Source organism: Bacillus sp. YP1 (assembly GCF_000877815.1).
Classification (GTDB): Bacteria; Bacillota; Bacilli; order Bacillales; family Bacillaceae; genus Bacillus; species Bacillus subtilis.
On record NZ_CP010014.1, the window covers coordinates 2,346,300 to 2,403,970 of the forward strand.

Consider the following 57,671-nt stretch of genomic DNA (forward strand, 5'->3'; position numbering starts at 1 on the left):
AGGAACATTTTGAGGAATAATTATTTTGCCCTTCAAATCTGAAAGGTATATAATAAATATACTTGTATGACAATTGAAAGGAATGATTTTTATTAAATTCAATCCTGTTTCCAATAAAAAATTATACATACAAATTTATAATCAGATCCTTTCGGAAATTCAGTTAGGTTCTTTTAAAGTAGGTGATAAACTGCCTTCAGAAAGGGAATTATGTGAGCAGTTTGGTGTCAGCCGCGCGCCGGTTAGGCAGGCTTTGAGTGCCTTGGAAATGAATGGGGTCATTTATTCTCGCCAGGGAGAAGGTGTGTTTGTTAAGAATACCACAATAACCAATGGGATTTCTGCTTCCATGGAGTCAGCATCTCCGGAAGATATTGTGGAGGCAAGAATGCACATTGAGCCTTTAATTATAAAATTTGCGGCTTTGAGAGCGACTGACGATGATATTCAGGAGCTTAGGAAGACAATAAAAAAAATGGAAGAAGAAACGATGTCTGGTGTGTACGTTCCTGAAACTGACGAACAATTGCATATGGGGATTGCGAAAGCATCACATAATGATTTATTTATTACCTTCATGTCCGCTATCACAAATGCTATGAAGCAGCAGGAAATGTGGCGGTTTATTCGTGACCGAACCGTTACTCGTTCAGAATACCGCGAAGTGAATTTTCAGGAACATAAACTGATTATTAAAGCAATTGAGGACCGTAACGAAAAAGAAGCTGTTGAGCGAATGACTGCCCACATGCAGAACTTATATGAACGATATTGGAAAAGCTAAACTCTGTTAGAAGAAGCCCTTTATTTAAAAAAATCTGGCGTATAGTGGCTATAATATGACCTCCATTTCTATACGCCTTTACCTACCTATTCTCCTTTTTGGTCTTCTGATCCTAAACATCTTTGACAAATACCATATAACACTTTAACACCTTCAGAACTATAAACTGTATCGATCACTTTTTCACACACCTGGCATACAATCGTATCTTGTTGCACTTTTGATTTCTGTACCATGGTTTTATTGCCTCCAATCATTTTTATTTCACAAATGCCCTCATCAAATCAAGGCTTGATGGCCGCTTCCCCACAACGTCTGTGACCACAGCCCGAATGACAGTATTCATTCCTGGATCACCCTTTCGCTGATTAGCCCTAAATTTTTATGGACACTTTGCAAGATTTTGAGTTTTCTATATTCAAAAAATGACTGTCGTTCTGAACATCACCCATTGGCTCTTAATCACAAACCTTTTTCAACTAGACTTTTCAATGCTGGATTTATATGTGTCATTTTTTACTTTAAGCGCTTTTCCAGACTGTTTCACCAGAATTACAAGAATTAGAGAAGCTAGGATCATGCTTAAGCCTAAGAAAATCATACTTATATTAAAAGAACCTGTCATATCCTTAATATAACCGACAATGTATGGACCGAAAAATCCGCCAAGATTTCCGATACTATTGATTAATGCTATCGCACCACCCGCTGCAGCTCCTGTTAAGAAAGAAGGCGGAATTGCCCAAAAAGGAGAATAGGCACCAAAAGCGCCGCATAACGCAATTGTTAAAAATACAAATGCTAATATAACACTTGAATTTGCTACATAGCTGCTAATGACCATTGCAACAGCACTGACAGTTAAACAAGCAGCTACGTGCCAGAGTCTTTCGTTTTTCTTGTCAGAATGATTTCCAACTAAAATCATAACCACCATAGCGCAGAAATACATAACACCTAACAGCCAGCCCATCCCCTGTGTGCTTAGAGAAATCGTTTCAGATAATCCTTGTGAGATCGTCGGCAAGAACATATTAATGCCGTAATATCCAATCATCCAGCAAAAATAGCCGATCGATAGAATTAACACATCCCGATCTTTTAAGGCTTGAGCAAATGTATAGTGCTTTACCTGTTCTTTTTCCATCCTTTCTTTTGTTGTTACGTTAATAAGCCACCGCTTTTCATCTTTATTCAGCCAATTCACATCTTCGATTTTGTCATCTAGGTAAAAAAATGCAATTACACCAAGTATAAGCGCAGGAATCGCTTCTAAAATAAACAGCCACTGCCATCCAGATATATCAAGCCATTCAATTCCTAAGAGAAATGTAGAAAGCGGAGAACCCAATGCATTCGCCCCAGGGATGGCCAGCATAAATCCAGCAATTGCTTTAGCATGATGTTTCGTTTGATAAAATCCACTCAAATAAAAGACCATACATGGATAAAAACTAGCTTCTGCAGCACCTAATAAAAACCGCGCAGTATAAAACTGCCATGGTTCTTGTACAAAAGCCATTAATATCGCGATGATGGCCCACGTGATCATAATCCGGCTGATCCATTTTCTCGCCCCGATTTTTGTCATGATAGCACTACCCGGAACTTCTAAAATGAAATAACCAAGAAAGAAGATCCCTGCTCCCAGTCCAAATACAGCATTTGAAAACCCTAGATTCTCATTCATCTGGAGAGCTGCAAAACCGATATTAACTCGGTCTAAAATCGCGATAATAAAACATAAGAATAAAAATGGAATTAACCGGATTGTTACTTTACGAGTGGTTGAACGCTCTAATGCTAATTGATCCAAAAAGACTCCCCCTTAACCCTAGTTTTGTCCTCCTAGGTGCTGCCCTGTCCAAAGATAAAAGCATCACATTTTCTTCAAAAACAGAAAGTTCTCCTCTTTTTGTTAAACGCTTACATTTTTCTCTTGTTTTGTTTCGTCTTTGATAGAAGAGGGTCAGGCATGTTTAACATACCTGCTCTGCATAGATCCACTAGTCCATGTGTGAACCGCCATTAATATCAATTTCTTCCCCTGTGATGTAGGCTGCTTCTTTAGTAGCCAAAAACGTAATTGCGGCGGCAATTTCTTTTGTTTCACCCGGGCGACCCATGGGGATATTATCAATGACTTTTTTCGCATCTTCTTCAGAAAGTGATTTCCAAATGTCGGTATTGATAAGGCCAGGCGCTACACAATTCACAGTTATACCATCCTTCCCTACTTCACGGGCAAGGTTTTTAGAAAAGCCTAATACTGCTGCTTTGGAAGCGGAGTAATGGGCACCGCCAAAAACGCCGCCGCCCCTTTTTGCAGATACAGAAGAAAGATTGATAATACGGCCATATTGCTGCTTTTTCATTGTTTCTAAAACGGCTTGTGTGCACAAGAACAGCCCAAACATATTGACGTTGAATACTCTTGTCATATCTTCCAATGTCATATCCTGTACCGTTACTTTTTGAGAAATTCCTGCGTTATTCACTAAAATATCAATGCGCCCAAACTCTTCAAGTGTTTTGGCTATCATATGGTCAACTGATTCTTTATTCGTTACATTAACTTCTACACCAACCGCTCTCCCTCCGCTTTCTGTGATAGCTTCTACTGTTTTTAGAATACCTGTCTGATTCATATCTGCTACTACAATTGAAGCTCCCTGTTTGGCAAGAGTTAATGCAATGGTTCTGCCGATTCCTTTTTCAGACCCACTTCCTGTCACGATAGCTACCTGATCATTTAATGTAAACATGGCGTTCTCCCACTTTCATATTTTATCTTCTAAGCATATCCTTAGCCGTTTTTATAATGTTTTCGATGGTAATGCCGTTGATTTCCAGCAGCTTCTCATAAGGAGCTGATTCTCCAAACCGGTCCTGCACTCCGATTCGTTTGACTCGGCCCCTCCCTTCTTCCGCTGCTACTTCACATATAGCACTTCCCAGTCCATTCAGGATGTTGTGATCCTCTACAGTCACGATATTGCCGATATCCAGACACTCTACCACGGCTTCTATATCCAAAGGCTTGATTGTATGCATGTCTAAAAGTGTTGCATAAATCCCTTGCTCTTCCAGCTGTTTGACCGCTTCTAAGGCAAGATATACTGTATCGCCATTCGCAATGATTGCGATATCTTTTCCGTGCTTTAATTGTTTGGCTTTTCCAATGATAAATTCTTCATTTTCGTCGTAAATAACCGGCACTGCGTCTCGGGTAAAACGCAGATACATTGGGCCGTACGTATTCGCTGCCTGCCTGATCAGTTTTCTAGTTGAGTGGTAGTCAGCACCCATGATCACAGTCATATTTGGGAATGATCTTAAAACGCCCATATCCTCAATCGCCTGGTGGCTCCCGCCATCGTTTCCCGGCGTTAGTCCGCCGTGTGAGCAGGCGATTTTTACATTCAAATTTGGATAGCAAACTTCTTGGCGAATTTGTTCCGCCATGCGCAGCGAACCGAAGACGGCATAAGTGCTTACAAATGGGATTTTACCTGTTGTCGCCAAACCTGCTGCCAGGCCGGCGCCGTTCTGTTCCGCAATCCCGACGTTCACATGCTGATGGGGGAGCTGTTTTATGAATTCTCCTGTTTTGCATGACTTGCCGATATCGATATCGATTACGTAAATATTTTTATTTTCTTTTCCCAATTGAACGATTTCATCACCGAAAGCTTCCCGCGTCGCTTTTTTCGTGATTAATGCTTTTTCGGTTTGGCTCATGATCTTAAACCTCCTGCCAGTTCCTCTAATGCTTGTTCGTATTCTTTCTCCTTTGGCGCTACTCCGTGCCATGAGCAGATATTTTCCATGTAAGACACGCCTTTGCCTTTAATCGTGTCTGCTACAATGCATTTCGGCTTTCTATTTTTCGTTTTTGTTACGATGTCTAATGTCTCTACAATCTCTTCCATCGAGTGTCCATCAATTCGCTTTGTTTCAAAACCAAATACTTCGAACTTTTTCTCGATATCTTGAAGTGGCATTACTTCATCACAGAATCCATCAATTTGCAGACGGTTATTGTCGACAAAAACAATTAAGTTATCAAGGCTATATTTCACTGCTGTTTGAACCGCTTCCCAAATTTGTCCTTCTTGGCATTCTCCGTCACCTACCATAGCGAACACCCGGTAATCTTTGTCGTCCCGTTTTCCTGCAAGCGCCATACCGACACCGCAGGAAAGCCCTTGGCCTAGTGAGCCAGTTGAAATATCGATCCCTGGACATTTCTTCATATCAGGATGTCCTTGAAAAGGCGAGCCGTACTGCCTTAATTTGTATACGCTTTCATAAGGGACAAAGCCTCGCAGCGCTAAGGCAGCGTATTGAATAGGTGCCACATGGCCTTTCGATAAGACAAAACGGTCACGGTCTTCCCACTTGGGATTTTGGGGATCTATTTTCATTTCTTTAAAATAAAGGGCTGTGATGATATCAGCAGCAGATAATGAACCTCCTGGATGCCCGGACTGCGCTTCGTAAATCATTGTTACCGCTGTTTTCCTAAGCTCAATGGCTTTCTCTTGGAGTTCCGCAATACTTATTTCTTTCACTCCGATCACCTCAGTCATTATTAAGATAGAAACACGAATACTCAGTTACTTGTTCACTTGTATTACAAGTAACTTATGAGAACACTATACAACTCCTGAAAGCGTTTGTCTACCGTTTTTTGAAAATTTAAAATCAAATCGATTAAAGCTCAAATACTTAACATCTAGCTTGGCTCCATTTCAGATTGATATAAGGACACCACCACGCCAGTGTCAACTGGTTATTACCCTTAAAAATCTTTTTTGAGCAAATCCACTCAATTATTAGAAAAAACGACACCTTCATATCAAAATAAGCTAGATCAATGTACTAAATCGGAAAAGATGAGATGTTACATGTGAAGGGAGTAAAAGTATGAAGAGGTTTGGAATGTCTATAACCAGGCCTCTTTTTTCTTTGTATCTTGGGCTGGGTAACGGCGCTGCTTCTGCTAACCTCTTACCGCGAAAGATTATTCAGTCTCATAAATGCTTCCAGCACATTAAATATGATACAAACACACCAATCCAACAATTTCTATTTCTCTATTTAGCTTTTTTATGTGTGAGGAATAGACTTGGAATGAAGATGGTGGCAAGGATAACTGCAGAAACTAAGAACCCAGCATGGTAACCTTTTAAGCCATTCGCAATCGTTGGTTGTAACCTTTGCATGACAGTTGCGACTACAGTTGCGATAACAGCTGTACCAAAGCTCGAACCGAGATTTTCAATAATATGAATACCGACACCTGCTTCTGGAAGTTGTTTGCTGCCAAGTCCTGTATAAGCATCACTCGTCAATGGAAGCATAATCCCTCCAAAACTGGTCCCGCGGATGAATAATATGATAGAAATCCAAATCATACTTGTTTTATCGGTGATAAAGATAAGCGGAATAGATCCGATAAGCGAAAGAACAAGACTGACCATAACCACGTATTTTGCACCGATCTTATCAATCATTTTTCCAATCATTGGCCGAGTAACGAGCATCCCAACTCCTTGAGGGATTAATGCAAGCGCAGCTTCGATTGCCGTGAAATGACGGAAGTTTTGAAAGAACAATGGAAGTATTAACATGGGTCCCATGACGGCAATATTCGCTAATAATAACCCGACGCTGGATGTTAAGAAGTTTTTGTGTGCAAACAAATTTATAGGGAGTACGGTTTGATTTTTTCTGATTCGATTATATACGATGTAAATTACAGCTAAAGCGAGGCCGAAGCCTACCCATAGGATTGTTTCGCTATTGTTAAATGATGCATGGTCTGCTGCTTTTGTAATTCCGTATATCATTGCTGCACTCATTAAGGATAGATTAATAATTCCAAAAATATCAAGTTTACTATTTTTGTTGAATGGCTCAAAGTCTGGAAGAGTTTTCATCATCAGTGGTGCAGCAATCAAAACGATGAACACGTTGATGAAGAAAATCCAATGCCATGATGTAGTTTGAACGATGAAGCCCCCGATTACAGGTCCTAAGATTGGGCCCAAAATCATAGGTGTGCTGACGATAGCCATAACTTTTCCTATATTCTCTGGACCTGCTGTTTTAACCAAGAGTGTTGACATAAGTGGAGTAATAATCCCAGCGCTAAATCCTTGAAGCAAACGGAATAAGATAAAGCTAGAAACATCCCAACTAATTCCAGCAAAAACAGAAGTTACACCAAAGGCAATGACTGCGCCGATTAAGATTTTCTTTCCATTAAATTTGTTCATAAGCCATCCGGATACTGGAACTGCAATAGCAAGAGCTAAAACATAACCTGTAATGGACCATTGAATGGTATCCAACGTCGTACTGAAATCCTTATTTAATTTGTCGATGGCAATGGCAATGTTCACCATAGTTGAGTCAAGCATTGGGGCAATTGCTCCAAGTGCAATGGCCCAGGCAGCCATGAGGATTTCTTTTGGTAATCCTGGTTCCTTTACTTTGTCTTTTAACATATTATTCTCCTCTCAGAAACCATTTTGTTTCCCCGTCAACAAAAAGATAGCACCATATTGTTTCCGTGTCAACAAAATTAAGAATAAAAAAGACAGCCCATTCACAATAGAGTTGGGCTGACTATGGTTTCTTTATTCTATTTATCCGATTTAATTAACAGCTATTCCCTGTTTCTTTATTTCAGTATCCAAATGCCTGCTGTACTTTTCCACGAAGCTGAGCATACTGTCAAATTGTTCTTCGGTAACTTGTTCAAAAACGACTTTGTCCCGTTCTCGAAACTCTTTATGGAGTTCCTCATGGATGTTATAAATTACTTTTCCTTGCGCAGTAAGCCTAAAATAAATTTCTTTTTTATTATCCGGCTTCTGGTAGCTTTCAATAAGGTCTTTTTTTATCAGTTTCTTAGTTAATTTACTTATGGCACCTCTCGTCATATAAAGGGACTCCGCAAGTTTTCTCACATTGCTATCAGCATTTTTCCCAATGGATTCAATACAATGTACTTCAGAAGGCTTGTACCCCTTCAAACTGTCTTCCATCTTAGACTTATTAAGCAACACCATCTTGTTAAATAAGTCTCTGAAATTCAATATGAGCTGTTCTTCTTTATTCATGGCCTGCCCTCCCACCAGTTGGTGCACTAGCCATATTATATTCATTTTTTGTTTCTATTTCAACAAAATGAGAAAATGATAACTAGTAAGATTAGGGCAGCACACTATTTCCCTTAACTTTTAATTGGATGCTGTCGGGCTTATAGACCACCTTTATTTTGTTAGAACTCACCGTCGGCGGAGAGAAGAAACGCAAAAAACTAAAGAGGACAAAAAGCTGCTGGCGAAGGGTCAGCAGCTAATACAGGGGCGTATAAACATTTCATTCCATACTTTATGATAAAAAAGCACCATACTTCATAGAATAATCATCATTTAATGAGCCATCATCTCATGGGCAATATCGTGTCCATCCATTTTTGACGGGTAGTAAGTAGGCCAGTTTTTGACTTCATCAAGTAAAGCTTCACGGTCGTCCCCCCAATAGAGATGGTAATGACTAGCTTTAGTCGGGTAAATACTATGATCACTAAACTGAATATACTGAGGCAGCCCTTCTGCTTTTTTAGCTAGTTTGAATATGTATCTTACCCCTCTATTGCCCGCATCATAGGTTAGAATTTCGTATCCGTCATACGTATACTTACCAGAATATTCTTTTCCATTTTTGAAGAACGTTACAGTATCTTTCTGGATTACAATACGGTCAACATCTGTTTGATAGCCTTTTTTATAATACTCTTTATATTCTTCAGCTGTCTTGCCGCCTTCGTGTTCTGATTTATATGAAAACACTTCGTCAAGAGTACCATCTTGCAGGTATGGATATACAGATTGCCAATCTCCTTCCCAATCAGAAAGTAAGCGATCCTTTACTTGGCTGTTTTTAAAATAGCCTTCATATATTTTTTCTGTTTCTTCATCATGCGCATGACTATGATCGTGAGAATGTTCGTGTGTATGACTGTCAGATGTTTGCTCTTGCGTTTTGGAAGAGTCTTCTTCAACTGCTGAGGATGATGTTGTTTGATTAGACTCACCTGCAGAAGAACCGGAAGTCTGACATCCTGCCAAAACTAGTAATGAACCAATCGTTAATATGCCTAGCCGTTTTGAAAATAAAATGTTCATTCCAACACTCCTTTTTTATTAAATCGAAAACATTACGATTTATTATACATACATCTCTTGCAAACATCAAAGGAAAAATGCTCTTCATGCGGATGGCCTATTTTAAAGGAATAACTGACTATGTTCATCAGTTATTCCTTTAAAATACGAAAGTCTACGATATTTCCATATCGATCCGCTTCAATGTGACAGCACCCCTCAAGCAGCTGTTTTAATTTTCCACGTCCGCGTTGTACCCTTGATTTTGCTCCGGAGTAAGAAATGCCGAGCTTTTCACTCAACTCTTTTTGTGATAACCCCTGGAAATCAGTTAACTCGAGCGCCTCTCGATACTTTTCAGGCAACCGTTTGATGGTCGATCGAATACACACAGTTGCTTCCTTGGTGAAATTTTCTTCCTCTGCACTGTCATTAAAATGTAGAACATCAGGCAATATTTCGCTTGTTTTTTTTGTACGGTAAAAATCAATAATCGTATTTCTAGTGATCCGATAAATCCAGCTGTCGATCTTTTGTTCATCGATCAGATTTGGGAGATGCACTTGTATTTTCATAAATACGATTTGCAAGAGGTCATCAACGATAGATTGATCGTTAACCCTATGTGAAATATATGTTTTTAACGGCTGATGAAATTGATCCCATAGATCCTCTATATTCATTTGAAAAAACCTCCTATAATTTTGCGTCTGCTTTACATTTGCTTCGTCTTTTTAATCGTAACAAAGAGCAAACAATTGTTGAATCAATTGTATTGCAGCTGTTGCCAAAAATAATGATAAAGGAGAGGTTTGTTGTGGAGTATACCTATTTAGGGAGAACAGGATTGCGGGTGAGCCGTTTATGTTTAGGCACGATGAATTTTGGAGTTGATACAGACGAAAAGACTGCGTTCCGTATCATGGATGAAGCACTTGATAACGGCATTCAATTTTTTGATACTGCCAATATTTACGGCTGGGGCAAAAACGCAGGATTGACAGAGAGCATCATTGGAAAATGGTTTGCACAAGGAGGACAGCGCCGCGAGAAAGTTGTTCTGGCGACAAAAGTATATGAACCGATTTCTGATCCGAATGACGGACCAAATGATATGAGGGGCTTGTCTCTATACAAAATCAGACGTCATCTGGAAGGATCACTGAAGCGGCTTCAGACAGATCATATCGAATTGTACCAAATGCATCATATCGATAGGCGGACACCGTGGGATGAGATATGGGAAGCTTTTGAGACTCAGGTTCGCTCCGGCAAAGTAGACTATATTGGATCCAGTAATTTTGCAGGCTGGCATTTAGTTAAAGCGCAAGCTGAAGCTGAAAAACGGCGATTCATGGGACTCGTCACTGAACAGCATAAGTATAGTTTATTAGAACGAACAGCTGAAATGGAAGTGCTGCCGGCTGCACGGGATCTTGGTTTAGGAGTAGTGGCGTGGAGTCCCCTTGCAGGAGGGCTTCTTGGCGGGAAGGCATTGAAAAGCAATGCCGGAACTCGTACAGCAAAAAGAGCAGATTTAATTGAAAAACATCGTTTGCAACTCGAGAAATTTTCAGATTTATGCAAAGAACTAGGAGAAAAAGAAGCAAATGTGGCTTTGGCATGGGTGCTGGCAAATCCAGTTTTAACTGCGCCGATCATCGGACCACGAACGGTTGAGCAGCTGCGTGATACGATAAAAGCCGTTGAAATCAGTCTGGATAAGGAGATTCTCCGCATGTTAAATGATATCTTTCCCGGACCTGGAGGAGAGACACCTGAGGCATACGCCTGGTGATACATTCATTACTCAATACTGACATTTTTCTTAAATATTTATACTGAACTATCATATTAAGAAAGACAAGAGCATGTTTGTCTCTTGTCTTTTCCACATCGTGCTGAAAATGCTGGCTAAACATCGACAAAAATGCTGCCGCTTAAAAAAGAACCCTAAACAATAGAGTAACTGGAAAGACAACTGGCTTGATCAGCTTGGGACCCCTTTCAGCTGTATTTAAATCAATCAAACTAATGATTCATTGGCAGTCTAAATATTATTATTGTTTCTTTACAAAATAGTAATAGCCCCTGTAATGATTGCTAACAACGTAATAACTAATGATGTAATTACAGCCCACTTAACGGCAAACCTTTGAAATGACCCCAAGTCCATTTTAAGCATGCTTACTAGCAATACTGTTGACGCAACCAATGGACTCATCAGATGAACCGGCTGCCCCATTATAGAAGCCCTTGCAATTTCTACTGGTTCTATACCATATGCTGAGGCAGCTTCTGCAAAGATAGGTACCATACCAAAGTAATATGCATCATTTGATAAAACAAAAGTAAACGGAATACTAGTGAGTGCTACAATAACGGGGAAAAACCCTCCCATTGATGAGGGGATGATGGATATTAATGATCCTGCTATGGCATCCACCATCTTTGTCCCGGATAATATACCAGCAAATACTCCTGCTGAAAATACCAATAATACCACGGTTATGGCATTACCAGAATGCTCGGCGATTCGCTCCTTCTGCATTTTTACATTCGGATAATTTATAGTAAGGGCAAGAACAAAACCAATTAAAAATAAAACTGACGGATGCTTAGTTCCAAGCACAATAAACACCATGATACTTATAACGAGGAATAAATTAAGATATATTAAGCGTGGCCTTTTCAATTGTTCGCTCTCCAAAGTAGCAGCCATATAAGATTGAGAGCTGTCCTTTGTTATATGTCTAGGCTCTAATTGAACGATGCCTATTCGATTCCTCTCTTTCCTTCCCATTAGAAAAGCCAGAAATATCACACAAGCAATACCTCCAAGCATGGTCGGAAGTAATGGCACAAAGAAATCTGAAGGATCCAAACCCAGCACTGAAATCGCTCTTGTAGCTGGTCCGCCCCATGGAGTCATTCCGCTAACGATACTCAACGACAGCATTGCTAATGTCGCCATAACCATGGGATTCATACCAATTCTTTTATACAAAGGTAACATTGCTGAGACTGTTATCATATAGGTTGTTGTACCGTCCCCATCTAAAGCGATAAGCATTGCCAAGACGGCAGACCCTATCGCTATTTTCACAGGGTCTCCCTTTACTATAGATAAAATTTTTTCTATTAGCGGATCAAATAAACCTGCATCAATTAAAATTCCGAAAAAAAGAATAGCAAACAATAGCAATGCCGCTGAACTTGCAACTGTTTGAATTCCTTCTAAAATCATGTCGCCAATACCCTTACCAAAACCTCCAATAAGAGCAAAAACAATGGGAGTGATGGTCAAGGCAACAATAGGCGAGACTTTCTTTGTCATTATTAATATTGTAAAAACAGTTACCATCGAAAAACCTAAAATAGTAAGCATATTACACCTCCAAGAATGCGCTTTCAAATGACTTTTGATTAACATATCTTATACGGTGTAATAAGTTAAATAAATATTTTTTTACTGTGTTTCAAAAAAAATTCTATCATAACTTTAAATGGTTACCATTTGTTCACCCTTTAAAAAATCAATGAATGCTTTAACGAGTTTGATTCCTAATGATTTTTGATCGTACATTAGCCAAGTATCTCTCATTAGAGGCTTACCCTTAGCATTATACAGTTCCATTGTGTACAAATGATCAGATTCCTGCAGGCAAATTTCTGGTGCTATGGAGTAACCAAGACCATGCTTTACCATCTCTTTGCAAGTCTCTTGTCGATCCACTTCCATTGCAATAATGGGGGCTTGTTTTAGATTCGTATGCATCCAATCTTCTATAATCGTTTTTAAAGAAGCATCCGTTTTATATTTGATAAAAGGTAAAAAAGGAAGTTGCTCTATCGTTATTGGTTTTTTTGAGATGATATGTAATTTTTCCCGTGTCAGCCGTTCCTCCACCCCTTTCCAGCGATGGCTTCCTCTCAGTATACCGACTTGTACAATACCAGCATCTAATAATTTCATGACATCTGTGCTCCAGCCTGTTTGTACACTATATTGGACATTAGGATACATAGTGGAAAATTCCCTTAATAACTTAGGGAGCTTATATTGAGCGAAATTGCTTGATACCCCCAGCCTTAGATGTCCTTGCACCTCTTTGCTTAGATTAGAGATATGATCTTTGGTATCTTGAAGTTCCTGTAGCATTCTTCTTGCATAAGCAACCAAGTGTTCTCCTTCCGCAGTAAAGGTAATTCCTTTATGCCTTTTGGTGAATAATTCAATTCCGAAAATCTCCTCAATCTTTTTCAACCGATAAGTGATGGAAGGCTGTGATGTAAATAATCGTTCTGCTGTTTTTGTTACACTTTGTTCTTCGTGAAGAATTTTCAATAAAATCCAATCTTTCTCATCCATTTTCATCTTCCTTTCTAGTCCTTCTTTCACAATTATAAAAGTTTTTTTATCGAATATTAAGAAAACTTATATTTTATTTTTATTTTTTTACCTTCTACACTAAAAAACATAAAAAATACTACCTTTAAGATGAGGATGATGACGATGGTCAAGACGAATGTAACAATCATGAGAGGCGGAACAAGCAAAGGCGTTTTTTTCCACGAATCAGCCATGCCTAACAATAAAAACGAATGGGAGCCCTTTTTGCTTGATGTCATGGGAAGTCCTGATAAAAGACAAATAGATGGTTTGGGTGGCGGTAATTCCCTTACTAGTAAAGTGGCAATAATAAAGAAAGCATATACTTCGGATATTGATGTTCACTATACTTTCGGTCAAGTCAGCATTTCGGAAGAAAAGGTGGACTTTAAGGGGAACTGCGGAAATATCTCCGCTGCTGTTGGTCCATTTGCTATTGAAGAAGGACTTGTAAAAGCGAAAGAACCAATGACTGCGGTAAGGATCCTGAATACCAATACGAATAAAATGATCATTGCGGAAGTAGAAGTGGAAGACGGTCAGGTCAAATATGACGGAGATGTTACGATATCTGGAGTACCTGGATCTGGATCTCCAATCTATTTAAACTTTCATGATGCCGCTGGTTCAGTTACCGGTCATTTATTGCCTACTGGAAATAGTTCGGAGTTTTTAGATACAAGTCAAGGCCAAATAGAGGTGTCTATTATCGACTATGCAAATCCATTAGTTTTTGTGGAAGCGAGCAGTATCGGCCTGGATGGAACGGAACTTGCAGAAGAATTTACTGATCTACAGTTGGCTCAATTTGAAGAATTAAGATCCATTGCGGCAGAGAAATGCGGCTTTGCCAGTCGATTTTCAGCTACAAAGTTATCGCCGGCTGTCCCCAAACTGGCTATAGTAGCAAAACCAGAGAAATATAAAGATAGTACAGGTGCTTGGCATTCAAGCGTTGAGATGGACTTACACATCAGGATGATGTCCATGCAAAAGCCACATCAAGCACTGGCTGTCACTGGAGCGATATGTACAACAAGAGCCCTTTCAGTGGAAGGTGCAATCCCTGCAAGAATAGCAAAAAACCACTCTACAAAGGTTCGGCTAGCTCATTCTTCTGGTATTATTGAAACAATGGTGGAGCCCACTGGTATAAAGATCGTCCGTACCGCACGACGTATTATGGACGGAACAGTTTATACGCATGGAGACTATCAAATGATGTAGATGGACTGTGCAAAAAGCCTCCCCCCTTTCCATCGTTAATAGATGGATTGAATGCGCCTTCTTGCACAGATCCATTGTAATCTTGCATGGCTTTAAAAAAGCCTCTATATTGTTTTTTATGAAATCGCCAAGGTCCTTTCATGTATCTGCCTCAAGCATGACATAATCATTATAGAGAAAATTGAATACTTTTTACTGCAAATAAAAAGATACCAACATCATTGGTATCTTTTAGATTGAGTTCATCTGCAGCGGTTTCTTTTCCTCACTGCTTATTTGATTACAAAATTACCGTACTCGTTTGAACGAACATGAATCGGTCCGTTTAGATTATAGTTGTTCTCCTTGGCGATAGAGCGAAGCACGTCCACACGGGCAACTGATTCTCTCCATTCGTCACGGGTGTCATGATTGGCCGGATTCATCAGATCGTCATAGCGTACGTCCAAGAATTTATTCAACCACTTCTTCTCGTCTATTCCGTCTTTAGGTGATCCGCCCGCTTTTTTGTTCGTACGTTTAATCAAGGCATAAAAAGAGTCAGGGTCATCACCATCGCCATGCTGAATAACCGTATCGTACATCACAGCTCTTGCCAATGCTGTTTTTAGTCCGGCATTATCCGATCGTTTCATGGCAGGCTGATAATACAAATGGTCATTTACTTTGTCTTGAGCGGCGCGAAATTCCTTATCATTTGCAAGCGACTTCCAGGCAGAAGCGAATCCCTTGAGATTGCTTGTATCATCGCTTTCTTCCTTGGCCAGACGGCGCAATTCAGGCAGATACTTTTTCAGTTTGTTATTCGGAACTGCCTTTGTGTATACTTCCACTACTTCCAATGCATCCCCGGTAGCCGTTGTAAAGCCTGCCCGTCCGCATGTATAGCCTCGCCCGTCATCCAATCGCTCTACATATCCATATTGGATCTCCGTTGTGCCGTTTTCAAAGATACTTGTCAGCTGTTCCGCCCGGCGCTTTTGATCTTTATTCAGTCCCGCCGCAAAAACCGTTTCGCTCATCATCAGGGTAAAAAACATGGTGAAAACAAGTAATGAGATCGCTGCTTTTTTCCAAAAATCTGCTTTTTGCATACTGATTTTCATTTCACTTCCCCTTTCTAAATATTGTAAATACAGACTCAGTATACATGAAGAAACTGCCCTATTGTTGAAAATACATCAATTTGTCAATATTTTGAATCTAAAGTAATATAGCTTGAATCTTACTCTATTCATTGCCAATCAGCCTTAGCCCCTCTCACTGGGAAGGTCCCTTGATTTTCATACTGCTTCAACTTTCATTAACAAGATGCCATAAGGCTTTACTCTATTTTATAATGGAAGTGATCATCGAAAATCGTTAGGGAGGTGATGTAATGGCAAGCAAGATGAGAATGCCAGATTCCGCAACGTCCCATGCAAAGCCTACTATTGGGAAGGCGATACTTTGCATGGGGTAGACTTTCTAAAAGATCGCCCAAGTAAGCTTTTCTGATATAGTGGCTTTGCACCTTATTTGACATAAAAAAATAAGGAGCTGGCAGAAATGGCATATGTAAAAGCAACCGCTATTTTACCTGAAAAGCTGATATCGGAAATTCAAAAGTATGTTCAAGGAAAAACAATATATATCCCTAAACCTGAATCCTCTCATCAAAAATGGGGTGCGTGTTCAGGAACAAGAAAGCTGATCGATGACAGAAACGCTTCTATTAAAAAAGCATTTAAAAACGGCAAAACCATTCATCAATTATCTGATGAATATCACCTCTCTATTGAAACAATAAAAAAAATTGTCTACTCTAAATAAACAAAACGGAAGCACTGATAAAAAATAATCAGTGCTTTTTATATGGCGAGTTTGTTTCTTAGTTATTTCCTGCATATGATACCATTGGCCAATTGTGTAAAGTTAAGGGAGATGAGAAGAAAGGAAGGTCCTACAAATGACGATAAACAATGGAACGTTGCAAGTACCCGGCGCGAACATCCACTATCAGGTGCGTGGCTCTGGTCCAATCATTCTTTTGGTCCACGGAGGAGGCGGTGATGCCGACAAGTTCCATCATGTTGCCAATCATCTGGCTAACTGGTACACGGTTGTTACTTATGATCGCCGCGGCCATTCCCGCAGCAATCTCGCCAATCAGATTGAGGGTTACCGTGTGGAAACACACAGTGACGATGCTCACCGTCTTCTAGCCAAAATCACCAATAAGCCGGCCTATGTATTTGGAAGCAGCTCCGGGGCTGTTATCGGGCTTGATCTGTGCATACGCCATCCCGAACAAGTACATGTCATGATCCCACACGAACCAATCTTATTGCAGCTTCTGCATGGAAATGAGCTGAAACAAGCCGAGCAATTCATGGAAGACCTTAAGAAAAATCATCGAAGTGAAGTCATTAAATTAATGTCAAGATTAGAGACAGACGAACAATCAAAGGCTGTCCTGACAAAGCGGCTTCTCGGCAATTCAACGTATTTCACTGAGTATGAAATTCAAGGAATTCTCAGCTATACATTAGATTTCGAAGCATTAAAAACTGTGTTTACATCTTCACCGATGAAGATACTCCCAGCTGGCGGAAGTGCTTCTCGGGAGCTTTTTCCTTATCGTTGCGCGAACGCCCTAGCGGAACAATTGGAAACAGAATGGGTTGAATTCCCCGGAAATCATACGGGGTACACAATGTACCATAAAGAATTTTCTGAGAGGTTACACGACATGTTAGAAAAAGAAAAGAAACATACGTGTTAAGGATTGATTAAAATTTTCAAAATAGGACAGGTGAAACTAACTATGGAATTGGAGAAGATTTCACGAAGCGTAAAAAGAACTTTTCACTAACGAGAACGCAATGTGAGATGTTTAACCAAAGTGATATTAGGGATTTCATCGAAAAATAGGTTTGTACATTACGTTCTCCTATTGATTATTTCCTATCTTAATTCCGTATTTTATACCATTAGATACAACTCTAAAGCGGCTCGTTATTTTGTCCTCAACAACAACCAGTGTCTAACATCATGAATCTCTTTTGAAAATCACCACAAATGCAGGTATGGAAGACTTCATCGCAGCAAAAACCATACCAACTATTGTTGTTGGTATGGTTCGTCCTAGATAGGCCCTTAAGAAGAGATTCTATTGTACGGAGTATTTAGCTAATTGCATTTGTAACCGACAGGGCCGTCTGAACCTGTGTACACATATGTGTCAGACACATATCCAATATTCACGACACCCCGGGAATCTTTCCACTGGATTTGGTCCCAGATATTACTCGTTCCATACTTCCCTGTAACAGTCGTTCCATAAGCGTAACAATAATAAGGAACACGGGAGCCACTCGGAATGGAAAGCATAATAGGATAATTTGTACCAGGACCGCTGCGCATATTGACAGGCGCACCGCTGCTTGTTGAGACAGTAAAGTACTGAACGGCAAGTGCCTGACTGGAAAAAATGAATAATGATGAAATCATAACGGTTAACATACTCAGCATTTTCAGTTTAGTCAATGTCATCCCTCTTTCTTCAATTCCTTCATTTTAAGAAACGATAGAACATAGGCTACCAGCTGCATTTAGGAACAACCGGACCGTCTGAGCCTGTATACATATATGTATCAGAGACAAATCCAGGAACGATCTCCCCGCTGGCAAGCGTCCGCTCTGTGTAATTCCAAATATTACTCGTTCCATACTTTCCAGTTACAGTTGTACCGGTTTTGTAGCAATAGATCGGGATGCGGGTTCCGCTCGGAATGGTCGTTACAATTCCCCAACTTGTACCTGGGCCGCTGCGCATGTTGACAGGAGCACCGCTGCTTGTTGAAACCGTATAATACTGAGCCGCAAGTGCATGGCTAGAAAAAATGAACACAGATGCAATCATCACCGTTAGCATACTTAGCCTCTTTAACTTATTCACCTTATACCCTCCCCTTATAAATGCCGTACGTTTGACTTTCTTACATCCAGTTAAGGATTTACTTTCAGATACCATGCCCCCTCCCCTCCCATATATTTATCAATGTACCATAAACTAGATCTTTCAAAAGTGGAATTATTCCTATGTTTTCGACAATTAAGGATACAAAATAAATGGTAGTCAGGCTTGATATTGATGGTGTGTTACATTTGGCTCTTAATCATTTGTCCAGTCGGTAATCACGAGTGACAATCAGGAAAAAGGACATGGATCAAGCGGCTTCGTTTCCACCAATTAACTCAATCAGTGTACTGCTTCCTTGTATCCACGCTTCTTCTCGATTCATAGATACTCCACCTTTTTCACCAATCAAAAACGGACACCATACAAATCAGCGTAAATGCTGCAAGTTCAGTGTCCGCAACCTATTATGACTTTGCTTTCTTTTACCAGAGCGTATAAAAATGATTAGGTACGTTATCAAACGTTATTCTATGATTTTGCGAGTCGAAAAATCATAACATTTTATATATTTCAATCAGATTATGATCTGGATCTCTGAAGTGAGCAACTCGGGCACTCCATTCCTTGCGATCATGCGGTTTATTCTCACATTTAACTCCTTTTTCGTGTAAATCGTCATACGTTTTATCAACATCTTCTACCTTAAACTGAAGCAAAAATTTTGATTGAGCTTCTCCTTCCAAGGACTTTTTTTCCTCTCCAACGATTTCAGCCATCGTTTCTCGAGATAAAAGCTCTATTTTCGTTTCCCCATTATCAAAGAGTGCATATTCCATTTCATTCTCTAACCAACTTATTGGAAGTCCTAATGAATCTTTATAAAACTCGACGCTTTTCTTAAAATCATTCACCAACAGTCTAATTTGTAACAGCTTCATATCGAGTGCCTCCTATAAAACCATACTTTTACTGGTCATCCAATTTAATGATACCAAAGAAACCTGACAGCACTATGTCAAGTTTCCATACTTCACCCTTATTTCAGATTTAAGTGCAGTTTAGTCCATGTCATAAGAACGAGCAAAAACAGCGATTCTTAAAACAAAAAATGATACCGAGTGTATTTTCTGTATGCTTCAACTTCATTTCGGGAAATGTAACGTTGATAAAAGGAGGTTACATCAATATGGATCATCAAACATTGGCAGCTCATGAGGCTGTTGACTTACATGAAATCGTGAACTTTAAAACACTTTGTATAGCGAAATCAAAGTTAATGCAAGGGCTTGTGTTTGACCAAGAACTGAAGGACTTGATGGAAAAAGATGTACAGCAATCCATTCAAGACCTTACTGAATTACAAGCGGTTTATGAGCGTGCCTCATTTCAGGCCCCTGTCCCTCAAAGCCGCCCAACGCCAATCATCAATTGAAAGGAAGGTAAGCCTCTTTGAATAATGATCATTTAGACCCCATTAATTCGCTGAATGTGCCTGAACTAGCAGACACTACATTCGCGATGGATTTTCTTATACGAGCTAAGGAAGGCGTAAGGAATACTGCTGTAGCTTTGACAGAAACCGCTTCACCAGATGTAAGAGCACTGCTTCGGAAACAGCTGATGCAAGGAATTGCGATGCACCAAGAGATTACGGAACTGATGATCAGCAAAAAGTGGTTCCATCCATATGAGCTGAGCGAACAGTATAAGCTGGATCAGCTCTCTGCAAAAAACACGATCATGGTCGGCAATATGAACCTCTTTCCTGATGAAACAAATCGCAAAGGGATGTTTGACCGGACACCTGATGAACACTAACACTGGAGGTTTTACAGCATGAAGGCAGTAACGTATCAAGGCATTAAAAATGTTGTTGTCAAAGATGTCCCCGATCCAAAGATTGAAAAATCCGATGACATGATTATCAAAGTCACCAGTACAGCCATTTGCGGATCAGATTTACACTTAATCCATGGATTGATTCCTAATCTCCATGAAGACTATGTCATCGGCCATGAACCGATGGGAATTGTTGAAGAAGTTGGGCCAGGGGTTACAAAGGTCAAAAAAGGTGACCGCGTCATTATCCCTTTTACGATCGCCTGCGGTGAATGTTTTTTTTGTAAAAACCAACTGGAAAGCCAATGTGATCAGTCTAATGACAATGGGGAAATGGGTGCTTATTTCGGCTATTCAGGGCAAACTGGCGGTTATCCAGGCGGGCAAGCGGAATATTTAAGAGTGCCGTTTGCGAATTTTACCCATTTTAAAATCCCTGAATCTTGTGAGGAACCCGATGAGAAATTAAGCGTGATTGCCGATGCCATGACCACCGGCTTTTGGAGTGTGGATAATGCCGGCGTAAAAAAAGGCGATACAGTTATCGTTCTCGGCTGCGGACCAGTCGGCCTGTTTGCTCAAAAGTTTTGTTGGCTAAAAGGCGCAAAACGCGTCATAGCAGTTGACTATGTAAACTATCGCTTACAGCATGCGAAACGTACAAACAAAGTAGAAATCGTTAATTTTGAAGACCATGAGAATACAGGGAATTATTTAAAGGAAATCACGAAAGGCGGAGCGGATGTAGTCATTGACGCTGTTGGGATGGATGGTAAAATGAGCGATCTCGAGTTCCTTGCCAGCGGATTAAAACTTCATGGCGGAACTATGAGTGCATTGGTCATTGCCTCTCAAGCTGTACGCAAAGGAGGAACCATACAAATTACAGGTGTGTACGGAGGCAGATATAACGGTTTTCCGCTAGGAGATATCATGCAGCGAAACATCAATATACGCTCTGGACAGGCTCCTGTGATCCACTATATGCCGTACATGTTTGAACTAGTATCAACGGGCAAAATTGACCCGGGAGATGTTGTCAGCCATGTCCTGCCGCTTAGTGAAGCCAAGCATGGCTATGACATTTTTGATTCAAAAATGGATGATTGTATCAAAGTTGTGTTAAAGCCTTAAAAAACGGAGGTTACAGAAATGGAATACGCCTTACACGAAGTGCTTGAGGTTCAGGAAATGACTTCATTTAAGACACTTTGTTTGACGAAATCTAAAACAATGAAAGCACTGGTATCTGATCCGAAGCTGAAAGAAATCATGCAGCAAGATGTTGACATCACCACACGCCAGCTGCAGGAATTTGCCTCTATTTTATCTAATGCAAAGCACGAATGAGGAGATGAATAAATCATGAATCCTATCATAGAATATCTGACCGGCATGAATGTTCTAACAGACCAAATCATTGCTATGGACTTATTAATTTCAGCAAAAAACGGAGTCAGAAATTATGCGATGGCAGCCACTGAAGCCGGAACGCCTGAAGTAAAAGAAGTCCTTATCCGCCATTTGGAAGAAGCACTCGATATGCACGAACAACTCTCGAGCTATATGATGGAAAAAGGCTGGTACCATCCTTGGAACCCTGACGAACAAGTCAAGCTGAATTTAAAAAATATTGATACAGCCATTCAATTGCCAACCCTTTAATATACAATGACTGATTTGCTGAGGAACAGTATTGATTGGCCACAACTGTTCCTCAGCTTCAAAATGAGCACTGTTTGTTCAGGTCCTATGACCGTAAATAGATTAACCGCTTTTCTACATCTGATCTCCGATAATGTTTGCAAATTCTCCAATCCAAATAAGGAATCGTAACCACCTCTTTTTATGCGATCTCTTGATGGAGAAAACAGGCCAGAATCAAAATCCTTCGTTTTAACCTGCTCTCTTCAAACGCAAGGAATGCTACCTTCTTTGCTCCACTGATCCGTGAAGACTTTCCGTTTTAGGCCTGCTTTTGAGCTTTGCCTCGTTTTCGCGCAATTTCCCATCATAATCTTTAATTTTTGTGTCTAATCTTTTAATTGTTTCATCAATTTCTTTCCGCTTCTCTATCAGCCGCTGTCGTTCGTCAGCCAGGATATTTTTTCGAGCTTCTACTGTACGGTCACCTTCGGTAAATAATGTTGTATATTCAATTAGCGCTTCTATCGATAGTCCCGCATTTCGCATGCATTTAATGAATTCAATCCATTTGATATCTTCTTCATCATAGTCGCGAATGCCGCTGTCTTTTCGTTTTACAGGCGGGATTAATCCTACACGTTCGTAATATCGGAGTGTTGCGGCTGTCAGGCCAAACTGCTTTGCCACCTGAGCAATATTCATGATCTTCACCTCTCTATCCTGTATGTTGTGAAGGTAACACTTAAAGTTAACTTTAAGTCAAGCTCAAAACAAGTGGTTAGCTGCTGAATCTGGGTTTATATATTCGGGACTTGCCTTAAAGCACACTTTAAACTCTATACTTCTCCATGCAATAAAAACAGGTTAGATGGAGGGATTGCTGAATGGCAAATAAACAAACTGCCGGAAGAGAACAATTAGGAGAATTTACGCCAAAGTTTGCTGAACTTCATGATGATGTTCTATTCGGTGGCATTTGGGCAAGAGAGGAACAACTTTCACCCCGGGATCGCAGCATGATTACAGCTTCTGCATTAATTACTGACTGTTTCTCAGCTTATAAATCAGGTTCATTTTAAATGGTTTTTTTAAAAAACCCTTGCCTTAAAGCAGACTTTAAGGTTTATCGTTATGTTGAAGACACCATAAAACATAAATAAGTGCATGTTTTTATTTACAACACTTATGATGAAGAAAGGATAGGTTCGTATGTGTAATCAACATCAAACCCGTGTATTAAGCGTGTCACATGCAAAAGCCAAATTTGAACAAACGACGATTGAGCGAAGAGGATTACGGCCGCACGATGTCTTAATCGATATTAAATTCAGCGGCATTTGCCATTCAGACATTCATAGCGCTTTTGATGAATGGGGCGGTGGCATCTTCCCAATGGTGCCTGGACATGAAATAGCCGGTGTTGTAACAGCCGTTGGAACAAAAGTCACCAAGTTGGCTGTCGGGGACCGCGTTGGTGTCGGCTGTTTTGTTGACTCTTGCGGAGAATGCGAATACTGTCTCAACGCAGAGGAACAATTCTGCACGAAGGGTGTTGTTCAAACGTATAACTCAGTAGACTACGACGGAAACCCCACTTATGGCGGGTACAGCCAAAAAATCGTTGTCACTGACAGATTTGTTGTTCGCATACCAGATCGTTTGGAAATGGATGTTGCCAGTCCGCTGTTGTGTGCAGGTATCACAACGTATTCCCCGCTGAAACACTGGAATGTTGGCCCTGGTAAAAAGGTTGCGATTGTAGGCGTAGGTGGCCTTGGACATTTGGCAATTCAATTTGCACATGCGATGGGTGCAGAAGTAACCGTCCTGAGCCGTTCCATGAATAAGAAAGAGGAAGCTCTGGAACTCGGTGCAAATCATTACTTTGCAACAAGTGACCCAGCCACATTCACTGCATTGGCCGGGCGTTTTGACGTGATCTTAAATACGGTATCGGCAAATCTCGATGTAGATGCCTATTTATCAATGCTTCGTATAGACGGGACACTTGTAAGCGTTGGAGCTCCTGCCAAGCCGGACACATACAGTGTGTTTTCCCTAATCATGGGGCGCCGCAGCATTGCAGGTTCTCTAGTCGGCGGAATTCAAGAAACTCAAGAGATGCTGGATTTCGCAGCTGAGCATGGCATCGAACCTAAAATCGAAGTCATCGGAGCTGACCAAGTGGACGAGGCATACGAACGTATCCTCCGAAGCGATGTCCGTTATCGATTTGTGATTGATATTTCCACATTGTAATAGGTTAGTCCTTATATGGGCTGCCGCTTTTATTGAAACTCACGAAAAATGATCTCTTTAAGCAAATATTTTGAAGGCCGGTCAATCTTCCTGTTATTCTATGAATAGAGAGTTATTAGGAGGGTTTTTTATGAGCAAAAAAATTGCAGTTCTTGTTACAGACCAATTCGAAGACATCGAATATACAAGTCCGGTAAAAGCATACGAAGAAGCTGGCTACAGTGTTGTGGCTATCGATTTGGAAGCCGGCAAAGAAGTTACCGGTAAGCATGGCGAGAAAGTAAAGATTGACAAAGCCATCTCTGATGTGGATGCAAGTGACTTTGATGCACTTTTAATTCCTGGGGGATTCTCTCCGGATTTGCTTCGTGCAGATGACCGTCCGGGTGAATTCGCAAAAGCATTTGTCGAAAACAAAAAACCTGTTTTCGCAATTTGCCACGGCCCGCAAGTACTGATTGATACGGATCTTCTAAAAGGCAAAGATATCACAGGCTACCGCAGCATCCGCAAAGATTTAATCAATGCCGGTGCAAACTACAAAGATGCAGAAGTAGTCGTCAGCCACAACATTGTCACAAGCAGAACACCTGATGATTTGGAAGCATTTAACCGCGAATCTTTAAACTTGTTAAAATAACAAGAAGGCACAGACTGTTCGGGTCTGTGCCTTTTTTAAAATTAAGACTCCTTCGTTACATTCTGAAAGACAGCAGTCGCGTCCCACACATTCAAGCCAAATTGGCCTTCTGAAAATACGGAATCATGTGCATCAATCACAAGACGATCATCTAAATAGATTTTAAAGCGATCGCCCTCGGCCTCTGTTTTCAGATGATACTTTTTATTAACGTCTATCGGTGTTTTGTATTCAGCAATGACAGAAGCAGCACCGTTCTCAAATTTAAAGAATTTCACTAGGTCATGCTTCGCATCCACATTGGCAAGGTAACCGTTTTTGGCATCTTTGTCAGAGCGAAACATTAGTGCTCCTGCCCCTCTTCCGTTTCCATCCTTAATGGTGATATCAGATTCATAAGTGAAGTCTGACCCGGATGCTGAAGACAAGATAAAGGAATCGCCGTCCGACCTCCCTTGTTTCCCCTCAATTGTGTCTGCCCACGTGCCATTTACAGTCGTCCAGCCAGTCATATTGGACATAAAAGGTGTCGTTCCCCATACCTTTTTTAAAGGGTGTATCGTTAAAGATTTTACCTTTACACCGCCATTTGCAGCATATAATTCAAGCCCTTTGCTTGATCGGTCTGGGAGAATAATATCCGTTATGACCTGCTTTCCGTCATTCCCAAATACTTCAACCGAGGAGCGGTCAACAAAAATGCGCAACTTAACCTTCCCATTTACCGGCTTCAACGGGGCTGTTTCTTTTCCGGTGTTAAAGGCCGGATTAAAGGTGTCGTTGCCTGACTCGCTCCGGTCAACGAACAATTTGGCGTTCCTTCGGTCATAGCCGACCTTCGTAAATTGATTTTCACCTGTTCGGACCTTAAAACCAAATTCAGCAGCTGAACCAGGGCTTACTTTAAATTCTGCATTTATTTCATAGGCATCTCCAGATTGCCCCGCTAACACATTATGACTTGCAGGCGATATGGTCAGATTCTTCCACTTCTTAGAGGTTCCGCGAATGGTTTCCAGCTCTTTCACCGGTGTTTGGACCACTCTAACCCCTTCGGTAAACGCTTTCAATTTTAACTCTCTTGGAATGGACGTTGCACTTCTCCATGGGGATGTCGGAACATCATTCGCATATTGCCAATTGCTCATCCACCCTAACCATAGCCGGCGGCTGTCTGTGGATGGAATATCAGACCAGGATACAGCCGCATAAAAGTCTCTGCCGTAATCCGTCCAGAGAACTTTGTTTGGCGGGTTTTCATTTTTAAAATGAGTTCCATCAAAGTCCCCTACAAAATATTGCATGCCTGATCCTCCCGAGACCGCTCCGTTTCCGACACTGACCTGCATGACCCATTTCTTTTGATTCGGATTGCCGTCTACCGGAAGCTCAAATAAATCCGGGCATTCCCATACTCCCCCGTGGCTTCCTTGATCCTGTCCAAATTCACTTGCATACGTCCACTGCTTCAGATTTTTTGATGTATAAATGAGGATTCGGTCACCGGCCGCAAGCACCATCACCCACTTTTTTTCTTTCTCATACCAAAAGACTTTTGGATCGCGAAAATCTTTTTTACCCGGGTTTGGAATGACAGGGTTGCCAGCGTACTTCGTCCATGTTCTTCCTTTGTCGTTGCTATAGGCAATACTTTGCACTTGATGGCCTTCCCGATCCTGTGTATAAATGGCCACAAGCGGCTTCTCTTTGCCTGTTTGAAAACCGCTTGTGTTATTTTTATCTACAACTGCGCTTCCAGAAAAGATCGTGCCTTTTTCATCCGGATACAGCGCAACAGGAAGGTGTTCCCATGTAACCAAATCTTTGCTGACGGCATGCCCCCAATGCATGGGCCCCCACTGAAGCCCGTATGGATGGTATTGATAGAACAAGTGATATTCCCCAGCATAATATACCATTCCGTTTGGGTCATTCATCCAGTTTGCCTCCGGTGTGAAGTGATATTGAGGACGGTAATCCTCATCATAGTAGCTTGAATCGGCTGCATCTGCCGAAAATGCCATAGTCAACAGCAGGGTGAACATGATCATGACTTGAATCAGTCTCTTTTTCATTTGTTCCTTCGCTCCTCTCTTCATGTTTGAACACTTTCAAAAGAGACTGCTGCGCAAGCTGGTCCGTTTCTGGCAATTCTCCTCTGTTTCACTGTTATCCGAATGATTTATATATGAAAAGACTGCTGCAGTTTCTCTCTCTTTCCTTCACACACCTTATGCTAAGAATCCAGCCCAATACCCGAGAATCCCGATGACAAAGATGCCGCAAATAATGAGAAGTGGATTCACCCCTTTGCGAAGCATCCATGCCACCAATAACGTTAATCCGAGAGGCAGCGCCCCCGGCATAATGCTATCTAGCACGTTTTGTACCGTTTGAACATCTACTTTTCCGCTTTCATCCTTAATCCTGGATACAACGATTGGAATGTTGATGGTGGTCCATTTGGACACGAGAGCCCCCATAACAAATAACCCGAGAATCGAAGCGCCCTCTGTAAGCTTTTGAATGCGATTCCCCGCTAAATCCTGAAGAATCTCCATTCCTTTCACATAGCCATACTTTAATCCGTAATATTTTGTGCTTAATCTTATGGCATTCAGCAAGAAAAAGAATAGCAAAGGACCGGCAATGTTTCCTCCTAAAGCAAGGGAGGCTCCTAGCGCAGCTAAGACAGGACGAATCGTTCCCCAAAAAATTGGATCGCCTACGCCCGCTATTGGTCCCATCAAACCGATTTTCATTCCGCTTATCGCTTTTCCGTCAATTCCTTTATTGTTCGCCATTTCTTCTTCCATGGCTGCCGTCACGCCAAATATAGGCGCTGTCAGCCACGGATGTGTATTAAACCATTCCAAATGCCGCTGTAAGGCTTCGTTTCTTTTCGCTCCGGGACCGTACAATTTTTTGATCGCCGGTATCATGACATAACAATATCCCATTGCCTGCACACGTTCGAAGTTAAAGGAACCGAGTAAAAAATTTGAACGAATAAACATGCTGAAAATTTCTTTCTTCGTTAATCGTTTTTCTTTCTCCATTTTTTCTTCCCCCTCATCGTTTAGGCATCAAGATCATCATCATCGTCATCATAAACAGCAACACTGCCACTGTCTGATGCGGCCGCGACTGCTCCGTGAGCGCTTTGTTTTTGCATCACCTGCTGGTATAAAAGCGCCAGACAGAGACCAAGGGCTCCAAATCCCACTAAGTTAAAATCGGTAAACGCCGCTAATAAGAAACCAATATAGAAAAATGGCTTTAAATAAGGAATATTCATCATATTGATCACCATGGCATACCCGACAACCACAATAATGCCTCCGCCTATTTGCAGTCCTTTTGTAATGACATCAGGAATATTTCCCAGGAACGCCTGAACAGCGCTGACACTAATTAAAGCAACAATCAATGTAGGAATCATGACGCGCAAAGCTTGAAACACCATCGCGGTAATATGCATAATTTCAATTCCTTTTATATTTCCCGCTTTTGCATATTGATCAGCGCGGTGGATGAAAAAGACAGTGATCGTCCGAACAAAAATCGTCAGCGCCTGACCCGCAGCTGCTAAAGCAACAGCGACAGCAATCCCTTCGCCAATTCCTTGATCAGCGGTAATAACTAAAATGGTTGAGATGACAGAGGCGATCGCTGTATCAGGTGCCATGGCAAGCCCGACGTTCATCCAGCCGAGCGCCATCAGCTCCAGTGTGCCTCCAAGAATAATTCCCGTTTTTAAGTCCCCGAGCACCAAGCCAACCAACGTACAGGCCACTAGCGGCCGGTGTGTCTGCCCTTCATCCAATACACTTGCGATTCCGGTGATTGCTGCAATGATTAACAACAAAATAATTTGTAATGAAGACATATTCTCATCCCCTTGATTATTTTGTTACGTTCCGTAAAATCTGTACAAAATCCTCACTGGCATCTGAAGGCAGCTGCCTCAATTCCAGTTTCACGCCCTTGTCACTTAATGTTTCAAATGCCTTTATATCTTGTTCTGTGACACTGACTGATTTTGTGATTTGCCTGCGATGATTTTCAAAACGCATTCCCCCGACGTTTACGGTTTTGATCGGTACACCTGCTTCTATAAGAGATACAATATCGGACGGATTTTCAAACAAGAGCATTGCCGTTACCCCTTCGTAGCGCGGACTATGAAATGCTTTTGCCATTTTAGAAACCGAGACGGCACTCGCCTTTACATTTGAAGGCGCAACAGAAAGGATCAGCGTTTTTCTCATTTCGTCCTGAGCAATATCGTCGGAGACAACGATGATTCGGTCGGCTGCATGGACTTTTATCCACCTTGTCAGGATTTGGCCGTGAATAAAGCGGTCATCAATTCTTGCTAACACAATGTTCATCATAATTCATCCTCTCTTGTATCTTGATTGGCTGTTTTTACTTTTTCTAAATGTTCACTGCACACTTGAAAGCTTTGCTGACTCATTGCTTTTAAGTTGTTCAGCAAATCTTTGAGAGCCAGATGTTCTCTCAGGCTTAATACCTCCAGCAGAATCGGCAGGTTTACGCCGGCAGCCATATCCATTCTTTGATCCTCAGCAATAAAGGAAGCTGCCGCGTTATATGGCGTCCCTCCAAAAATATCGACTAAAAAAAGCACTTCATGTTCTTCCGGGATATCCTTGAGCGCCTGATGATATTTTTCTTGCAGCGTTTGTATTCCTTCCCCTTTGAAAAACGGCACTGCAATCAGGTTATTTTCTTCACCGAATATCATCCCTGAAGACTCTTTTAATGCTATGGGAAAATCTCCATGACCGCTGATAATAACTGAAATCATATCTATTGCTCCTTTCCTGTTTTGTACATCCATATATAATGCAAGGATCGTGCCAACACAGTTGTGTTAAGCGTTTTCATTGTTATTTCAGCCAATAGCAATTTGTTGTTGAAACACTTAAAACGAAAAAAATAAACCTGTATTAAAATGGTGTTCCATTTAATACAGGTTCATATGAAAAAACTGTTTTTAAAACAGCTGGCCATGCACTTCTTCAGCAAATATGGCGGCTATAAATAATTTTTCATCATCACTTATGCGAAGTCCGAGCTTTTCTTCATAAGGGGCTAATGTTCGCTCTGTCACGTACACCATTTCCTTCAGCTGATCATTGATCTCTTCTTCCTCTGAGAAAGCGATCGGATTCTGCTTAATTACCCTTTCAAAGGCGAAAGCCGTGTGCATAATGACTTTGATCAAAACCGCATTATTGAAAATGACCCCCAGCTCATCCTGAACGGTTTGCAGCCACTCCAATAACATGTCGATCACATGGTGGGGATTCAAGAAGACAAGGTATTTTTTCAGGCTATCCTCGCAAAGCTCCCTGACAATAATATTTGCTTCGTTCAATCCATTGCTCAAGGAGATGCTTCCTTTTGTAATCGCCTGTTGAATCAGCTTCTCTCCCTCCCCTTCAATTAACACTTCTAAAGATACATGCGGAGCATTGATTTTAGGGTCTTTCGTTCCGACTGTCGCAAGGATTTCATACTCTTTTTCGATTTCTTTTATGCTGTTGGCCAGCTTAATCGATGATACGGTCAATATGTGAATGGGGGTATCGGAGGCCTTGTTTACGATCGTGGTTAGAATGTCTTCCAGCTTTTTGGCCGTTCCGCTACCCGTCGTGCAGATGGATACCAATGCCTTCTTTTTGCCGGATGCCGCTGGCTGACGCTCCCACAACTCGATAAAATCCTTCGTGACCGATTGATAGATCGCATGCAAATTTAAATTCAAATAGTTGACCTTTCTGACAGCATCCAGCACCATTGAAGTCGTAACATTGCTGATCGTTTTAATAGAAATGCCTGTCTTTTCCTCCAGCCTGCTTTCCAGCATTGCAAGCGACCCCATATCTACCAGCATTAAAACACCTTCACCTTCATCAACCTGTTTCATTTTTTCTGCTACGCATTCAAGAATGTCCGAAGGTGAAACAGTAAGCGGCATGTCAACTGCTGCAATCGGCGTACTCCCTAGCAGTTCTGTCGCGACTTCAACCATTGAACTCGCCGTGCTGTTTCCATGAGCTGCCACGATAATACCGACTCTTTTGTTCTCCTTTAACGATTTGATGGAATGAATTAACATCGTTAAGTAGATGACTTCTATTTCAGGAATAGCCACTTTAAAATATTCCTGAATTTTATCTTTAAAAATCATCGCCACCCGATATTCTTTCACATGGGTATCACGAATTTCATCTGTCTCCTGTGTATTCAAAACATCAATTTGCTTTCCTCGCTTTAAAAATGCGTCAATATGCATACTCAAGAAATAAATAAACTTACGGTCAAATGTGCAATCCAGCTCATGTTCAGCTATTTCTTTTAACTGTTTTGTCATTTGAATCACATCGTCTTCAACGAATGTCAGCAGGTTGTCTTTTTGAAAAGCTTGATGATGAAAAAAACTTCTGACATGCAAATGGACATCAGTCAAGATGTACTGGTTAATATCCTTTTTGGATAAACCTTCTTTCATAAGCGTTTTCACTTTTTCCTCAATCAAATGATATAAGTTAAATGAGAGGTCTTCGTCAATTTTTGTTGTTTCATCTTCTACAATCGGAGAGATAATCGTTGTAATATTGACATATTCAGAAATGGCTTTGCTTCTTTGCATGTTTTTGCTGCTGGACATCCATTCTTGCTTGATTTCATCAGGCAGATCGCGAACAGTCAGTTCAATAACTTCATTTCTGTCAAGGTTATGCAAAAATCCGTGTGCGCAAACTAACTGGACATTTGATTTCAGCTGTCCGACATTCCCAAATTTCGCAGAGTGAATAAGCGCATTATAGACATCGATATGCACACTCAGATTCTTCTTAATTCGCTCTGCTTCTTTCCCTAATAAAAACGTCGTCAGATCCACTCTTTCTTTAAGCGATCGTTCTTCAAGCGAAGGAATATGAATGGTCATTGGGATTCTTCGCAAAAACGTTTTCAATAGTGCAGAACTCGGATTTTCTGTAGTCGCACAAATAAACAATACGTTCGATGTTCGTTTATGTTCAGATTCTCCAAGCCTGTTATAAGAACCTCTGTCAATAAAATAAAACAGCATTTCTTGTCCCTCGGGAGGGAGACGGTGGATTTCATCCATAAAAAGAATGCCCCCATTGGCCTGTTCGACTAAACCCGCCTTATCCTCGGCAGCACCTGTAAATGAACCTTTTTTGTGTCCGTATAATTGAGAAAGCAATAATTGAGGATTGTTGTAGTAGTCTGCACAGTTAAATGTAATAAATGGTGCGCCGGCCTTCAATATGTCAGAGTAAATGGCAAACTGGTAAATTCGGTTCGCAAAAAGGGATTTACCGGAACCAGTCGGCCCTAGGAGGAGCATATGCAGACCGGTCGGCGGATAAAAGACAGCTGCTTTTGCCTGGGAGATCGCTTTCTTCAAACTCCCTTTTGCCCCTATCATAAGCTCTAGGGGATTCGTGGAAATGTGTTGATGATTTTGCTTTGAATTTCCGGAAAACGCCTGAAGGTCTTTCACTTCCATCATCTCTGTATCCCATTTCTTGTTGAATAATTTTTCTGCTATCTCGACTGGGATGTATCTTACAGGAAACGTTTTAATTTTGATGACCTTTTTGGACCGGACGAGATTGTTCAATTCAAAGCTGACATTGGACCGCTCCATTTTCAGCTGCTCGGCAATCTCCTTTGCTGAATTCCCTTGTATTTTTAAAAGATGATCTAAGGTTGAATCATGAAAATTATGCTTGAGCTGATGGTATATTTTATCTATTCTTCTCACGTCTATCATCCTTTGTCCTTATTAGATAAGCCATTAACAAGAATATTTCGAAACTTTATAGTCCGCGTTGAGATTATCTGCTGATACACGTTTAAAAAGGTCTCTATAGCAGATTGACAAAACTGGCTTTTATGCGTATATGTTTACATTTTGAATCATTTGCATCTCATATTAGTATGATAGATGCTCAGTTCTGGAGGGCCAGTCCCCTTCAAAAGTAATAATCAGTAAACAGTTTATCATTCTCGGGGAATGTAATGATGTCAAAATCATCAATGACAAAAAATGAATCTTATAGATCATGACAAATTACCCAAATATAACCCCCTTAAGTTCGCTCACAACTAAAAAGACGGACACAATATGTGACCGCCACAGTATTACAATTTGCAAAACTTCGTCATTTTTGCAATCCACTTTGAAGGTTAAGAAATCTGTAAGCTTAAAAACTTTATCTCCGATTCTCTCGATTTGATCCCCCCTGCAGGTCTCAAACATAGTGGGTATGCAATTATACAAATCGTTACCGATTAAAACTAGCCTGTCAGATTGTCCAAATGACTTTCCTGTTTTACTCTGCTATTCAGGTAGAATCACGAGTGAAAAATAGAGCCAGAAGACATGTAACAGCACTTAAAATAGTTTTAAAATTTAAAAATAAAAGTATCTATTCTTTTAAATGTTATAATATCCGATAAAACTTTACTCATCTTTTTATTACTGGAGGAAAATAAAATTGATAGGCAATTCTAGCAAAGACAATTTTGGCCAGCAACAGAAATTGTCTAGAGGCCTTAAAAACAGGCATATACAATTAATGGCGATTGGAGGTGCAATCGGTACAGGTTTATTTTTAGGTTCAGGTAAATCCATCCATTTTGCAGGACCATCCATTTTATTTGCTTACTTGATCACCGGCGTATTTTGCTTTTTCATTATGCGTTCGCTCGGAGAACTGCTCTTATCAAATGCGGGATACCACTCTTTTGTTGATTTTGTAAGGGACTATTTAGGAAACATGGCAGCATTTATCACTGGGTGGACCTACTGGTTCTGTTGGATCTCCCTCGCGATGGCTGATTTAACGGCGGTCGGCATTTATACGCAATATTGGCTTCCCGATGCGCCTCAATGGCTGCCGGGTCTTCTTGCGCTTATTATCCTGCTGATCATGAACCTTGCCACCGTTAAACTTTTCGGAGAATTAGAATTTTGGTTTGCATTGATCAAAGTCATTGCCATACTGGCTCTGATCGTAACTGGTATTTTCCTGATTGCGAAAGGTTTTTCCGCAGCTTCCGGCCCTGCCAGCCTCACCAACCTTTGGAGCCACGGCGGCATGTTCCCAAATGGATGGCATGGGTTTATCCTATCGTTCCAAATGGTCGTCTTCGCTTTCGTGGGTATTGAACTTGTCGGACTGACAGCAGGTGAAACAGAAAATCCCCAAAAAGTGATCCCTAAAGCCATCAATCAAATCCCTGTCCGGATTTTACTTTTTTATGTTGGCGCACTTTTCGTGATTATGTGTATCTATCCTTGGAATGTGTTGAATCCAAACGAAAGCCCATTTGTTCAGGTCTTCTCTGCAGTAGGCATCGTTGTGGCTGCCAGTTTGATCAATTTTGTTGTATTAACATCAGCCGCATCAGCTGCAAATAGCGCTTTATTCAGCACAAGCCGAATGGTCTATTCGCTTGCAAAGGATCATCACGCACCTGGACTATTAAAGAAATTAACTTCTTCTAACGTGCCAAGCAATGCGCTGTTCTTTTCATCCATCGCCATTCTGATTGGCGTTAGTCTGAATTATTTAATGCCCGAGCAAGTCTTCACACTGATTACAAGTGTTTCTACAATATGCTTCATTTTTATTTGGGGCATCACGGTGATTTGCCATTTGAAATATCGAAAAACAAGGCAGCATGAAGCGAAAGCAAACAAATTTAAAATGCCTTTTTACCCATTATCCAACTATTTAACACTTGCATTTCTCGCGTTCATTCTTGTCATATTGGCACTCGCGGATGATACACGTATTGCTTTGTTTGTCACCCCGGTCTGGTTTGTTTTATTGATTATTTTGTATAAGGTGCAAACCCGCAGAGGACATAAGATGAAATAAAAAAAAGACAAGGGATACTCACTCCCTTGTCTTTTTTATGGGTCAAACACAAATTAAACTTTGGTTTCAAATTTCATTCACTTCATTTAAGTGTTAACTCAAACCAGTTTTGATGCCGAAACCTACTAATATTATTCCGGTAATTTTTTGAAACACTTTCTGGAACTTCGAGTTTTTCATCCATTTTTTTGCGTAATCAATAATATAAACAAGAAACAGGAACCACAACACCGCTAATAAGGTTAGGATTGAAGCTAAAATAATGAGCTGCTGGTTTATATTTCCGTTCAAATTGATAAATTGGGGCATGATTGTAACATACACCAAAACAGTTTTAGGATTGAGAATGTTACTGAGTGATCCCTGCATAAAGGAAGTTTTATAATAACGTTTCGGAGAACTTGCCATATTTTTTGCTTGGGATTGCATGTCATCTAACGAAAACATACTTTTAGCAAAAAAACTTTTTACACCTAAATAAATTAAGTATGCCGCTCCCAAATATTTGATCGTTGTGAAAAGAATCACTGACTTTGCGATCACCACTGATAATCCTAAAATGGCAATCACCGTCCAAAAGGAAAGTCCTGTTGCCAATCCGAGAATGTTATAACGGCCGGCTTTCGGGCCATACCTAAGCGTATTTTTCATCACAAGCATCGTATCTGCCCCCGGTATGATAACCATCATGGCAGCAATCGGTATGTATGCGAGTAAGCTGTGCATTGTTCTCTCCCCCTTTAAAAATCCCCTTAATCATATAGTGGCTACAAAAGTAACTACTTATAAAAAGTGTATCAATGTGTTTGGAATAAATCAATATGGTTTGTTAAAATAGCGATTACTAAGGCAGCGATTGCTCTTTATATTGGAGGATATATGAAAGAAAATATGTTAGACATTTTAAAAAACCTCAATTTTACAGAATATGAATCGAAAGCGTATTTGGCATTATTGCAAGAATCACCTTTAACAGGCTATGCCGTTGCTAAAAAATCCGGAGTTCCCCGTTCTAAAATTTATGAAGTCTTGGAAAGCCTTGTCATAAGGGGAGATGTTTTTGTCAGTCATGGAAATACGCCTCAGTATGTTCCTGTCCCCGCAAAAGAACTGATTAAAAACCGCCGGCTCAAAGCGGAAGAGCATTTTGATCAGGCTGAGAAATATTTTGAAAAGTTCGAGCAGACTGCTAATGACCGGGAAAACATCTGGAATATCACCGGCCGCAGTGAAATTCTTGAAAAGGTGAAGGCTTGTATCTTATCTGCCAAAAAAAGAATCCTCTTAGAAATATGGAAAGAGGATTTTAAGGAGATAGAAGCAGAGCTCAAACAGGCGGCAGAACAAGGCGTTATTGTCACCATTATTGCGTACGGAGACATCGTATCTAATTTTGCCAATGTTTATCTTCATGATATGAGCAGTGAAATTACAGAAGAGTATGACGGACGGTGGCTTGTCTATAGCGGAGATGATTCAGAAGTCGTAGCAGGCATTGTCTCACTTGGCAACGACAGCCGTGCTGCATGGACGATGCATGTAGGTTTAGTCATGCCTATTACTGAAGTGATCATTCATGATCTGTACCTCATGGAAATTCTGAAAAAGCATAGAGAGCTTTTAGAAGAGAGCTTCGGGAAAAATCTCATCCAGTTGCGCCGTAAATTTTCTATTCACTCAGATTTCAAAAAACATTATTTGGAATAATGTTTGTCATCTCTTACCCCAAAAACAAGGCTTGTACAAAACAAGCCTTGTTTTTTTATGCATAAACCCCCCATGCTGATTTACTTCTCTCTTTTAAAAAATGTGATTCTGCGCAAACTATTTTTCAGCCTGCCGCGTCTATCCTAGGTAACAGCCTACGATATACGTATATTCAAAAAGGAGCCCTTTATTGCAATGAAGAAAAAACAAACAACAAAAGCGTTGCTTGTCACATGCATAACTGACCATAAGCAAGATTTCTACAGGTTGGCTTTCAGTTATGTGAAAAATCAAGATGACGCATTAGATATTGTTCAGGAATCTATAAAAAAAGCGCTGAGCTCAGTTGAAACGGTCAGGAACCCTGAGACGATAAAAAGCTGGTTTTATAAAATTTTAGTACGGACAGCCATTGACTTTTTGCGCAAACAAAAAAAGATAAGAGTGATGGACGACGAAACGATAGAATTTTTAAGCAAAGGAAAGGAAGACCATTACAAGGATACTGATCTCCATGAAGCGCTTGACGAATTGCCGTACCGCTATAAAACCATTATTATTTTACGTTTTTTTGAAGACCTCAAATTAGAAGAAATTGCGGAAATTACAGGAGAAAACACGAATACCGTCAAAACGCGCCTATACAGAGCATTGAAGCTGATGCGCATTCAGTTGACGAAGGAGGATCTTTCTTAATGGATAAGAGATTACAGCAATTAAGAGAAGAATATAAAAATGTTCAGATTCCTAAAGAATTGGATATCATTGTTGAAAAAGCCCTTCAGCAAGAACCAAAAAAGAAAAGAATCGTTATGTGGCCGACATCAGCAGCAATCGCTGCAGCTATTTTATTCACTGCGCTTGTTAATATCAACCCGGACGCCGCTCAGGCTATGTCAAAGATCCCTGTCATCGGCAAAATCGTCAAAGCGATCACCTTTATTGAAATCAAAGAGGAAAAAGACCAATCAAGCATTGATGTCAAAACACCTGCTTTGTCCGGGCTTTCTAATAAAGAGCTTGAAAACAGCATTAACGAGAAATACTTGAAAGAAAGCCAGCAGCTGTATAAAGAGTTTATACAGTCCACATCCAAAAACAAAAAAGGGCATCTCAGCATCTACAGTGATTACGAGACGGTCACAGACACGCCAGATTTACTCTCTATCCGGCGCAATATTGAAACAACACAAGCATCTTCCTACACACAAAGCCGTTATATTACAATTGACAAAAAGAATGATATTTTACTTACATTAAAAAGCTTATTCAAAGATGAGCGCTATATCAAAGTCATCAGTCAAAACATCAAAGAACAAATGAAACAGCAAATGAAGGAAGATCCAAATAAAATATATTGGCTCACTGACGAAGATGCAGAACCGTTCAAAACGATTCTTCCTGATCAGACGTTTTACATTACTGAAGACCATAAACTTGTGATCTCATTTGACGAATATGAAGTCGCCCCCGGCTATATGGGCGTTACAGAGTTTACAATTCCAACCGGCGTCATTTCAAACTTGCTCGTGGGAGAACGTTATATTCGATAAAATAAAAACATCCATCTAAGATTATGGATGTTTTCTCTCTTCTCTATTCGAGGTCGTAACCCCGCTATCAAAAACAACGAGAATATTTGCATACTATTGGAGGAATACCCATGTATCACAAGACACAGCATCATCGATACATTCCTGGACTTGATGGCCTTCGGGCTTTCGCCGTCCTGTCAGTTATCACTTATCACCTAAATTTCAATTGGGCTAACGGTGGTTTTATCGGGGTTGATATCTTTTTTGTTTTATCCGGATATTTGATTACATCTATTCTATTACCGGCATATGGAAATGATATCAATCTTGATTTTCGGGATTTTTGGGTGCGCCGCATTCGGCGGCTTCTCCCGGCAGCGTACCTTATGATCTTTTCCACTGTTGTGTGGGTCGTATTGTTTGATCGAGAACTATTGCACACTGTACGTGGAGATGCGATCTCTTCTCTCTTTTATATGAGCAATTGGTGGTTTATTTTTCACAAGCTATCATATTTTGATAGTTTCGGTTCCCCATCACCTCTAAAAAACCTTTGGTCGCTGGCGATTGAAGAACAATTTTATATCATATGGCCGATGTTTTTAGTTGTTGGAATGTACATAATGAAAAGCCGCGCCAGATTGGCTGCGGTGATATCATTGCTTGCGCTTTGTTCAGCCGTGATGATGAGCGTACTGTATGAACCTGGCGGAGATCCGAGCCGCGTTTACTATGGCACAGACACTCGTTCGTTTGAACTTCTCATCGGATGTGCCTTGGCTTTGGTATGGCCAATGAAAAGGCTGTCTTCCAACAGGCTGCCAAGCAAACTGAAGCACACTTTGCACGCCACTGAATTTTTGGCATTTTGTATTTTAGTGTTGTGTGTCTATTTCACAGATGAATACGAGCCTTTTCTTTACAGAGGCGGAATGCTATTCATTAGCGTGACTGCCGCAATCCTTATTGCATGTGTTTGCCATCCGAGCAGCTTTTTAGGCAATCTGCTTTCATGGAGGCCGCTTCGGTGGCTTGGAACGAGGTCTTACGGAATTTATCTTTGGCACTACCCTGTTATTGTGTTAAGCACGCCAGTTCAAGAAATCGGAAACCCTGTTCTTTGGCATATCGTGCTAAAGGTCATTGTGACATGTATACTTGCCGAGCTTTCCTATCATTTTATTGAGAAGCCGATACGGACACAGGGATTTAGGTCATTTTTCCGCCGTGTTTTTATACATAGAATCAAGGAATGGAAAACGACATCTGTCATCAGCAAACTGTCAATTGGTTTCGTCATTTTCGCTATACTTATTTTTGCAGGAGGGCTGTCTGGGTTAGCCGGAGAGCAAAAGCACCCTACCAAATGGACCTATAGCTCACAAGAAACAAATGCTGACACCAGCCAGGCTTCTGGGGATAAAAAGAACGCTGCAGCAGATAAAAAACACTATCCTGAACAAAAGACAACAGAATCCGATCAACGTCAAAAGGAAAACAAAGATAGTGGGCAAGAGACTCATAAAAAGAAAGACACGCAATCTAAACAGACGAAAGAACCCGCAGATACTGCGAAAGAGGTGTTAGCTATAGGAGATTCCGTCATGCTTGATATTTCTTCACACCTGCGTCAGTCACTTTCACATGTGACGATTGATGGAAAGGTAGGAAGACAAATGTCTCAAGCTTTGGAACTCGCAAGGGAGTACAAGTCTTTTAATCAGCCGAACAAGGCTGTCATCATTGAGCTTGGAACCAATGGCTACTTTACAAACAGCCAAATCGAACAACTGCTTCAATCTTTCTCAAAAGCCCATATCTATCTTGTCAATACACGGGTTCCCCGCCAATGGGAAAGCAAGGTTAATGAATCTTTACAGCACCAGGCAAGCGCACATCAAAATGTTACGTTAGTTGACTGGCATACAGAAGCTCTTCAGCATCCAGAATATTTTACCCCTGATGGTGTTCACTTGGTTCCTAAAGGGGCAAAAGCTTTGACCGCTCTTATTGTTCAGGCGATGAAATCATAAAAAAAGAGATCCTATGCGGATCACTTTTTCACTTTAGTTTCTGATCGTTGATTATGTCTCCTTTCAGCAAGGCTGCCCTTATGTTTACATTCCGTTTACGTAAGGGTAAGCCAAAATAGAATGGAGGGATGATGGTGACAGTAAATGAAGAACATGACTTCCAAAAAGAGCTGAAACGATATGAACTTTTTTTCAAAAAACGATATAAGATTCTTTATACAGTAAACGATTTTATCATTGGTGCTTTGTTTCTCGTCGGGAGCTTTTTCTTTTTTTATGACCGATTAATGTCGGCAGGGATATGGCTGTTTGCGATCGGAAGTTTGCTGCTGTTAATCAGGCCGACCATTCGGCTGATTCATGACTTTCATTACCGTAAGCATGTGGAACAGCAATTCAAGCATCAATCTTCAACAGATGACTGATCTTAAGGAATAAGCAAGAACAAAATGCCAAAAGCCTGAGTTGAAAATCAAAAACAAGACTTTTAGACTATTTATTTTAAAAAATAAGGTAAAAAGAACTAAACTTTTGCCTCTGCATGCCGATATGAATAATAAGGCCGGCGCGATACTCCCTATAACATCCTTTTCAGTAGATTTCATTATCGTGCCGGTTTTCTCATATGCAAAGCAATCCCGCCAATCAGATTGGCGGGATTTTATATTTTACATTCCTGTCCAAACGTCTTTTACATAACGTTTTTGATCTTGCAGCTTTTGCAGCCATTCAGCTGATTCTTCCTGACTTGCTCCTTTTTCAGCTTCATACGCCAATCGCAAAGTTTTCTCTACATCAGGAGCCATTTGTGATCCATCACCGCATACGTAAATATGAGCCCCTTTTTCAATGAGTGTCATCAATTTCTGCGTATCTTGCTTGAGCAAGTGCTGGACATATTCTTTTGGTTCGTTTTCGACGCGCGAGTAGCATCGGCGGATTGTGACCAAACCGTCCTGTTCCGCTTGATCCAGCTCTTCTCTGTAAAGGTCGTCATGGTCCGGGCGGCGGCAGCCGAAGTATAAAAGTGCTTCACCAAGGGTGCTTCCTTCCTTCTTCAAAACCGATCTTGCCTGAATAAAGCCCCTGAATGGCGCAATTCCTGTGCCCGGCCCGACCATAATCATAGGCGTTTCAGGCTCATCCGGCATCTGGAATCCGGACTGCGGCGTACGAATGAAGCAGGCTGCTGCATCACCTGTATTCAACTCTGCTAAATAATTAGAGGCGACACCCCGGTATTCACCTCGGCCGCTCCATGCTGAGGCTTTCACAACTCCTACCGTCATGCTCACGATATTTGCATGAACTTTCGGTGAGCTTGAAATGGAATAGTATCTCGGTTTTAGTGATGGCAAAAGTGCTAAAAACCGTTCAAACGGCATTTCGCAAGCAGGATAATCCTCTAAAAAATCAAGCATGGTAAGACGTTTTGCAAGTACCTGCTCTTTGTAAATGCCATCATCTGAAACGAGCTGTTCCAGCTCTTTTTGATGCGGCGGACAAACTGTATAAGAGGCCAGCTCCCGAAGCTGAAGCCTTGATGCCGGTTCCTGCAGCTCTACATAGGACGACAATAAATCCACTACTTTGATCGGCCGATCCATCGGCAGATGAGCCATATGAGCGCTTCCGCTTACTTTTATCACATGATTGGACTGCAAACCGAATCGGCTGAGAACCCGCTGAACAAGCTCCCTGCTGTTCTTCGGCAGGATTCCGATATGATCGCCTTCTTTATATGTTTTACCAGCCGGAATTTCCAATTCAATATGGCGGGTTGAACGCGTGCTGTCAGCTGTCTGGAGTTCTCGATTCTCTAACACAACCCCTTCAAACGCGCCATATGCTTTAGCAACCGGCGTTTCCGTCGCTTCACTGAGAAAAGCAATCGATAATGAAGGCCTGTCTTCTTTCTGGGCTATTTCGTTAATATCAAATGCGTCCATCGTTTCCTTCCAGAAGCGGTTTTCCCAAGACTCGCGATGGCTTTCAAAATCATCGGCGGCGTCACCTTCCCCAATCTCTGTTAAACGCGATGCCCCCTTTGCTTTCATCATGTCATCAATCAGGCGGGGAATCCGCTGATACGTGCTGGCCCAGCTCCGGTTCCCGCAGCCGAATACCGCATAGGAAACACCTTTCAATTGGCCTTCCTCAAGCTCTTTCAGCCACTCTACAAAGCCGGCTGCATTATCAGGCGGCGACCCATTATAAGAAGCCGTTACAATGACGACTGCCCCTTCTTCAGGGAGCTTGCCGATATAATCATCAAGCGGAGCCGTTTCAGCTGTAAAGCCCATCTGGCGGCCTTGAGCAGCCAATTCACCGGCTATTCCCTCAGCTGTCCCAAGGTTTGAACCGTAAAGAACGAGTAAAGGTGTGCCGTGTTTAGGTTTGGTTTCTTTTGGCTTTGTTTCTGCTTTGATGTCTGCCTGTTCTTTTCTCTGTACATTAATTGCCGCTGTTTTCCGCGGTTTCACAGTAATTTTAAAATCATCCGGCTTGATCGTTAATGCTTCTTTGATTTTTAGTTCGTAGCCAGTATGGTTAATCAATTCAAAATGCTTTAATACAAGACCGAGAACCATTGTCGCTTCTTGAAGAGCAAACTGCATGCCAATACAAGCGCGCTGTCCGTTTCCAAACGGCTTATACGCATGGTGAGGGATACTTGAAGGATCCTCAAACCGTTCCGGACGGAAATCTTCCGCATCCGGCCCCCAAGCGTTTTGGTCCCGGTGCAGTTTTGGAATTAAAACAGTGACTGGCTGCCCTTTGCTGATCGGATATTCCCCGCCTAGAACAGTATCCTCCTTCGCATATAGAGAAAAAGCCGGAGCTGTTGGATACAGTCTGAGGGTTTCATTTAAAACCATCCGAGTGTATTTGAGCTGCTGGATTTGTTTATATTCAGGCGTGTCATCCGTTAACACGCGATCCGCTTCCTCCTGAGCTTTTTTCAGTTTTTCTGGATGTGTAAGCAGACAATAAATCGCAAAGGAAAGCAAACCGCTTGTTGTCTCATGTCCAGCAATTAAAAATGTGATGATTTGATACCTTATGTTTTCATCATCCAGCGTTTCACCGGTTACTGGATCTTTGGCATAAAGCATGAGAGACAAGAGATCCTTGATGTTATCATCCGGATTCGCCTTTCGCTCCGCTATCATTCTATCAACCAGGGAGTTCATGACTTCTATATCCTTTTGAAACTGCAGCTTCGTTTTCACCATCATCTTATCTTGCAGGCCCAGTCTTTTTGATTGATTCATCGCCTCTTTTAAGGCACGGAGCATACTGGTGATAAACGGATGCTGTGAATCACGGTAAAAGCTGTTGAATCGATAGTTAAACCCGCACAACCCAATCGTATCAAGCGTCAGACGTGTCATATCGTCTGCTACATCAATTTCTTCATTAGGGTTTAACCGGCTCCATTTTTGAATCAGCTGGGTTGCGATATCCAGCATCATAGAATGGTAGCCTTTCATGGCTTTTTGACTAAAACTCGGCAGCAAAATGCGGTGGGCTTTTTGCCAGTTCGGTTCGTGCGTCCAGCTTGTAAATAAGCCATCTCCCCCGAATTCGCGCACCTTTTGCAAGCCTTTGCCAAGGTTCTTGTCAAAGCGGCTTTCATCACACACTTCAGCCACAAGATTGTGGCCCGATACAAAAACACTGGATACTCCCGGAAAATCAAAACGGAAAATCGGCCCCAATTCATCAGCTATCCGCCATAAGGATTGAGAAAGCTGTTCTTTTTCAAGATGCGGAAGATTTTTTAAAGGTCCGTATGTTTTGGGCTGAGGTATTGCGCTTGCCTGTTTCATTAACATCTCCCTTTCCTATTTTTGTGATGAATGAAGCTAATGGCGTCCCAGCAGCATTGTTCCAATTCAGTAATTAAATCAGTGTCCATCTCTATATCACCTGTTTGAACGAGCTGATATATCTTGAGAAACGCCCCTAATACAATCGCAATTAACACATTAGAGGGCAGGCTGCGAATCACGCCTTCCGCTTTTCCCTTATTAAAATAGTCATCAAGCATTTGAGTCAGATTTTCTATCATTTTTTTGCTTGTATGATTTAAGTAATGAGCATCTTTTTTGGTTTCAAGAAAAAAAAGCGCATAGTCGCTCTCTTTCGTAAACTGAACGAGACAGCAAAATACGTGGTGAAAGCCTTCTCTGACAGGCAATTCTGAAACGTCTTGCTTCAGTTTTTCCGTAAATCGCTGGATGCTTTCTTGAAACAGCACGTTAACGAGTGTTTCTTTGCTGTCAAAATAACGATAGATCGTTCCTGTCCCTACATGAGCACGTTCAGCTATCATAGGAATAGTGGTAGCGTCAAAACCCCTTTCCGTAAAAAGTGAGACCGACGCTTTCATAATCATGTCGTATTTACTGCTGGATGCGGATAGCATATAATCTGACAACCTCCGATTCGTTTGCGGAATGAATATTCATTCCTTTTGTTCACAAAGAATGTCTGCCCTGTCTGAAATCACCTCTTTGTTCTTTCTTCTGTTATAAGTTTAAATGAAAAAAACTTTTTTTAATATAAAGTATATGCAAAAAATAAAAAATTAAGAAAATATACCCAAATCCAAATGTAAGGATCTTGGATATATTTCCCGAGAAATTTTTTATTTAACAGCCACAATACATAGACAGGAATCACGCCTGATAACAGAAAGATCCCTGAAATGCTGATCTTTCAGCAGTTGAATATACGTTTTCTCTTTTTCACCGGTATTTGTGTCAATACTGATATAAAACCGGCCGTCAATTTGAAGCACCCTGTAAATTTCTCTTAATGCAAGCCTAATATCGGTGCAGCTCTGAACTGTATGTAAAGAAAAGACTTTATTAAAGGTACGGTCATCAAAGGGAATGTCCTCTGGATAGCCATGAAAAACCTCCCCGTTCCCCATATTCTTTCGATTCGCACGTGATATCTGTCTTACCTTTCGCTTTGAAGGATCAATGCTTTTTAGGCTTCCCTTTTCTAGTTTCTTGGTTATGCTTTTAAAGACAGTGCCATTTCCGATTCCCATTTCTAAAATTCTGTCATTTTCTTGTATATCTATAGAGTCAATCATCATATGCTCAATTGTTTTGGTTAGCTTATATTTCCGAGAAAATAATTTCCAAAAATTCGATCGTTTATAGAGTCTATTTTCTAGCAATTTAAACACCTGCTTTTGGTTTCCTATGTTTATTTATTATATTCAAAAAATAAACATCATCTTCATTCTAAAAGTGAAGGAAGGTACCAACTAGACGGCAATGTATTGAAAAATGTTTCAATAGAACTAAACTTTTTCATTTTTTTCCGAAAAAAAAGCAGAAAACAAAATGTTTTCTGCCCTCTTTCTAATGCCAATGATAAGGGAATACATACAGCCTTTGCTGCTGCATTGCCATCAGCCTCTGCTGTCGGAATGGATTTCCATAACCATGTTTGAAGGAATGCGGCATGGACGCATAACCATGGCCAATCGACGGCAGTCTTTTTTGATAATCGTTCATCATGCCATCACCTGCCTCACAATAACGTTGATTTACTATATGCAGGCGCGCATTTTCTTGACAGCTATTTCGCTAAACTTGGTCCTTCTCCATTGTATAATGCATCAATAATTCCCTTCTAAGCATATGCCATTCCCCCTTCAGTTTTTTTCGTTGCTTTTAGCGCCAGTTTGTTAAATAAAGATGCTTTAACTGAGACTCTTTCATTTCATCATAAATCTGCTCAATCTGCTGTTCTCGTTCGAATTCTTCCAGGCTTTTAAACCGTTTTTTAATCGTTAACGTTAAAAAGAATAGGTTAATCGTCATATCGCTCACCCCCTTTCAAAGTCCGCATCAAGCGAAATAACCCGCGGCACAACCCTTCTGCCGCGGGCAAATAAAAACCGCAGACAAAAGAAGACACCAATGCCTCTACTGCCTGCGGGGAGTTGCGTATGTCCGACTATTCCGAATTTAATGCGTGCGATAAGCATCGGTTAAGGAAGGACACGAACTCTTCCACAGGCTGAATAAATCATGAACTTTTACATGTGTATCACGTACAGGTTGACGTCGTTGTCTCATTGTCATTTTGGTTCAGCCTCCTTTGCTTTTTTTCTTACTTTGTAAGTATATCCACCAAATTCCATTTTGTAAACAACTTTTTCTAAAAATGGACGGAAATTGTGCAAATCATCGAATGGATTTGCCCGTTGGTCATGACACCTGCTTCATTTCTTTTCTGGAGCGGTCTTTCTTATGATATGCAATAAAATAAATGAGACCGACAAATACAGCTCCGCCGATGACATTACCGATAAAAGCCGGAATGATGTTTCCGATGAACTGCCCCCACGTGAATGAGCCTGCAAAAATGGCAGCAGGAATCACAAACATGTTGGCGACAACGTGCTGAAATCCGATAGCCACAAAAGCCATGATTGGGAACCAGATGCCAAGGATTTTTCCTGCTGCGTCTTGGGCGCCGAAAGAAAGCCACACTGCAAGACATACAAGCCAGTTACAGCCGATGGCGGAAATGAGAACCTTGCCAAAGCTCATATCAAGCTTTCCTTGGGCAACGGCAATCGTTTTTTCTAAATAAGGACCTGTTTCAGTCAATCCAACCAAATGCCCGAAAAAGTAAGCAACAAACAATGCGCCGATTAAGTTCATAATTGTGACGATTCCCCAGTTAATCGCTAACTCTTTTACTGATATTTTTCTCGAAAATAACGCCATCGCAACTGACATCATATTGCCTGTGATCAGTTCAGCGCCAGCGAGAACGACAAGGATCAGGCCGACTGGAAATACTGCTGCACCAATCAAACTGGACAGGCTCCCCCATTCTTTCGGAAGATCGCCAATTACCCTGATATCAAGCAAATACCCAAGCGCGATAAATGCACCGCCTAAAAACCCCAGCACAAGCAGTGACGGCAGCGGGAGCTTTATTTTTTTCATCCCTGCTTCAATTGCTGCTTCCGCTATTTCATCCGGTTTTCGAAAAGCCATAATAAAACGCCTCCATTACTTCTTCTTTTCTCACAGTTATGCAAGAAAGGCAATAAAAAAGGCAGCACTCAAATAACCTGTGTCAAACCAGGCGTTTGAATGCTGCCTAACTTGTATGCATACCCATACAACAATATCAAGCAGTATATAAGATATTGAAAGAGAATATATACAGTTCGTGCATACATTCCATTGCTTTAGCCTTCTATAACTGTAGCAACATCATATCAAATGTGACAAATTTGTGTCAATGACAAATATACTAGCTTTGCAGAGCTTCTTTTTGCTCATCTATTTTTCGGTCAAAAACAAATACAGATACAGCGATGTTTTCCTCAATTTTAATATCAGAAAACAAATGGACTAGCTTAGCTCCCATAAGTTCCTCCATTCCTTCCGGTGTTTGTTTGGAATAAAGGTCTTGAATTAGGCTTGTCCGGGCCGCATGTACCATCTCTCTTCCTTCAGGCGTGCGGGCAATAAACTGCTCGCTTGCACTCAGATTTCCGTATAGTGTTGAAACTGCCATGTTTTCTACAAATACAGTATGAATTCTCTCAGGCCCTTTTCCGAACAATTCTTTGCGAAGTTTTCGAATAATATCATTGAATTCATGAATTTTTTTAGACATGCTGATTACCCCTTCCGATATTGCCTTATAAAGGCTTTTCCCGGTTCCCCTCAGGACATTTCACTTGGTTAAAATTTTCCTGCCATATTGTATTATAATAAATATCACATTATAATAAAAGCAGTGTTGATGGATTTGTAATAGGATCTTGTTATGAGTCTATCGTTTTATAAAAATCAAGGATTGGTCTGTTAGTAAGACTTGCTAGTGAACTATTCCGCCATGTGTGTTTACACCTTCTTAGAATTAAGGGCAGGTGTATCTATACATGGCTTTTTTTGACTTCTTGAAAGAAAGATGGAGGGGAATATGAATATGATGGACGTTAAGTCGATCAGTGTCCGTGTAGACGGAACAGAAATTCAAGCACGAGCAGGGGCCACAATTTTAGATATTTTAAATGAAAACGGAATTGAGTACCCGCAGATTTGCCACGTACCAGAGGTTGACCCGATTCAAACTTGTGATACTTGCATAGTAGAGGCAAACGGCAAGCTGGTTCGTTCATGCGCGACGGTTGCAGAAAACGGGATGTCTATTGATCTTTCAGGAAATCGAGTGAAAGAAGCGCAAACCGAAGCGATGGACCGCCTTCTTGAAAATCATTTGCTGTATTGTACAGTTTGCGATAACAACAATGGAAACTGTACGCTGCATAATACAGCGGAAATGATGGGGATCGAGCATCAAAAATACCCATACACGCCAAAAGAAGATCCTTCTTGCGCGGTTGATATGTCTCATCCTTTTTACCGCTATGATCCAAACCAATGTATTGCCTGCGGCCAGTGTGTTGAGGTCTGTCAAAACCTTCAGGTAAATGAAACACTCTCAATCGACTGGGAACGCGAACGCCCTCGCGTCATTTGGGATGAGGGAGTTCCGATCAATGAATCTTCCTGTGTCAGCTGCGGTCAGTGTGTAACAGTATGTCCATGTAATGCACTGATGGAAAAATCAATGCTCGGGCAGGCTGGTTTTATGACAGGCATTAAAGAGGACGTCATGGAACCGATGATTGATCTCGTGAAAAATGTTGAACCGGGGTATGGCAGCATTTTTGCCATTTCTGAAGTCGAAGCGGCAATGCGTGAAACGAGAACGAAAAAAACGAAAACTGTATGTACGTTCTGCGGTGTCGGATGTTCATTTGAAGTATGGACAAAAGGACGGGATATTTTAAAGATCCAGCCTGTTTCTGATGCTCCGGTTAACGCAATTTCCACATGTGTCAAAGGGAAATTCGGCTGGGATTTTGTCAATTCAAAAGAGCGGATCACAAAGCCTTTAATCCGTAAAAACGGAGCCTTTGTGGAATCTTCTTGGGAAGAAGCCCTCGATCTTGTCGCAAGCAGATTAGGATCAATTAAAGAGCAGTACGGTAAAGGCTCTGTAGGGTTTATTTCTTCTTCTAAAATTACGAATGAAGAAAACTACGTCATTCAAAAACTAGCGCGTCAGGTATTTGAAACAAACAACGTCGATAACTGCTCACGCTACTGCCAGTCTCCTGCTACAGACGGATTGTTCCGCACTGTCGGCATGGGCGGTGACGCCGGCACGATTAAAGATATTGCCAAAGCAGGCCTGGTCATCATTGTCGGTGCCAATCCGGCGGAAGGACACCCAGTGCTCGCAACACGCGTCAAACGGGCACACAAGCTCCACGGTCAAAAACTGATTGTTGCTGACCTGCGTAAAAATGAGATGGCTGAGCGATCTGATCTGTTCATCAGCCCTAAACAAGGCACAGACCAAGTTTGGCTGATGGCTGTTACGAAATATATGATCGACCAAGGCTGGCACGATCAGGCGTTTATTGATGAGAACGTCAATTACTTTGAAGATTATAAAGAAACCCTTAAAACGTATACGCTTGATTATGCAGAACGCATCACAGGCCTTTCAAAAGAAAACATCATTCAAATTGCTGAAATGATTCGTGATGCTGACGGCACTTGTGTCCTTTGGGGAATGGGTGTCACACAAAATACAGGCGGTTCTGATACATCAGCAGCCATTTCAAACCTGCTTCTCGCTACGGGCAACTATCGCCGTCCAGGTGCCGGCGCTTATCCTCTGCGCGGACACAATAACGTGCAAGGCGCATGTGATATGGGAACATTGCCTGGCTGGCTGCCGGGATATCAGCATATTACAGATGACAAAGCACGCGCTAAATTTGAAGAGGCATATGGTGTCGAGATTGATGGAAAGCCTGGTTTAGATAATATTCAAATGCTTCATGCCATTGAAGAAGGAAAAATGAAAGCTATGTATCTTGTCGGTGAGGATATGGCACTGGTCGATTCAAACGCGAACCATGTGCATGATATTTTATCAAGCCTTGATTTCTTCGTGGTACAGGACATCTTCCTGTCAAGAACAGCTCAATATGCTGATGTCGTCTTGCCGGCCACTCCTTCACTTGAAAAAGACGGAACATTTACCAACACAGAACGCCGTGTCCAGCGATTGTATCAGGCGCTTCCGACGCTTGGTGACGCAAAACCGGACTGGTGGATTATTCAAGAGGTGGCAAACCGTTTAGGAGCGAATTGGAATTACAGCCATCCAAGTGACATTTTCTCTGAAATGGCGAGTCTTTCTCCTCTGTTTGCCAAAGCAAGCTATGAGGTGCTTGAAGGCTGGAACAGCTTCCTATGGGGCAGCTTCACAGGTGAAAGCACACCGCTTCTGTATGAAGACGGATTTAATTTCCCTGACAAAAAAGCCCGCTTTGCCCTTTCTGATTGGACCGAGCCAGCGGCATTTCCGGAGGAATATGACCTTCATATCAATAACGGCCGGATGCTGGAGCATTTCCACGAAGGAAACATGACAAATAAATCGAAAGGCATCCAAGCGAAAGTGCCGAATGTATTCGTTGAGATCTCACCTGAGCTTGCACAAGAGCGAGGTGTTTGTGACGGTTCGCTTGTACGGCTCGTTTCTCCGTTCGGAGCAGTCAAATTGAACGCGCTGATCACAGACCGGGTACGGAAAAATGAACTCTATTTGCCAATGAACTCGACAGACAAGGAGTCAGCGATTAACTTCTTGACGGGCCCTGCAGCTGATAAACGGACGAACACGCCTGCTTATAAACAGACAAAGGTCCGCATGGAAGTGCTTGGCGGCTGTGAAACAGCGCCGCTTCCAAAAACAAATCCGCGCAACAAAAAACGGCATCCGCAAAACGGAGTCGAAGCAGAAAGAAAATGGAACCGCCCTGGCTATGTACATCTGACTGATTAAACGATAGGAGGAAAACGAATGGCCACTCCGATTACGACGATCAAAAAAGAAACAAAAACAGCTGAGCAAATTAAGCTTGAAAAAATAGAAGAACTGAAAGAGCTGCTGGCGGAAAATGAGGACGCCGTCTCTAAAACGATGACGTTAATGAATGAACTCAATGATCTTGGAATTTTTGATGCGGCAACAAGCATGCTCAGAGCGAAGGAAGACATTGCCAAGATTGCGCTTGGCCAAGTTTCCCGCGAGCCTGTCACCAACCTCATCAACACGATGATGGCCGCCGGAGGCGCATTGACAAAAGCCGATCCTGAGTTTACAGCAAAGCTTTTAGAAAGCGTAATGGCTGGGACTGAACAGGCACAAAGCTTTTTAAAAGAAGACAAGAAAGTCGGGATTCTCGACCTGTTAAAAGCAATGAACGATCCTGACATCAACAGAGCCGTCGGGTTCGGCCTTCAGTTTTTAAAAGGCATGGGAAAAGAACTTCGAGAACAATAACAGAAAAACAGCCATCTCTGATGATGGCTGTTTTTTTATTCGTCGGCTTCTTCCAGACGCTTCTTGTAAATAAGTGAACGGTCAGCGCAAAAGAAGGCACCGGCTAAAAATACGCAATCCGCTAAAAACATCGTCGATTTCTGGCCTAATGTTAAGCCTTGATCAGGGAGAACTGCGCCTATATATAAAAAAGTGCTGACTGCAAGCAATGTAAAAGCAAAATGCTTGTAGTCTTCTTTTAAAGATTTCATTCTATTTTTGTTCAAAAGAATCACCTGCCAGATTCATAGTATACGACTATTATAATATAATCCGGCGGCTTACAGAGAAAGTAATTCTATCCATTTGTTATATATTTTCAAGCGCTTGGCCGATATCTTCCAACAAGTCTTCCGCATCTTCAATTCCTACAGAAATTCTGATCAAGCCGTCCGTAATGCCGAGCTCAAGCCGGCGTTCTCTCGGAATAGAGGCATGTGTCATTCTTGCAGGAACAGAAATTAAGCTTTCAACCGCCCCCAGGCTTTCAGCAATGGTAAACAGTTTCAGATTTCCTAAAAACGCATCAACCCGTTCTTCACTGCCAATATCAAAGGAGATCATGCCGCCGAAGCCCGCTCCTTGCGTTTTTGCAAGCTCATGTCCGGGATGATTTGAAGAACCAGGGTAATATAACGTTTGGACAGCAGGGTGATTCTCAAGAAAGCTTGCGATTTTCCGCGCATTTTGATCGATCGCTTCCATTCTGAGTCCCAACGTTTTGATTCCTCTCATTAACAGCCAGGAATCTTGAGGGCCGAGCACGCCGCCTGTGGAGTTTTGCACAAAATGCAGCTCTTCTCCAAGCTCTTTCGAAGCTGTCACAACTAAACCTCCGACGACATCACTGTGTCCGCCAAGATATTTTGTCGCACTGTGCAGTACGATATCAGCGCCTAAAGTAAGCGGCTGTTGAAAATAAGGAGTATTAAAGGTATTGTCTACGATAAGCAGAACACCCGCTTTTTTTGCGATATCAGCCATGAGCGTCAGGTCGGTGATTTTGAGCAACGGGTTTGTCGGTGTTTCAATATAAATTGCTTTTGTATTAGGGCGAATCGCTTTTTCAACTTCTTCCCTGCTGCTCGTATCAACAAATGTTGATTCAATGCCAAGACGGTTAAGCACCTTTGTCATCACGCGATATGTTCCGCCGTACACATCATCAGTCAACACGACATGATCTCCGCTGTTAAACAGCATCATAACCGCTGTAATGGCAGCCATTCCTGAGCTGAACGCATAGCCTGCTTCCCCGCTTTCCAGTTCTGTCACAAGTGCTTCGAGAGCGGTTCGAGTCGGATTGGCCGTTCTTGAATACTCGTAGCCTGTATGCTGCCCTGCTTTCGGCTGCTTGTACGTGCTTACTTGATAAATCGGCACGGAAACTGCGCCTGTTTTCTCATCACCTGTGATTCCGCCATGTATCATCAATGTTTTTTTCTTCATATCAGATGCCTCCTTCGTATATTTGTTTGCTGATATATCGATCGCTGCTGTCAGGAAATACTGTGACAATGTTAGTTCCAGCGGATGCTTTTTTCGCTTCCTCCAATGCCGCATAAAGCGCTGCACCTGAAGAGCTTCCGATCAGCAGGCCTTCTTTTTCTGCCGCTTCTTTCACAAGTCTAAACGCATTCTCATCTGTTACGGTGTAGATCTCGTCAAAATGGCTCTTATCCATATAATCGGGGATAAACTCCATGCCGATGCCCTCTGTTTTATGAGCGTGGGGCTCTCCTCCGTTTAAAATCGAGCCCACCGGTTCAACAATCACCGTTTTGACTGCTGGATTTTTTTCTTTTAAGAAGGAAGCTGTCCCTGCGAATGTGCCTCCTGATCCTGCCCCTGCGACAAATGTATGAATATTCCCGTCAAGCGCTTCCCACATTTCAGGTCCAAGCGTCTTATAGTAAGTCGATGGATTTACTCGGTTTTTAAATTGCAAAACGCAATAAGAATTTTCAATTTCAGTCTCCAGCTGAATGGCTTTTTGAATGGCTCCCTGCATTCCGTCTTGACGCGGTGTATGAATGATTGATGCGCCAAGCGCTTGCATAATTTGCTGTTTCTCTCTGCTGAAATGTTCAGGGACACAGAAAATCGCTTTCAGCCCATATTTTCTGGCACTTAACGCAAGGCCGATCCCTGTATTGCCTGCCGTAGCTTCTATAATCACTCCGCCGGGTTTCACTTTGCCTGAATCGAGCGCGTCACGAATCAGCATATCTCCCAGTCTGTCTTTGATGCTTCCCCCTGGATTCATCATTTCAAGCTTGGCATACACCGCGACTCCTTCTGGAACATCAAAGTTCTTCAAGCGGAGAAGCGGTGTATTCCCAATCAGCTCGGTAATGTCCGTAATCACTGTCATATATGTCCTCCTCCTTAATAGAGGTTGTTTTTAGAGAAAAACGGAGGAGAACGTTCTCCCCGTTTTAATGAATTCGTTTGATCACCTTTAACACAAGCTCTGTTGAATGAACAGCCGCCTGCTCTAAAAATTGGTCAAATGAAACATGTGATTCTTTGCCTGCGATATCTGATAACGCTCTGATGACGACAAACGGCGTTTTAAATTGATGGCATACTTGAGCCACTGCCGCAGCCTCCATTTCAACCGCGTACAGATCAGAAAATCTCGCACGCACCTCTTCAACCCGCTTCGGATCGTTCATGAAAGAATCGCCTGTTGCAATCGTTCCTTTTGCAACCTGAATGCCGTCGAGTTCAGATACCGCTTCTTCAGTGATGCTGATCAGCTTTTCATCCGCCGCATAAGCAGCCGGAAGACCCGGCACTTGGCCGTATTCATAGTCAAAAGCCGTTACGTCTACATCATGGTGGCGAACGTCAGTGGAAATGACGACATCCCCTACATTCAATGTATGATGAAATCCGCCGGCTGAGCCTGTGTTAATGACATAATCAGGCTTGTAACGGTCAAGCAGAAGCGTCGTGCTGATAGCAGCATTTACTTTTCCAATTCCTGATTTTAAAAGAATCACTTCAGTTCCTTCATATTCGCCTGTTGTAAATTCACAGTGTGCGATCGTTTCTGTTTTTGCATTTTCAAGTTTGTTTCTTAAGATGGTAACTTCCTCTTCCATTGCTCCGATGACTGCTAGTCTCATCTATTCACATTCCCTTCACTTTACCGTTTGATCGCCTCCATTATCCACACGAAGTCGTTTTGCTGAGTGAATCGGACTGCAAAACCTTCAGCTGTAAACATTTCTTTCAACGCATCCAATGTAGGATAATGCTCTGTCTCTAAATCATTTGCAAGCTGATAAAAGCCTTGAGAACGGGCTTTATCGATAGCCTGTTGATACGCTTGCGCATTTTCAAAGACGGTATCGGCAAACACTATTTTATCATGCAAGTGAAGGTATTTGCCATATTGCTTTATGGCAGCCCGCTTTTCTTCGTCAGTCAAATGATGAAAAGCATATGAACTGACAATCGTATCAGCCTGAAATGGCGGCTCAGGGAATGTCAGGAAGTCTCCATCAACGATTTCCGTCCTGCCTGAGAGCTTGTCAGAAGCCAGTTTACGCATTGCTGGAGAAGGTTCGATTCCAAATACAGTTTTGCCTGCATCGAGCAGCTTAGCTGTCAAATTCCCGGTCCCCGGGCCAAATTCTAACACATGCGTTCCAGATTTTCTGACGATGGCATCAAGGATATGATCGTAGCCTCTGAACGCTTCTTTATACTGAATATCTAAACCTTGTACTGTTTGATCATAAGTTGCTGCCCAATCTTCAAAGAGAGGGATAAATTCACGGCCCATATTTGTCACACTCCATATTTAATAATTCCTATAAGTATACTATGGATTAATGATGGAACAGTTCCTATAATACCACATCTTCTGAAAAGCAGGTACTAAAACACTTTGTGTATTTTATGCCATCTCATATTGCGCATTGACCGCAAAAAAGCTTATACTTCATATGACTTGTGAAAGCTGGAGGGTCAAGACATGAATTTTCAATTAGATCTGATTAAAGACAAAGTGGAATTTTTTGAAGCGGCTTCATTGCAGGAGCTTGAAAAGAAAATCAATACACAAATTGAAAACAATAAAGCCATCATGCTCCGGGTGAAATCTGTTTCACACCAAACTGCTGTGGCAGAAGGAAGAATATTGTACAGCGCGGTGGTTCATTTCTCAGCTGAAGCCTAAAACAAAAGCAGCCGGTTTTAACCCGGCTGCTTTTGTTTATTTTAGCTTTTCTACTTTTGTCGGCTTCCAGCCTTTTTCATCGACCCATGTAATCGTGACTTGATATTTATTCCCAGTCGCCTTGTCCAAAATCTTGCCTTTGGCATCCTGAGGGCTGCCGTTATTTCCAAGCCAGAGCACCGTCATGTTATCTGTTGAGACACCAGTTGCGTACGAAATGGCTTTCAGCATCTCAGCCCAGTCTTGTGAGCTTGAATCATAAGTAGCGGCATGCTCGCCAGTCTGCTCAGTTCCGACTGCTTTCCAGTCAGGATTTTCATACGTTTTTTCCACATCGCTCGATGAGCCGCCTTCTGTTACTTTTGCATCTTTAAGCCCGTCACCGGCTGAATCTGAGCTTGAATCTGAATCAGAGTCATCTTTTTTAGAAGAAGAATCATCTTTTTTGGAATCAGAGTCAGAAGACTTCTCAGAATCCTTTTCGCTGTCAGATGTATCTTTCTTGCTGTCTTTTATATCCTCATCCGATTTCTTTTCCGTCTTTCCTGAAGCCGGAGATTCCTGTTTTTGCGCCGTTTCAGAATCCTTGCTGACATCTTTGCTAGAAGGACTGTTAATGAAGAGATTCGCTGCTACTACGACAATTAGTATGGATACGATTGCGATTAAAATGTTAAGCACTAAATTGGCTTTTCTGCGTTTATCACGATTTTCATAACGAGATTGATTATTGCTCAATAATTCTGCACTCCTTTATCCCTCTTGGCTCAGCATATATTTTAACATGTGCTGAGAAGTTGTTCTATTTCTGATTGATTTCAATTTCGTGTACTTTTTTAACAATATCATAAAACACCGAATTTGTCAGAGCCTTATCTCCCGGTGTATCCATGTGTAAAACAACTAGAGCGTATTTCGGCTTATCCGCGGGAAAATATCCGGCAAACCATTTTTCGTAGAGCGTTTCCTTCTCTTTTGAAAGCTTGCCTGTCTGGGCTGTGCCCGACTTCCCTGCTACAGTATACGGAAGATCTTGAAACCTTCTGCCCGTTCCGGAAGGAGATTCTACTACCCGCCGCAGTATTTTTTGAAGCTGCTGTGACGTATATTTGTCTATCGTTTCCCCTTTGAGCTTCTGATCTTTAAACGTAACGAGCGTTGTGCCGTTCTTATACTCAATTTGTTCGGCAATTTTCACCTGCCGTTTTTCTCCGCCGCGGGCGATTGTCGCCATCATATTGGCTACCTCCAGCGGCGTTACCTTTACATTTTTCTGCCCGATTGCTGTTTGCGCAATGGCTTTTTTGACTGATTTGTCTTTTTCATCCCCCCAAATCACGCCGCTTTTTTCGTTATACAGCTGGCGGAAATCGGTTTCGTGGTACAGTTTTCCCTCCCAGCCTGCCCGATCAGTGAGAGCCAGCTTCTCGGACATATCTTCAATAACCGAGCTGTCTTTTTTCATTAATTGTTCTGCAAGACTCGTAAATGTGTAATTACAGCTTTGGGCAAAACTTTCATCAAAAGACAAGGTGCCTTTGTCGTCCCCCGGTTCCCCGTACAGGTTTAAATTGCAATTAAAGGTTTGACTAGGCTTCACCATATTATTTTCGATTGCAGCTGCGGCAATGACTGTTTTAAAAACTGATCCGGGATAGATTGGCGTCAGCATATAATTTTGAAGTGTGTTTTGCCGGGACACGTCTGCATCTGGTTTGCTTACAATTCCCAGAACACTGCTATTTTCGATGTCCAGCAGCACAGCTCCTCCCTTTTTCAGCCCCTGTTCATCCAATACCTCCTCCATCGCTTTTTGAATGCTTTGATCGATCGTTGTTTTGATCTGGAGCGGATAAAATGTATTGGCTTCAGCTGTATATTTGACGTCCATGCCAAACAAAGG

At 41.6% G+C, this 57,671-nt stretch carries 61 protein-coding genes and 1 pseudogene (1 of these 62 only partly in view); 23 read left to right on the top strand and 39 right to left on the bottom strand.

The features are described 5' to 3' along the window. The first annotated feature begins 82 nt into the window (after nucleotides 1–82). Nucleotides 83–784 (top strand): FadR/GntR family transcriptional regulator, encoded by a 702-nt coding sequence (locus QF06_RS11565; protein ID WP_038829685.1) that lies wholly within the window; start codon nucleotides 83–85, stop codon nucleotides 782–784. Between the two features lie 86 nt (nucleotides 785–870). Here QF06_RS11565 and QF06_RS21850 read toward each other — a convergent pair whose 3' ends face one another. The 9 genes from QF06_RS21850 to sigZ all read right to left on the bottom strand — a co-directional run bounded on the left by QF06_RS21850 (nucleotide 871) and on the right by sigZ (nucleotide 9,650). After that, nucleotides 871–1,041, bottom strand: a complete 171-nt coding sequence (locus QF06_RS21850; RefSeq protein ID WP_250634830.1) for a GapA-binding peptide SR1P — start codon at nucleotides 1,039–1,041, stop codon at nucleotides 871–873. Nucleotides 1,042–1,259: 218 nt separating this feature from the next. Continuing rightward, nucleotides 1,260–2,600 carry an MFS transporter gene (locus tag QF06_RS11570; RefSeq protein WP_041850112.1) on the bottom strand — a complete coding sequence of 447 codons (1,341 nt, stop codon included), beginning with the start codon at nucleotides 2,598–2,600 and terminating at the stop codon, nucleotides 1,260–1,262. A 190-nt stretch (nucleotides 2,601–2,790) separates the two neighbouring features. Further along, on the bottom strand, nucleotides 2,791–3,549 hold the full coding sequence (locus QF06_RS11575) for an SDR family NAD(P)-dependent oxidoreductase (RefSeq protein ID WP_038829677.1): 759 nt from the start codon (nucleotides 3,547–3,549) through the stop codon (nucleotides 2,791–2,793). A gap of 22 nt (nucleotides 3,550–3,571) precedes the next feature. Continuing rightward, complete coding sequence (locus QF06_RS11580; protein ID WP_038829676.1) at nucleotides 3,572–4,525, bottom strand: transketolase family protein; 954 nt, start codon at nucleotides 4,523–4,525, stop codon at nucleotides 3,572–3,574. Beyond that, a complete protein-coding gene (locus QF06_RS11585; RefSeq protein ID WP_088300725.1) occupies nucleotides 4,522–5,358 on the bottom strand; it encodes a transketolase in 837 nt (278 codons plus the stop codon). Before QF06_RS11585 ends, QF06_RS11580 begins: the two co-directional genes overlap by 4 nt. 525 nt (nucleotides 5,359–5,883) lie before the next feature. Then, nucleotides 5,884–7,299, bottom strand: a complete 1,416-nt coding sequence (locus QF06_RS11590) for an MDR family MFS transporter (protein ID WP_043940170.1) — start codon at nucleotides 7,297–7,299, stop codon at nucleotides 5,884–5,886. 150 nt (nucleotides 7,300–7,449) lie between these two features. Further along, nucleotides 7,450–7,917, bottom strand: coding sequence for a MarR family winged helix-turn-helix transcriptional regulator (locus QF06_RS11595; RefSeq protein ID WP_038829673.1), 468 nt, complete (start codon nucleotides 7,915–7,917; stop codon nucleotides 7,450–7,452). Nucleotides 7,918–8,232: 315 nt separating this feature from the next. Then, nucleotides 8,233–8,988 (bottom strand): metal-binding protein ZinT, encoded by a 756-nt coding sequence (locus QF06_RS11600; protein WP_003229858.1) that lies wholly within the window; start codon nucleotides 8,986–8,988, stop codon nucleotides 8,233–8,235. 131 nt (nucleotides 8,989–9,119) lie between these two features. Continuing rightward, nucleotides 9,120–9,650 (bottom strand): RNA polymerase sigma factor SigZ, encoded by a 531-nt coding sequence (sigZ, locus tag QF06_RS11605; RefSeq protein ID WP_004398507.1) that lies wholly within the window; start codon nucleotides 9,648–9,650, stop codon nucleotides 9,120–9,122. A gap of 134 nt (nucleotides 9,651–9,784) precedes the next feature. On the opposite strand from sigZ, the gene QF06_RS11610 reads away from it, so the two are divergent. After that, nucleotides 9,785–10,765, top strand: a complete 981-nt coding sequence (locus QF06_RS11610; RefSeq protein WP_004398762.1) for an aldo/keto reductase — start codon at nucleotides 9,785–9,787, stop codon at nucleotides 10,763–10,765. A gap of 273 nt (nucleotides 10,766–11,038) precedes the next feature. Here the strand turns inward: QF06_RS11610 and QF06_RS11615 are convergent, their stop codons facing one another. Beyond that, on the bottom strand, nucleotides 11,039–12,355 hold the full coding sequence (locus QF06_RS11615) for a CitMHS family transporter (protein WP_003246029.1): 1,317 nt from the start codon (nucleotides 12,353–12,355) through the stop codon (nucleotides 11,039–11,041). 114 nt (nucleotides 12,356–12,469) lie between these two features. Then, nucleotides 12,470–13,339: a LysR family transcriptional regulator gene (locus QF06_RS11620; protein WP_004398819.1), complete on the bottom strand. Its 870-nt coding sequence runs from the start codon at nucleotides 13,337–13,339 to the stop codon at nucleotides 12,470–12,472. 144 nt (nucleotides 13,340–13,483) lie between these two features. Between QF06_RS11620 and QF06_RS11625 the strand changes: the two genes are divergently transcribed. Beyond that, entirely contained in the window at nucleotides 13,484–14,587 is a 1,104-nt protein-coding gene (locus QF06_RS11625) for a 2-methylaconitate cis-trans isomerase PrpF family protein (protein ID WP_009967865.1), read from the top strand. Nucleotides 14,588–14,859: 272 nt separating this feature from the next. On the opposite strand, the gene csn is transcribed toward QF06_RS11625, so the two are convergent. Continuing rightward, complete coding sequence (gene csn / locus QF06_RS11630) at nucleotides 14,860–15,693, bottom strand: chitosanase (protein ID WP_003229851.1); 834 nt, start codon at nucleotides 15,691–15,693, stop codon at nucleotides 14,860–14,862. 442 nt (nucleotides 15,694–16,135) lie between these two features. Here csn and QF06_RS11635 point away from each other — a divergent pair, with 442 nt between their 5' ends. Both QF06_RS11635 and QF06_RS11640 read left to right on the top strand, forming a co-directional pair. Then, entirely contained in the window at nucleotides 16,136–16,399 is a 264-nt protein-coding gene (locus tag QF06_RS11635; RefSeq protein WP_003229850.1) for a CD3324 family protein, read from the top strand. A gap of 136 nt (nucleotides 16,400–16,535) precedes the next feature. Beyond that, nucleotides 16,536–17,351 (top strand): alpha/beta fold hydrolase, encoded by an 816-nt coding sequence (locus tag QF06_RS11640; RefSeq protein ID WP_003229849.1) that lies wholly within the window; start codon nucleotides 16,536–16,538, stop codon nucleotides 17,349–17,351. Between the two features lie 407 nt (nucleotides 17,352–17,758). Here the strand turns inward: QF06_RS11640 and QF06_RS11645 are convergent, their stop codons facing one another. The 4 genes from QF06_RS11645 to QF06_RS11655 all read right to left on the bottom strand — a co-directional run bounded on the left by QF06_RS11645 (nucleotide 17,759) and on the right by QF06_RS11655 (nucleotide 19,429). Beyond that, on the bottom strand, nucleotides 17,759–18,115 hold the full coding sequence (locus tag QF06_RS11645) for an SH3 domain-containing protein (RefSeq protein ID WP_032726266.1): 357 nt from the start codon (nucleotides 18,113–18,115) through the stop codon (nucleotides 17,759–17,761). A 52-nt stretch (nucleotides 18,116–18,167) separates the two neighbouring features. Then, complete coding sequence (locus QF06_RS11650) at nucleotides 18,168–18,527, bottom strand: SH3 domain-containing protein (RefSeq protein ID WP_004399021.1); 360 nt, start codon at nucleotides 18,525–18,527, stop codon at nucleotides 18,168–18,170. 271 nt (nucleotides 18,528–18,798) lie between these two features. Then, nucleotides 18,799–18,900 (bottom strand): hypothetical protein, encoded by a 102-nt coding sequence (locus QF06_RS21855; protein ID WP_119123071.1) that lies wholly within the window; start codon nucleotides 18,898–18,900, stop codon nucleotides 18,799–18,801. Between the two features lie 142 nt (nucleotides 18,901–19,042). After that, on the bottom strand, nucleotides 19,043–19,429 hold the full coding sequence (locus QF06_RS11655) for a VOC family protein (protein WP_004398984.1): 387 nt from the start codon (nucleotides 19,427–19,429) through the stop codon (nucleotides 19,043–19,045). 248 nt (nucleotides 19,430–19,677) lie between these two features. On the opposite strand from QF06_RS11655, the gene QF06_RS11660 reads away from it, so the two are divergent. From QF06_RS11660 to QF06_RS11680, 5 genes are read left to right on the top strand one after another with little or no spacing between them, the layout of a single operon-like run. Then, nucleotides 19,678–19,923: a spore coat protein F-like protein YraG gene (locus QF06_RS11660; RefSeq protein WP_003229845.1), complete on the top strand. Its 246-nt coding sequence runs from the start codon at nucleotides 19,678–19,680 to the stop codon at nucleotides 19,921–19,923. 17 nt (nucleotides 19,924–19,940) lie between these two features. After that, nucleotides 19,941–20,309, top strand: coding sequence for a spore coat protein (locus QF06_RS11665; protein WP_009967868.1), 369 nt, complete (start codon nucleotides 19,941–19,943; stop codon nucleotides 20,307–20,309). Between the two features lie 18 nt (nucleotides 20,310–20,327). Further along, complete coding sequence (locus QF06_RS11670) at nucleotides 20,328–21,464, top strand: zinc-dependent alcohol dehydrogenase (RefSeq protein ID WP_014477471.1); 1,137 nt, start codon at nucleotides 20,328–20,330, stop codon at nucleotides 21,462–21,464. An 18-nt stretch (nucleotides 21,465–21,482) separates the two neighbouring features. Continuing rightward, nucleotides 21,483–21,680 (top strand): hypothetical protein, encoded by a 198-nt coding sequence (locus tag QF06_RS11675; RefSeq protein WP_021480190.1) that lies wholly within the window; start codon nucleotides 21,483–21,485, stop codon nucleotides 21,678–21,680. 15 nt (nucleotides 21,681–21,695) lie between these two features. Continuing rightward, nucleotides 21,696–21,995: a spore coat protein gene (locus tag QF06_RS11680; RefSeq protein WP_003246006.1), complete on the top strand. Its 300-nt coding sequence runs from the start codon at nucleotides 21,696–21,698 to the stop codon at nucleotides 21,993–21,995. Between the two features lie 261 nt (nucleotides 21,996–22,256). Here QF06_RS11680 and adhR read toward each other — a convergent pair whose 3' ends face one another. Continuing rightward, complete coding sequence (gene adhR, locus QF06_RS11685) at nucleotides 22,257–22,679, bottom strand: aldehyde stress transcriptional regulator AdhR (RefSeq protein ID WP_004398725.1); 423 nt, start codon at nucleotides 22,677–22,679, stop codon at nucleotides 22,257–22,259. Between the two features lie 182 nt (nucleotides 22,680–22,861). Between adhR and QF06_RS11690 the strand changes: the two genes are divergently transcribed. The 3 genes from QF06_RS11690 (at nucleotide 22,862) to yraA (ending at nucleotide 24,876) form a co-directional block, all read left to right on the top strand. Then, complete coding sequence (locus tag QF06_RS11690) at nucleotides 22,862–23,056, top strand: carboxymuconolactone decarboxylase family protein (RefSeq protein WP_052500187.1); 195 nt, start codon at nucleotides 22,862–22,864, stop codon at nucleotides 23,054–23,056. Between the two features lie 130 nt (nucleotides 23,057–23,186). Beyond that, nucleotides 23,187–24,236, top strand: a complete 1,050-nt coding sequence (gene adhA / locus QF06_RS11695) for an NAD(P)-dependent alcohol dehydrogenase (RefSeq protein WP_003229837.1) — start codon at nucleotides 23,187–23,189, stop codon at nucleotides 24,234–24,236. 130 nt (nucleotides 24,237–24,366) lie between these two features. Next, complete coding sequence (gene yraA / locus QF06_RS11700; RefSeq protein ID WP_003229836.1) at nucleotides 24,367–24,876, top strand: cysteine protease YraA; 510 nt, start codon at nucleotides 24,367–24,369, stop codon at nucleotides 24,874–24,876. 41 nt (nucleotides 24,877–24,917) lie between these two features. Here yraA and sacC read toward each other — a convergent pair whose 3' ends face one another. The 7 genes from sacC to levR form a co-directional block, all read right to left on the bottom strand. Next, on the bottom strand, nucleotides 24,918–26,927 hold the full coding sequence (sacC, locus tag QF06_RS11705; protein WP_223257627.1) for a levanase: 2,010 nt from the start codon (nucleotides 26,925–26,927) through the stop codon (nucleotides 24,918–24,920). After that, nucleotides 26,860–27,027, bottom strand: coding sequence for a hypothetical protein (locus tag QF06_RS22150; RefSeq protein WP_119123072.1), 168 nt, complete (start codon nucleotides 27,025–27,027; stop codon nucleotides 26,860–26,862). Before QF06_RS22150 ends, sacC begins: the two co-directional genes overlap by 68 nt. 80 nt (nucleotides 27,028–27,107) lie before the next feature. Further along, nucleotides 27,108–27,935, bottom strand: coding sequence for a PTS fructose transporter subunit IID (gene levG, locus QF06_RS11710; RefSeq protein ID WP_003229834.1), 828 nt, complete (start codon nucleotides 27,933–27,935; stop codon nucleotides 27,108–27,110). A gap of 20 nt (nucleotides 27,936–27,955) precedes the next feature. Beyond that, nucleotides 27,956–28,765, bottom strand: coding sequence for a PTS fructose transporter subunit IIC (gene levF / locus QF06_RS11715; protein ID WP_003229833.1), 810 nt, complete (start codon nucleotides 28,763–28,765; stop codon nucleotides 27,956–27,958). A 16-nt stretch (nucleotides 28,766–28,781) separates the two neighbouring features. Beyond that, nucleotides 28,782–29,270, bottom strand: coding sequence for a PTS fructose transporter subunit IIB (gene levE / locus QF06_RS11720; RefSeq protein ID WP_004399158.1), 489 nt, complete (start codon nucleotides 29,268–29,270; stop codon nucleotides 28,782–28,784). Then, nucleotides 29,270–29,710 (bottom strand): PTS fructose transporter subunit IIA, encoded by a 441-nt coding sequence (gene levD, locus QF06_RS11725; RefSeq protein ID WP_003246144.1) that lies wholly within the window; start codon nucleotides 29,708–29,710, stop codon nucleotides 29,270–29,272. The genes levE and levD overlap by 1 nt, the downstream gene beginning before the upstream one ends. Before the next feature lie 189 nt (nucleotides 29,711–29,899). Then, on the bottom strand, nucleotides 29,900–32,707 hold the full coding sequence (gene levR, locus QF06_RS11730; protein ID WP_043940171.1) for a transcriptional regulator LevR: 2,808 nt from the start codon (nucleotides 32,705–32,707) through the stop codon (nucleotides 29,900–29,902). A 557-nt stretch (nucleotides 32,708–33,264) separates the two neighbouring features. Here levR and QF06_RS21860 point away from each other — a divergent pair. Both QF06_RS21860 and QF06_RS11735 read left to right on the top strand, forming a co-directional pair. Beyond that, nucleotides 33,265–33,405 carry a hypothetical protein gene (locus QF06_RS21860; protein ID WP_121517033.1) on the top strand — a complete coding sequence of 47 codons (141 nt, stop codon included), beginning with the start codon at nucleotides 33,265–33,267 and terminating at the stop codon, nucleotides 33,403–33,405. 38 nt (nucleotides 33,406–33,443) lie between these two features. Beyond that, nucleotides 33,444–34,832 (top strand): amino acid permease, encoded by a 1,389-nt coding sequence (locus tag QF06_RS11735; protein WP_015714401.1) that lies wholly within the window; start codon nucleotides 33,444–33,446, stop codon nucleotides 34,830–34,832. Between the two features lie 93 nt (nucleotides 34,833–34,925). On the opposite strand, the gene QF06_RS11740 is transcribed toward QF06_RS11735, so the two are convergent. After that, nucleotides 34,926–35,558, bottom strand: a complete 633-nt coding sequence (locus QF06_RS11740) for a LysE family transporter (RefSeq protein WP_003229828.1) — start codon at nucleotides 35,556–35,558, stop codon at nucleotides 34,926–34,928. Nucleotides 35,559–35,711: 153 nt separating this feature from the next. Here QF06_RS11740 and QF06_RS11745 point away from each other — a divergent pair, with 153 nt between their 5' ends. The 5 genes from QF06_RS11745 to QF06_RS11765 all read left to right on the top strand — a co-directional run bounded on the left by QF06_RS11745 (nucleotide 35,712) and on the right by QF06_RS11765 (nucleotide 40,532). After that, the gene (locus tag QF06_RS11745) at nucleotides 35,712–36,539 is read left to right on the top strand and encodes a TrmB family transcriptional regulator (protein WP_041850124.1); all 828 of its coding nucleotides are present in this window, start codon (nucleotides 35,712–35,714) and stop codon (nucleotides 36,537–36,539) included. 195 nt (nucleotides 36,540–36,734) lie between these two features. Further along, nucleotides 36,735–37,235 carry an RNA polymerase sigma factor SigV gene (sigV, locus tag QF06_RS11750; protein ID WP_004398891.1) on the top strand — a complete coding sequence of 167 codons (501 nt, stop codon included), beginning with the start codon at nucleotides 36,735–36,737 and terminating at the stop codon, nucleotides 37,233–37,235. Next, a complete protein-coding gene (gene rsiV, locus QF06_RS11755; RefSeq protein ID WP_004398482.1) occupies nucleotides 37,235–38,092 on the top strand; it encodes an anti-sigma-V factor RsiV in 858 nt (285 codons plus the stop codon). The genes sigV and rsiV overlap by 1 nt, the downstream gene beginning before the upstream one ends. A gap of 110 nt (nucleotides 38,093–38,202) precedes the next feature. Continuing rightward, entirely contained in the window at nucleotides 38,203–40,107 is a 1,905-nt protein-coding gene (gene oatA, locus QF06_RS11760) for a peptidoglycan O-acetyltransferase OatA (protein ID WP_043940172.1), read from the top strand. 134 nt (nucleotides 40,108–40,241) lie between these two features. Beyond that, entirely contained in the window at nucleotides 40,242–40,532 is a 291-nt protein-coding gene (locus tag QF06_RS11765) for a YrhK family protein (protein ID WP_087614863.1), read from the top strand. A gap of 243 nt (nucleotides 40,533–40,775) precedes the next feature. Here QF06_RS11765 and cypB read toward each other — a convergent pair whose 3' ends face one another. The 7 genes and pseudogenes from cypB to QF06_RS11795 form a co-directional block, all read right to left on the bottom strand. After that, the gene (cypB, locus tag QF06_RS11770; protein ID WP_041850126.1) at nucleotides 40,776–43,940 is read right to left on the bottom strand and encodes a bifunctional cytochrome P450/NADPH--P450 reductase CypB; all 3,165 of its coding nucleotides are present in this window, start codon (nucleotides 43,938–43,940) and stop codon (nucleotides 40,776–40,778) included. A 15-nt stretch (nucleotides 43,941–43,955) separates the two neighbouring features. Further along, nucleotides 43,956–44,539, bottom strand: a pseudogene (gene fatR / locus QF06_RS11775) (transcriptional regulator FatR). Between the two features lie 222 nt (nucleotides 44,540–44,761). Continuing rightward, nucleotides 44,762–45,304 carry a class I SAM-dependent methyltransferase gene (locus QF06_RS11780; protein WP_032677113.1) on the bottom strand — a complete coding sequence of 181 codons (543 nt, stop codon included), beginning with the start codon at nucleotides 45,302–45,304 and terminating at the stop codon, nucleotides 44,762–44,764. Nucleotides 45,305–45,491: 187 nt separating this feature from the next. Beyond that, the gene (locus QF06_RS21865; protein ID WP_003229817.1) at nucleotides 45,492–45,650 is read right to left on the bottom strand and encodes a hypothetical protein; all 159 of its coding nucleotides are present in this window, start codon (nucleotides 45,648–45,650) and stop codon (nucleotides 45,492–45,494) included. Nucleotides 45,651–45,806: 156 nt separating this feature from the next. Further along, nucleotides 45,807–45,956 (bottom strand): YrzI family small protein, encoded by a 150-nt coding sequence (locus QF06_RS21355; protein WP_004399102.1) that lies wholly within the window; start codon nucleotides 45,954–45,956, stop codon nucleotides 45,807–45,809. A gap of 390 nt (nucleotides 45,957–46,346) precedes the next feature. After that, nucleotides 46,347–47,147: a formate/nitrite transporter family protein gene (locus QF06_RS11790; RefSeq protein ID WP_003229815.1), complete on the bottom strand. Its 801-nt coding sequence runs from the start codon at nucleotides 47,145–47,147 to the stop codon at nucleotides 46,347–46,349. A 262-nt stretch (nucleotides 47,148–47,409) separates the two neighbouring features. Next, entirely contained in the window at nucleotides 47,410–47,778 is a 369-nt protein-coding gene (locus QF06_RS11795) for a Na-translocating system protein MpsC family protein (protein WP_004398508.1), read from the bottom strand. A 315-nt stretch (nucleotides 47,779–48,093) separates the two neighbouring features. Here QF06_RS11795 and fdhF point away from each other — a divergent pair, with 315 nt between their 5' ends. Both fdhF and QF06_RS11805 read left to right on the top strand, forming a co-directional pair. Next, nucleotides 48,094–51,036, top strand: coding sequence for a formate dehydrogenase subunit alpha (gene fdhF, locus QF06_RS11800; RefSeq protein WP_010886582.1), 2,943 nt, complete (start codon nucleotides 48,094–48,096; stop codon nucleotides 51,034–51,036). Between the two features lie 18 nt (nucleotides 51,037–51,054). Then, entirely contained in the window at nucleotides 51,055–51,537 is a 483-nt protein-coding gene (locus QF06_RS11805; RefSeq protein ID WP_003246168.1) for a helical membrane plugin domain-containing protein, read from the top strand. Between the two features lie 35 nt (nucleotides 51,538–51,572). Here QF06_RS11805 and QF06_RS11810 read toward each other — a convergent pair whose 3' ends face one another. From QF06_RS11810 to QF06_RS11830, 5 genes are all read right to left on the bottom strand, one after another. Beyond that, entirely contained in the window at nucleotides 51,573–51,803 is a 231-nt protein-coding gene (locus tag QF06_RS11810) for a YrhC family protein (RefSeq protein ID WP_003237358.1), read from the bottom strand. 82 nt (nucleotides 51,804–51,885) lie between these two features. After that, the gene (locus tag QF06_RS11815; RefSeq protein WP_003229810.1) at nucleotides 51,886–53,025 is read right to left on the bottom strand and encodes a bifunctional cystathionine gamma-lyase/homocysteine desulfhydrase; all 1,140 of its coding nucleotides are present in this window, start codon (nucleotides 53,023–53,025) and stop codon (nucleotides 51,886–51,888) included. 1 nt (nucleotide 53,026) lies between these two features. Continuing rightward, nucleotides 53,027–53,950 (bottom strand): O-acetylserine dependent cystathionine beta-synthase, encoded by a 924-nt coding sequence (locus QF06_RS11820; protein ID WP_003229809.1) that lies wholly within the window; start codon nucleotides 53,948–53,950, stop codon nucleotides 53,027–53,029. A gap of 64 nt (nucleotides 53,951–54,014) precedes the next feature. Continuing rightward, nucleotides 54,015–54,710: a 5'-methylthioadenosine/S-adenosylhomocysteine nucleosidase gene (gene mtnN / locus QF06_RS11825; RefSeq protein ID WP_009967881.1), complete on the bottom strand. Its 696-nt coding sequence runs from the start codon at nucleotides 54,708–54,710 to the stop codon at nucleotides 54,015–54,017. Nucleotides 54,711–54,730: 20 nt separating this feature from the next. Further along, nucleotides 54,731–55,372, bottom strand: a complete 642-nt coding sequence (locus QF06_RS11830; protein ID WP_003229807.1) for a class I SAM-dependent DNA methyltransferase — start codon at nucleotides 55,370–55,372, stop codon at nucleotides 54,731–54,733. A gap of 192 nt (nucleotides 55,373–55,564) precedes the next feature. On the opposite strand from QF06_RS11830, the gene QF06_RS11835 reads away from it, so the two are divergent. Beyond that, nucleotides 55,565–55,768 (top strand): YrzA family protein, encoded by a 204-nt coding sequence (locus tag QF06_RS11835; protein WP_003229806.1) that lies wholly within the window; start codon nucleotides 55,565–55,567, stop codon nucleotides 55,766–55,768. Nucleotides 55,769–55,804: 36 nt separating this feature from the next. Here QF06_RS11835 and QF06_RS11840 read toward each other — a convergent pair whose 3' ends face one another. Then, nucleotides 55,805–56,506: a YrrS family protein gene (locus tag QF06_RS11840; protein WP_003246156.1), complete on the bottom strand. Its 702-nt coding sequence runs from the start codon at nucleotides 56,504–56,506 to the stop codon at nucleotides 55,805–55,807. 64 nt (nucleotides 56,507–56,570) lie between these two features. Further along, on the bottom strand, nucleotides 56,571–57,671 hold the 3' portion of the coding sequence (locus QF06_RS11845) for a peptidoglycan D,D-transpeptidase FtsI family protein (RefSeq protein WP_004398903.1). 654 nt of this gene lie beyond the right edge of the window; 1,101 of the gene's 1,755 nt are visible here — the last part of the coding sequence; its start codon lies beyond the right edge, outside the window; it ends in the stop codon at nucleotides 56,571–56,573.

Excerpts from the sequence above, each read along its gene's own strand:
- QF06_RS11565 (WP_038829685.1), top strand. The coding sequence starts at position 83 with ATGATTTTTATTAAATTCAATCCTGTTTCCAATAAAAAATTATACATA.
- QF06_RS21850 (WP_250634830.1), bottom strand. The coding sequence starts at position 1,041 with ATGATTGGAGGCAATAAAACCATGGTACAGAAATCAAAAGTGCAACAA.
- QF06_RS11575 (WP_038829677.1), bottom strand. The coding sequence starts at position 3,549 with ATGTTTACATTAAATGATCAGGTAGCTATCGTGACAGGAAGTGGGTCT.
- QF06_RS11580 (WP_038829676.1), bottom strand. The coding sequence starts at position 4,525 with ATGAGCCAAACCGAAAAAGCATTAATCACGAAAAAAGCGACGCGGGAA.
- QF06_RS11590 (WP_043940170.1), bottom strand. The coding sequence starts at position 7,299 with ATGTTAAAAGACAAAGTAAAGGAACCAGGATTACCAAAAGAAATCCTC.
- QF06_RS11595 (WP_038829673.1), bottom strand. The coding sequence starts at position 7,917 with ATGAATAAAGAAGAACAGCTCATATTGAATTTCAGAGACTTATTTAAC.
- QF06_RS11600 (WP_003229858.1), bottom strand. The coding sequence starts at position 8,988 with ATGAACATTTTATTTTCAAAACGGCTAGGCATATTAACGATTGGTTCA.
- sigZ (WP_004398507.1), bottom strand. The coding sequence starts at position 9,650 with ATGAATATAGAGGATCTATGGGATCAATTTCATCAGCCGTTAAAAACA.
- QF06_RS11615 (WP_003246029.1), bottom strand. The coding sequence starts at position 12,355 with ATGCTTACTATTTTAGGTTTTTCGATGGTAACTGTTTTTACAATATTA.
- QF06_RS11620 (WP_004398819.1), bottom strand. The coding sequence starts at position 13,339 with ATGGATGAGAAAGATTGGATTTTATTGAAAATTCTTCACGAAGAACAA.
- QF06_RS11625 (WP_009967865.1), top strand. The coding sequence starts at position 13,484 with ATGGTCAAGACGAATGTAACAATCATGAGAGGCGGAACAAGCAAAGGC.
- csn (WP_003229851.1), bottom strand. The coding sequence starts at position 15,693 with ATGAAAATCAGTATGCAAAAAGCAGATTTTTGGAAAAAAGCAGCGATC.
- QF06_RS11635 (WP_003229850.1), top strand. The coding sequence starts at position 16,136 with ATGGCATATGTAAAAGCAACCGCTATTTTACCTGAAAAGCTGATATCG.
- QF06_RS11640 (WP_003229849.1), top strand. The coding sequence starts at position 16,536 with ATGACGATAAACAATGGAACGTTGCAAGTACCCGGCGCGAACATCCAC.
- QF06_RS11655 (WP_004398984.1), bottom strand. The coding sequence starts at position 19,429 with ATGAAGCTGTTACAAATTAGACTGTTGGTGAATGATTTTAAGAAAAGC.
- QF06_RS11660 (WP_003229845.1), top strand. The coding sequence starts at position 19,678 with ATGGATCATCAAACATTGGCAGCTCATGAGGCTGTTGACTTACATGAA.
- QF06_RS11670 (WP_014477471.1), top strand. The coding sequence starts at position 20,328 with ATGAAGGCAGTAACGTATCAAGGCATTAAAAATGTTGTTGTCAAAGAT.
- QF06_RS11675 (WP_021480190.1), top strand. The coding sequence starts at position 21,483 with ATGGAATACGCCTTACACGAAGTGCTTGAGGTTCAGGAAATGACTTCA.
- QF06_RS11680 (WP_003246006.1), top strand. The coding sequence starts at position 21,696 with ATGAATCCTATCATAGAATATCTGACCGGCATGAATGTTCTAACAGAC.
- adhR (WP_004398725.1), bottom strand. The coding sequence starts at position 22,679 with ATGAATATTGCTCAGGTGGCAAAGCAGTTTGGCCTGACAGCCGCAACA.
- QF06_RS11690 (WP_052500187.1), top strand. The coding sequence starts at position 22,862 with ATGGCAAATAAACAAACTGCCGGAAGAGAACAATTAGGAGAATTTACG.
- adhA (WP_003229837.1), top strand. The coding sequence starts at position 23,187 with ATGTGTAATCAACATCAAACCCGTGTATTAAGCGTGTCACATGCAAAA.
- yraA (WP_003229836.1), top strand. The coding sequence starts at position 24,367 with ATGAGCAAAAAAATTGCAGTTCTTGTTACAGACCAATTCGAAGACATC.
- sacC (WP_223257627.1), bottom strand. The coding sequence starts at position 26,927 with ATGATCATGTTCACCCTGCTGTTGACTATGGCATTTTCGGCAGATGCA.
- levG (WP_003229834.1), bottom strand. The coding sequence starts at position 27,935 with ATGGAGAAAGAAAAACGATTAACGAAGAAAGAAATTTTCAGCATGTTT.
- levF (WP_003229833.1), bottom strand. The coding sequence starts at position 28,765 with ATGTCTTCATTACAAATTATTTTGTTGTTAATCATTGCAGCAATCACC.
- levE (WP_004399158.1), bottom strand. The coding sequence starts at position 29,270 with ATGAACATTGTGTTAGCAAGAATTGATGACCGCTTTATTCACGGCCAA.
- levD (WP_003246144.1), bottom strand. The coding sequence starts at position 29,710 with ATGATTTCAGTTATTATCAGCGGTCATGGAGATTTTCCCATAGCATTA.
- QF06_RS21860 (WP_121517033.1), top strand. The coding sequence starts at position 33,265 with ATGACTTTCCTGTTTTACTCTGCTATTCAGGTAGAATCACGAGTGAAA.
- QF06_RS11740 (WP_003229828.1), bottom strand. The coding sequence starts at position 35,558 with ATGCACAGCTTACTCGCATACATACCGATTGCTGCCATGATGGTTATC.
- QF06_RS11745 (WP_041850124.1), top strand. The coding sequence starts at position 35,712 with ATGAAAGAAAATATGTTAGACATTTTAAAAAACCTCAATTTTACAGAA.
- sigV (WP_004398891.1), top strand. The coding sequence starts at position 36,735 with ATGAAGAAAAAACAAACAACAAAAGCGTTGCTTGTCACATGCATAACT.
- rsiV (WP_004398482.1), top strand. The coding sequence starts at position 37,235 with ATGGATAAGAGATTACAGCAATTAAGAGAAGAATATAAAAATGTTCAG.
- oatA (WP_043940172.1), top strand. The coding sequence starts at position 38,203 with ATGTATCACAAGACACAGCATCATCGATACATTCCTGGACTTGATGGC.
- cypB (WP_041850126.1), bottom strand. The coding sequence starts at position 43,940 with ATGAAACAGGCAAGCGCAATACCTCAGCCCAAAACATACGGACCTTTA.
- QF06_RS21865 (WP_003229817.1), bottom strand. The coding sequence starts at position 45,650 with ATGATGAACGATTATCAAAAAAGACTGCCGTCGATTGGCCATGGTTAT.
- QF06_RS21355 (WP_004399102.1), bottom strand. The coding sequence starts at position 45,956 with ATGACGATTAACCTATTCTTTTTAACGTTAACGATTAAAAAACGGTTT.
- QF06_RS11790 (WP_003229815.1), bottom strand. The coding sequence starts at position 47,147 with ATGGCTTTTCGAAAACCGGATGAAATAGCGGAAGCAGCAATTGAAGCA.
- QF06_RS11795 (WP_004398508.1), bottom strand. The coding sequence starts at position 47,778 with ATGTCTAAAAAAATTCATGAATTCAATGATATTATTCGAAAACTTCGC.
- fdhF (WP_010886582.1), top strand. The coding sequence starts at position 48,094 with ATGATGGACGTTAAGTCGATCAGTGTCCGTGTAGACGGAACAGAAATT.
- QF06_RS11805 (WP_003246168.1), top strand. The coding sequence starts at position 51,055 with ATGGCCACTCCGATTACGACGATCAAAAAAGAAACAAAAACAGCTGAG.
- QF06_RS11815 (WP_003229810.1), bottom strand. The coding sequence starts at position 53,025 with ATGAAGAAAAAAACATTGATGATACATGGCGGAATCACAGGTGATGAG.
- QF06_RS11820 (WP_003229809.1), bottom strand. The coding sequence starts at position 53,950 with ATGACAGTGATTACGGACATTACCGAGCTGATTGGGAATACACCGCTT.
- mtnN (WP_009967881.1), bottom strand. The coding sequence starts at position 54,710 with ATGAGACTAGCAGTCATCGGAGCAATGGAAGAGGAAGTTACCATCTTA.
- QF06_RS11830 (WP_003229807.1), bottom strand. The coding sequence starts at position 55,372 with ATGGGCCGTGAATTTATCCCTCTCTTTGAAGATTGGGCAGCAACTTAT.
- QF06_RS11835 (WP_003229806.1), top strand. The coding sequence starts at position 55,565 with ATGAATTTTCAATTAGATCTGATTAAAGACAAAGTGGAATTTTTTGAA.